Consider the following 57,548-nt stretch of genomic DNA (forward strand, 5'->3'; position numbering starts at 1 on the left):
TGTTACCCAAGGTGTGCACGCCACGGTGCACATTGGAGTTATACTCCCTGTAGTATTTATCCATCGCCTCAATAACCTGAATCGGTTTTTGAGAGGTTGCACCATTATCCAAATAAACGAGCGGATGTCCGTTTACTTCCTGGTGTAGGATGGGAAAATATTTCCGAAGCTCCTTGGCGTTCATTAGCCTAACTTCCTTTCAAGCGCTTGACGGAGTCTGTTTTTCACTTCTTCTACTGGAATCTCAGCGACAACTGGCTCCAGGAAGCCGAGAATGATCAGACGTTCTGCGCCTTGACGGGAAATACCACGAGACATCAAGTAGAAGATAGACTCTTCACTAAAACGTCCTACCGAAGCTGCGTGACCCGCTTTAACGTCATCCTCGTCGATCAACAGGATCGGGTTGGCATCACCGCGAGATTTATCGCTCAGCATCAGGATGTTTTCCGCCTGTACGCCGTTTGCCTTTTCAGCGCCTTTTTCGATTTTCGTGATACCGTTTAGGATACTCACTGCTTCATCCGTCATAACAGCCTTGCTCACCATGTCAGACTCCGTGTGCGTGCCGATATGCTGAACTTGGGAAGTGAGATTTTGGCGTTGGGAACCAGTACCTACAGAAATGGATTTGGTCTCTGCGATCGAAGCAGTTCCCTTCAGGATGGTGGTGTTGTTAGCAACAGTGTTGCCATCGTTCATCTCACCCAAAATCCATTCCATTTTTCCATCGCGCTCAACAGTTGCACGACGGAAGCTGTAGTCGTGAACGTCTACAGACAGAGAACGTACAGAAGCTACTTGCACAGATGCGCCCGCGCCTACATATACTTCAACTAGGCTGTTCGCAACCATGCTTTTGCCTTCGCCAGATACATATGTATCCACGTAGGTTACTTTGCTGTTCGCTTCTGCCACGATCAAAACATGTGGAGCCAACAGAGCGTTGTCGCCTGCGATTTCATACACAGCTTGCAGTGGAACATCTACTTCCACGTTTTTCGGAACGTAGAGGAATACGCCACCATTCACTACTGCAGTATGCAGAGCAGTCAGCTTGTGCTCATCAAGTGCGATAACGTTCAGCAAATACTTTTGCACGAGATCGCCATGTGTTTGCAGTGCATCAGCAAAGGTCGTGAAGATCACGCCTTGTGCCTTCAGCTCATCGGATACTGCTTGAAAAACGGTAGAAGCATTTTTTTGTACCAACAGGTTTTTCACGCTGTCGACATCGATTTGTGCTTTTACCAAATCGCTGAGTTCATTCGCCGCTGCCACCTTCGCAGTGGTTTGGAACGGATCGAAATCAACGGTATTCCATTTATCAATCTTCGTTTTCTCCAAGGCAGGGAGCGTCAGCTCTCCCGCCGCCTTCAGTCCAGCGAGGCGCTTTTCCAGGAACCAGGCAGGCTCCTGATTAGCTTTGGAGTACTGGGTGATCGCCTCGGAATCGAAGCGTAGCTGTACATCCACACTCATTTCACTGCTGCCTCCTTCATCCTACACGTTGGCGTTTACGGTTTCGTCCTCGATGCCGAGCTCTTCCTTGATCCAGTCGTAGCCTTCTGCCTCCAGGCGTTCAGCCAGCTCAGGACCACCGGACTTCACGATACGACCTTGCATCATGACGTGTACGAAGTCAGGCTTTACATAGTTCAGCAAACGCTGGTAGTGCGTAATAATCAAGAATCCGCGGTCTGCGGAGCGCATTTCGTTTACACCAGCTGCAACGATTTTCAATGCGTCGATGTCCAAACCGGAGTCGATTTCATCCAAAATACAGATGCTTGGCTCCAAGAGCATCATTTGCAGAATCTCGTTACGCTTTTTCTCACCGCCGGAGAAACCTTCGTTCAGGTAACGGTGGGAGAAAGACTCATCCATTTCCAGCGTGTTCATCTTTTTGTCCATCTCACGGATGAATTTCATCAAGGAGATTTCGTTTCCTTCGCCACGGCGTGCGTTGATCGCGGAACGCAGGAAGTCAGAGTTGGTTACACCGCTGATTTCGGACGGGTATTGCATCGCCAGGAACAGACCTGCACGTGCGCGCTCGTCTACAGCCATTTCCAACAAGTCTTCGTCATTGATCAGCACTTCGCCATCGGTTACCTCATATTTTGGGTGACCCATCAGCGTGGATGCCAATGTCGATTTACCGGTACCATTAGGTCCCATGATCGCGTGCACTTCGCCGCCCTTGATCTCCAAATTCAGGCCTTTGAGGATCTCTTTGTCCTCGATCTTGGCGCGAAGGTTTTTTATTTGCAAATGCGGTACTGCTGTCATCTGAATTCCCTCCATACACGTCAAAAGTGAGTTGGTAAATTCTCAATCCATTCTCAATAACTATCTTATAATAAGAATAATTATAAATCAAGGAATGAAACATATCTGTATTTTTTATATCATTATATTTAGAAAGTCCGTTTTTGCGCATGAATCCTTCCTAAATATTCTTGCCTCCGCTGCATTTTTCCCTTTGTAACTTTTTGACATACATTTCCCGTCTAAACTCCAGGTACTTTTTGTAAAAAAACACCACTGGATAACTGGAGAGGGATGGATCAGGTTGAAAAAGAGTAACAAGAAACTCGCAATTGGACTAGCTACTGTCTTACTACTCGTAGGTGCCACAACAGTCTTCGCAAAAACAGGTACAGAGAAAATATCTGCCCGCTTCTCCAACATTAAATTGATAGTCAATGACCAGGTCGTCAAAACGAAAGCAGAACCACTCATATATAATGGAAACGTCTATGCACCTGTAGCGACTGTTGCCAATGCACTCGGCATTAAGCAGGAATGGGATAACAAAACTGTCCGTTTCTCTGTAATAGCCGTAGCACCGGCGGGACTACTGATGGCAGCTCCATTCCAGAAGCAATTATCCAACAGGCCAAAGAAACATTACCGCTTCCTTGTGACCCTTCGAACGTAAAAGGTAGCTTGTACGATTGCTCTCCTGAGAAAGAAGTCGTGTCCAAAGGTTATGTCAATCTGACAGGAACGAGTGAGCAGGAGTCTCTCGTTATGTATCGCTATCACACTATTGAAGGGCTCCCTTCGGAAGCTTACCTGACTCTTTTCCGTCAGTCAAATGGAAAAGTTGTACCAGTCAATACTTCGAAACTTTTCGATGCCAGCGAGTAAATGTCCTATCCAAGGCCGTCAGTCACACGCTGACGGTTTTTTATATTTATCACGAAGAAAAAACGGATAGACCCATTGTCTACCCGTTTCTTTCGTATACGATTACTTTACTTTTGGACCCGCAGTTGCAATGTCTGCTGCATTCGGGAATTTCTTCTCGAAGTTCTCAATGAAGCGTGCAGCCAAATCAGACGCTTGCTTGTCATAATCTTCCTTGTTTGCCCATGTATTGCGTGGTTGCAGAACTTCAGCAGGAACGTTCGGGCAAGAAGTCGGTACTTGTACCCCGAAAATCTCGTCAGCTACATAGTCTACTTTTTCCAGCTCACCGTTCAATGCTGCTGTTACCATCGCACGTGTGTAGGACAGCTTCATACGTTGCCCAACGCCTACCGGGCCACCAGTCCAACCAGTGTTCACCAGGTATACTTGAACCTTGCGCTCGTCAATCTTCTTACCGAGCATTTCTGCATATACTACTGGATGCAGTGGCAAGAATGGAGATCCGAAGCAAGTAGAAAACTCTGTTTGCGGAGCAGTTACGCCACGCTCTGTACCGGCCATTTTGCTGGTGTAGCCAGACAGGAAGTGATACATGGCTTGCTCTTTATTCAGCTTGGAGATTGGAGGCAATACACCGAACGAATCGGCTGTCAAAAAGACGATGACATTTGGTTGCCCGCCCACGCCCGGAATCACAGCACCCGGAATTGCTTCCACTGGATACGCAGCGCGTGTATTCTCTGTATATTTGGTGCTATCGTAGTCTGCTACACGAGTCGCTTCGTTTACGTCTACATTTTCAAGTACAGTACCGAACTGGATTGCTTTCCAGATTTGCGGTTCGCCTTCTTCAGACAGCTTGACGCATTTTGCATAGCATCCGCCTTCGATATTGAACACGCCATTGTCAGACCAGCCGTGCTCATCGTCACCGATCAGGAAACGATCCGGGTCAGCAGACAGCGTTGTTTTTCCTGTACCGGACAATCCGAAGAACAGGGCAACGTCTCCGTCTTTCCCTACGTTCGCAGAGCAGTGCATCGAAAGTACGTTGCGCTCTGGAAGCAGCATGTTCATTACGCTGAAGATCGACTTTTTCATTTCGCCAGCATACTCAGTGCCACCGATCAAGACTGTCTTTTGCTCAAAGCTCAATACGATGAATGTCTCGGAGTTCGTGCCGTGTACCGCAGGATTGGCCTTGAAATTAGGGGCATAAATAACCGTGAATTCTGATTCGTGCGCAGCCAGTTCTTCTTCGGACGGACGGATGAACAACTGACGTGCGAACAGGTTGTGCCAAGCGAATTCGTTCACTACGCGGATTGGCAGACGATAGGTTGTATCTGCCCCTGCAAAGCCATCAAAGACAAACAGTTCATCTTTTGATTGTAAGTATTGGAGCACGTCTTGTTGAAGTGCTTGGAATTTTTCGGTACTGATAGGTTGGTTAACCGGACCCCAGTTGATTTTATCGTGTACGGAAGCTTCGTCCACCACAAATTTGTCCTTTGGCGAACGGCCGGTAAACTTCCCTGTTAGCGCATTGAGCGCCCCCTTATCGGTCAAAATCCCTTCGCCACGCTTCACTGCCATCTCAACAAGATTAGCTACAGGCAAGTTATGATACACTTTCGTAGCTCCAAGAATGTCAGTAAGCTTTTGAACCGTATTGGTTTCCATGTGTGAACGATCTCCTTCCCAAAATGTGTATCATTTATTGTGACTTTCTAATTGTCGCTCGATTTGTAATTAGTATATCACATTTAGCTAAATAAGCTACATAATTTTATAATCTCTTATGGATAATGTGTGAATAACCCTCCTCATGCGTATTATTCCCCAACAGCAGTATTTTGTCCACAAACCAATCAGTCTATCGGCTATCCGTGGGGTACGCAGGGACATTTTCCCCACAAAAAGAGCAACACCAAGAGTTTACTCTCTTAGTGTTGCTCTCACAAGGCATAAAGATTTACGTATTTTCAAACGTTTTTACGACTGTTTGACACAAAATCGCCACACCTTTTTCCAATGCAGAGCGGTCAAAATGCATCAGCGGATGATGCAGCCCTGGCACCAAATCACATCCAAGAGCCAGCATCGTCGCCTTGATATGAGGACGCTCCACCGTATAGTAGTGGAAATCCTCCGCTCCCGGACTGACAGGCGCCGCACGCAAATTCTCTTGACCGAGCACATCTACGATCGCACCCTCCATAAATGCCTTCGCTTGCTCATCGACCTCTGCCGCTACCATGCGTGACCCGGCCTCTACCTCTATACGTGCCTGAAAAGACTCTGCAACTCCGTCGATCATTTGACGAACTCGATTCACCAGGTCATCCATCGCCTGATTGGTCTGTGCTCGCAGATCGAGAGCAAAACGCGCCTTGTCCGGAATAATGTTGTAGCTCTCTCCCCCGGCTTGCAGCATGGTCATTTTGACGGTGGCAGGCACCATTGGATTGATATGTATATGTCCGAGTCCAGAAATAATCGCTCCCGCTACTTCTATCGCATTGATCCCGAGATGCGGTCTCGCTCCGTGCGCAGCAACTCCTGTGATTTCCCCGTAGAGAAACATGGCCGCTCCGTTGTAGATAGCAGGTCCAGCCGTTCCATGTGCCATCTCCTGAATCGGTCTTAGGTGAACACCGTACAAATAATCAATGTCATCGACGACACCCTTCTCCACCAGCTTCAATGCTCCCGTTCCTTTTTCTTCTGCTGGTTGGAACAATACTTTTAATGTTCCCGGGGGTTGATATCCAGCGGCAACCAATGCTTCTACCGTTTCCACGATCAGCGTCATATGGGCGTCATGACCGCAGGAATGATTCGCGCGCCATTCCCCGTTGACTTCTTGCCAGAGAGCATCGATATCTGTTCGCAAGCCAACAACTGGCTTCCCTTCGCCCCATTCAGCTACTAATCCTGTACAATCGTCAAAAGTCGTGACACGCAGTCCCAAGGCACGCATGCGTTCCGCCAAATAGCGAGTCGTTTCTACTTCCTTCCAGCTTATCTCCGGATTCTCATGCAGATGACGGAATGTTTCGGCAATAGCATCTTTACGTGCGGCAACCGTCTGTTGCAACGACATTACAGTAGACATCAAAGCGCCTCCTCCAAAACCGTTTCTTCCTATTATATCACACTGCCCAATAGACAGTTCACCGACAGGTCAGTCGCAAAATGGCATCGAGCTTCAATTGGTCGCGCAATGGCCCTACTATTTGCACCTTTTCTTTGGCGAGAGCATAGACGAGCTCATCGCCGCCGAATAGCATGTGCATTTGTTTTTCCTCTCCCCTGATGATCAGATCGGCAGGCTGCTCTTCTGTCCATACCTCCCAGGATGCAACGCCTTTTGCTATTGTCAATTGCCACTGTGACGGTGAATCATCCACTACAATTCTGATTCTGCGCTCCCATCCTGCTGTTATGAATCGCAAGTGTGCTTTTCCTTGCAGTCGCTCGCCCAGTTCAAAAAACAGTCTGCCCATTCCGATCATCTGCACGCCACCCCTCTCTTCCCAATTGGGTTCGTGGCCTGTCAGGTCGAATCCTTTGGCGAGGAATGAGAGGCGCTGTCGGCTGTTGTCAGGGGGAGCATCTTTTTCTCGACATTGTTAGAAAGGCCGTTTGAGTCAGCATAGTGGAGGAGAAGAAAAAGCACAGTTCTCTTCGACTCTGACACGCCAACAAGGGGGATTGACTGGTCGTCTCCACTTAAAAAAGGGGACCGTCGAGCCAAAGCCACCCTACGGGCGGACGTTTCTCAGGGAAGAAGTGTTCGACAACCGGGTCCCCTTTTTTACGTTCCGACTGGGAAGGCGTTGTCAAGGTCTACGAGCCCTGTGCTTTTTCTTCTCACCAGGTTTTGTGTGTTCGTCCCACCTCTTAAAACTTAGGAAGATCATCCACAACCTTTTTCAGCACCACAGCAGTAAGATGGCAAAAACAAAAAGCATCCGCTTTACGCAGATGCTTTTCGGAAACACTACTCATCGAACTCGTCTTTATCGAGTCGCACCTCAAGGTGGTGACCATCGGGTGTCTCAAAATACAAATTATAGCTAGTAGGCTGTGTAATTGGGCCACGATAGCAAATATTCTCTGCCTCCAGCTTATCGACCAGATAGTCCAGCTCGGCTCGGCTCTGCACAGAGAAGGCGAGATGATCGACCTGCCCTACGCCGCCTTTCCCAGCTTCCCCGCCATGAGGATGAAGACCGATCCGTGTGTATGTGCCAATTTGAAAGTAGACAGGTGCTCCTTCCGTCATATTCTCTTCCGGGATAGGGACTTCCAAAATGTCCTTAAAAAAACGAGCTACCTTCACCACATCACTACAGTTCAATGCGATGTGGTGAACGGCTTTCAAATGAAACATTCACACTGCCTCCCACGTCAACTCAGGTCATGCGTTCTTGTGCGACATTAGCTTTTCTTTTATTGTACTGCTTCAATCGCTCGCTTAACCGTCTTAAACGAATCATCAATGCTTCCCGCCAGTCGTCATCCTGTAACTCCTTGGCGACCCCGAGCAGATCAAGTGAAATATCGATCTGCTGCTTTAATACTTCGGCGAAGCTGGCCGCTTCATCCGTCATGGTACAATTCTCAAACAACTCGGATGTATTGTCAACACTCACAAAGTCAGCAAAATCCACTTCTGGAGCCTGATCTCCCTGAGCATATTCTACTAAAATTTCGTATTCTCCCTCAATACCGGGATGAACCTCAATTCTGTCACATACAGGACAAAACATGATCGGGACATTGTGTACAAGCGTTTTATAATGACGGACTGAGCCTACGGAACCTACCATTCCAGCACCACAACAAAAACTCATATAGTCTCCCTCCCTATTCGCCAAATGAAACGTCCATGTCCGTTTTTTGGTCGAAACTTTGTCTGTATCCGCATTGTAGCCTATTTGCCCACTAACACTCCACCCGCAAATGATACCAATGAAGGAAATCGCATAAAGATTTGGTTTATCCATTTTACTCGATTTACTTAGATCCCTGCAACATTTTCTGATTAGTATGAATATTTTCCCTCGTTTGCCTAAATCCATCATACAAGATAGTCTTAATCTATCCGATAATAAGGAATAATAATCATTTTAGCAAAACTTCAAAAGGAGAGCGGTTCCATGTTTCGTTTCAAAAGTCTTCGTGCTCGAACACTGACCATTACCCTGCCTGTCATTATTTTGACTCTTTTGCTCGTCGTGGGTATCGGTTTCTGGTTCTCTGTCGACCAACTCAATCGGGAAATTGAGGACAAAATGAATTATCAACTAGATATGGTCGGCAGTAATGTGGAAAAGCAACTGGAAGCCCATAGCAAGGTAACGCTGAGTATGGCTCGCTTTATTGAGATGGGTCCTGTTACACATTCGCTGGAGCAGTTAAATTCCCTGCTGTCCAAAACTGTTCTTATTAATGATACGACGGTTGGAATGGGAATTTTCATGGAACCTTACGCTTTTGACCCGAACAAGAAACTCGTTGCTACTTACGGGGCAAAGACCGACGGCAAGGTTACCATTACAGCTGAGTACAGCAGCGATTCCTATAACTATCCAAATCAAGACTGGTACAAGGTCGGTATTTCGACCAAGAAGGAAACCGATTATTCCGAGCCGTACTTTGACGAGGTTTCCAAGGTCTCCATGGTGACGGTAGTCGCTCCTTTTTACACGCCGGATAAAAAGCTTCTGGGTGTAGCCACAGACGATATTACACTCACTGACGTGGAAAAGCTCGTCTCCAGTACAAAAGTAGGTGAAACGGGCTGGGCCTTTTTGGTGGATCAAAAAGGGAGATACCTCGCTCATCCTCAAGCAGACAAGCTGATGAATCATTCCGTTCAATCTGACGATAATGCTTCCTTGGCAGCAATAGGTCCTTCTCTTCTAGAAGAGAAGTCAGGAATGAAGACGTTTAACGATGAAAACGGGATCAATCGTGTTTACTTTCAAGAGTTAGGTGATACAAACTGGACAATCGCTCTCGTGATGCCAGAAAAGGAAATTGCCGATCCACTCTACGACTTGTTCTTTGAGCTTTGTATGGTGAGTCTGATCGGTCTGTTGATCATGATTGCTGTCATTTATTACTTCAGCAAATACTTGACCAAACAAATCGATCGCGCCAACCAGCTGGCGCATGCCCTCTCCAATGGCGATTTTACCGCTTCCATGGATATTCAGACTGCCGACGAGATGGGGGTTATGGCAAATCGCTTCAACTCCATGACGGCAACCTTGTGCGAAACGCTGGGTCAAGTCAGCTTCAACGCTCAGCAGGTCGCTGCTACGTCTGAGCAATTGATGGCAAGTGCGGAACAGACGAGCAAAGCAACAGAGCAAATCGCACAATCCGTTCAAGAAATTGCCTACGGTACGGAGCAGCAAGTGGATGCGACTGTTCAAGGCTATGAAGTCATCAACGAGATTGCCGTACACATCGAAGAGATGGAAAAAGGCATTGAGGATGTAAATCTCTCTACACAAGAAGCGAACCGCCAAGCCACAGATGGCAATCAGATGGCAGCCAAAACAGTCGAGCACATGAATGTAATCCATAGTCAAATGGCCAAGACTTCTACCATTGTCAATACGCTAGGCCAACGCTCCCAAGAGATTGGAGAAATGATCTCACTCATCACGACGATCGCCAATCAAACCAACCTGCTTGCTCTGAACGCCGCTATTGAAGCGGCTCGCGCCGGAGAACAAGGACGAGGCTTTGCAGTTGTAGCCGACGAGGTGCGCAAACTGGCTGAGCAGTCGAGCTCAGCCGCCGAGCAGGTCAGTCACATCGTTACCGTGATTCAGCAGGATACAGGCTCAGCGATCGCGGCAATGAATCATGGCTCTTCTATTTTGGGAGAAGGCATGACTCTCGTTCGCTCAACAGGAAATGCTTTTGAGCAAATTACTGGCTCCACATCGGAGCTGCTCGTCCGCATGAATGAAGTGACAACGGAAATGAGCAAGATCAGTCAGCAAATGCAAACGATTGTATCCGCCATTACCCATATTACACAAATCGCAGAACAATCAGCCGGCAACTCTCAAACGGTTGCAGCAGCAGCGGAAGAACAAACCGCTTCCATGGAGGAAATCTCTTCGGCTGCAACAATGCTGGCGAAAATGGCAGAAGAGCTTAATGATGCAGTACGAACATTCAAGCTGGAGTAGTCCGTCCAGCAATAAAGAAAAGCCGGAGCACAAAAGCCCCGGCTTTTTTGTTTCCTATTCTTTTACCATCGCTTCGTATTTGTCTGCATCCATCAGCTTGTCCAACTCAGCCGTATCAGACAATTCGACGACGATCATCCATGCTTGCTCGTATGGCGAGGAGTTAACCAGTTCAGGTGCATCTTCCAGTTCGCCATTTACTTCTACTACTTTACCAGTTACAGGAGCGTACAGTTCAGAAACGGTTTTTACCGATTCCACGCTGCCAAACGGCTCATCCTGTTGGATTGTCGCGCCTACCTCAGGCAACTCGACAAACACGATGTCACCCAGCTCTGATTGAGCAAAAGAAGTGATTCCGATGTACGCCTTGTTTCCTTCTACTCGCACCCACTCATGCTCTTCACTGTAACGTAGATTTTTCGGGAATTCCATCGTTTACATATCCTCCTATCGGGTACAATCCATTACACATACATAATTAGACGAACATTCTAGGATTCCTCTTCGATCCCCAAAATTCTGAACAAGCGTTTTTTTACCAGTTGGAGCCCCTTCTCTCCTGCCTGAAAATGACGTAACTGAAGAGCCTCGTCAAACAAATAAAAAGCGGGGACGTATTCATTCTGGAATGCATCGACTGTCTCTCTATCATTATCGATTGCAATAGGGTGTGTCAAATGTTGTTCTGCAATCGCCTTCTTGATCATCTCGATGTCTGTATCTTTTTCCGATTGAGGGATATGAATTCCAATGACCTTCAAACCGTTAGCAGCGTATTGATCTCGCCATTCGTTCATGCTTGGCATTGATTCCTTGCACATGTAACAACTGACGGACCAAATATGCACCAAGACTGGACTTCCAACTAAATCAGCTTTGGTTACCTGCCCGTTGATCCACTCCGTAATCCCAGGAAAGTCAGGCATTTCTTCGCGCAAACGCATGAAAGCTCATCCCCTCTATTTTAACTTCAACCGCTACACGCTTGCTTCCATGTGAAGAATCCCGGATTGATCGATGGCAGCCACAGCCTCTAAAAGGATCTCGGGAGGTTGGACGAGAGCAATTCGAACATACCCTTCTCCTTCTTCACCGAAGGCACTTCCCGGAACGACCACGACTCCGGCTTTCTCCAGTAAAGCAAAGGCAAACTCTCGTGACGTCCAACCATTCGGTACTGCTGCCCAGACGAACATGGTCGCCTTTGGAGATGGAATGCTCCACCCTGCCTTTGCCAATGCCCCCAGCAACACATCACGCCGTTCCTGATAGACAGGCGCAACCGTGTTTTTCCCACCCGATTCCCGATCCTTTCGCAAAGCCTCAATGGCCATTTGCTGTACAGGCAAAAAGACACCGTAATCGATATTGGATTTCACAATCGCAAGCGGCTTGATGATGTCTGCATTTCCTACAACGTAAGCGATCCGGCAACCTGCCATGTTGAAGCTCTTGGAAAACGAGTTACATTCAATTCCCACTTCCTTCGCTCCTGGCACTTGCAAAAAGCTCGGCGCTTGGTAGCCGTCAAACACCATCTCCGAATAGGCCAAATCATGAACCACAATAATGTCAAACCGCTTGGCAAAAACCACGACCTCTTCAAAAAAGGCAAGGGTAGCGACCGCGGAAACCGGATTATTCGGATAGTTCAGAATCATAAACGTTGCACGAGCCGCTATCTCCTCTGGAATGTCTGTCAGCTTTGGCAAAAATTCATTTTCTGCCCGCAAAGGCATCCGGTAAGGTACCGCTCCCGCCAAATGAACGCTGCCTTCGTAGATCGGATACCCAGGATCAGGTACGAGGACGATATCTCCAGGATCGGTCCATGCCAAAGCAAAGTGAGCCAAACCATCCTGGGACCCCATCAAGGAATGTACCTCCCCATCTGGTGCCAACTCCACCCCAAAACGATATTGATACCAGCGGGCGACCTCTTCCCGGAAGGCCGCCGTTCCATCGCTCAATGGATAGCGAAAAGCAGTTGGTTGCTGGATGGAATGGATTAACGTTTGCAATAGCTTCTCGTCAGGCTGCTGATCAGGACTGCCGATGCTCAAGTCGTATACCGTTCTTGTTTTGGCAACCTCCCTTTTGCGAGCCTCCATCTCTGAAAAAATATCGGCGGAAAGATGGTTCAGTCTTTTAGAAGGTTGGCGCATCATGCCTTCCCTCCCCAAGCCTTCTCCAGTTCTTCTTCTTTGAAACCAAGGGTTACAGTACGATCGCTAGCGATAAGAGGCCGTTTGATCAGTTTGCCATTGGAAGCCAATAGCTCAAGCATTTCATCCTCGGTCATCGTAGGAAGCTTGTCCTTCAAGCCAAGCTCGCGGTAATGAACACCACTCACATTGAAAAACTTGCGCAAGTCGAGACCGCTTGTCTGCCAAATTTGGCGCAGCTCTTCTTTGGACGGCGGGGCATCTACAATCGGAATTTCTTCGAAGCCAATATTTTGATCCGTGAGCCATTTTTTCGCTTTCCGGCAAGTATCACATTTGTTGTATAGGTAGGCTTTCATCGTCATATGTATTTCCTCACTTTTGGTTTATGTCGTTGTTTCTTTCATTGTAAAAGAAGTACACCTAGCGTACAACGGTTACCGTATTGTAAAACGTCACGTCAGATTCTGTAGTTTCCGGCACTTCAATCAGCAAGTAGTTATTAAGTATGGAACGATCTGCCCCTTCTCCAAATTCATATGTTTGATAATGGACGAGCATTTCTTCCACCCAGATTCTAATTCCCTCAATCTCCACCGAATCTGTTTCGCTCTGGGATGATTTGATCAAGAGATAGGTTTTGCCGTTTAGAGCGGTGTGAAATGTATGGCCCTGACTGTTTTGAATAAGCGGCTTCGCCCACGCTCGGATTTGCAAATCGGCTTCGGCTAGCTCCATCACACGATAGGTTGGATACATATCTTCCGGCAGCAGATCTTGCTCTTGCTCCACATCCGTCCTATATCCAGCCGTCATGTTATACCCTTCTACCGTCCACATTTGCCGATGATTACTCCTTTTTTTCATCCTCACCTCGTACAGCATGCCGTCTGTCGTCGCTACAAGAATTCTCCTGGGATTTAATTGACTGCCTATCGTTTGAAAGCTCTCGATTTCCGTTTTCAACTCACTCTGCACAAAACGGCGGAGAACTTTTTTGTAGTTATGGTTGTCCGGATCGTTTTGCATTTGTAACAGCTCAGCTTCGTTATACTCGAGGCCTACACCCTTGTCGTCTGTCCACTCAAACGCTTCCACAACGGCGTCACGGTCCACCAACCTCTGACTCGCCTGTTTGGTAGTAACCGGCGTTTCAAGTGCCGCTTTTTTCGTATTCATATTTCCGATCTGCTTTGCCCCGACTTCGTACATCCCCCACATGCAACCGATTTGCACCATCGCTACCCAAAAAGAATGCAACCAGACTTGCATACCTCTGCCTCCTCACGTATTCACCGTGCTAAACAAAAACGACAGCCATCCTTGTCTTCTGGCTGTCGTTCATACGTAAGCTGCTATTGCGGCATGTTGCTTTCATTGCGCCTGCTTTTCGCAGTCTCTTCTTCATTCGTCCGAGCATCCGGATCTACCTGCCACATTTGCGAAAGTGGCGAATAGGGCACCCCTAGTTGCTTGGCATTCTGGTCTTCCACAGCCTCAGCCAGTGTCCCGGTTAACGGCATGGTGTACTCAATGTGCTCATCCATCTGCCCATCCTCCTTCACATGTCCTAGTGTGAGGAGTTTGCACGTCATTATGCAGATGGTTTCGCTTTGATCTCCACTTGGTAGCCAGCGTGCTTTCTCGCCTGGAATACACCATTATCAAAGATCAAATACTGTGCTTTCACACCGATCAATCGACCGCCGAGCTGTTCTTCTTTATCAAGTGACTTGGAATTGATTTTATCCAGTGACTCCAAGATCGGATAGGCAATATCTACCCATTCGTCCTCGCGATATTGGAATGCTTTAAACTGTTCAGGAAAATGACCGTACACTTCGTCACGCATGGCGAGCAAGTCGATTTCCTTCACATCTCCTTTAAGCATTTTGCGCCAGTTGGTCTTGTCCGGCAAAAACTGGCTCAAGTGGAATTCTAACTCCCCAGCCATTCGACGAGTCGGAACCTCCGCAATCGGAATCGCGCGAATTGCGCCTTGATCCACCCAGCGTCTCAATTCATTATGCTTGCGAGTCAATCCTACCTTTATATCACTTGACACTGCCAGATAGACAAAATGAGGAATCATGCAATATCTCTCGCCGAAGCTCTCGTCCCGGCAAGTCCCCAAGTCAAAATGACATTCATGCGGCTTGACGATGCATAAGTCATTTTCCGGCAGTTTGGTAAAACAGGGATAGCAATACCCGCTGTTAAACGTCTTGTTTGTTTTGCGGCCACAGGCAATGCAATTTTTTTCGCCTAAAAACGAAATCGTCAATTCACTGCCCAGCCATTCATTAAGCGGAAGGCGATCTTCACCGATATTCAAATAGTAGTCTACCGGCTTGTCCCCTCCATGGTACTCGTGTGTTAGTCCTTGCAAAATACCGCGGAGTTCCACCAAACTCTCTCCTCTCCTATGTACGGTTCTTCCATTTTAACATAATCGCCACCTACTCTGACCGCTGTTTTCTTTTGGTAGCATGTTTTCCCTGGCAGGAGGTGAACCTAATCACATCCCAGAAGAAGGAGGCGATTGTTCATGCGCAAATGCATACGGTACGCTTTGCTTTTCGCCTGCCTTCTTGGCTACGGCACCCTACCTGCTTTTGCCCAGCAAACACTGCCTTCGTATGAGCCGATCCACAGAATTGACACAGAGAAAAAGGTCGTCGCTCTCACTTTTGATGATGGGCCGGATGCTATCTATACGCCCAAAATTCTTGAAGTGCTGCATCAGTACAATGTTCGCGCTACGTTTTTTGTCCTTGGCTCCCAAGTGGACAAGCATCCAAAGGTCATGCAGTGGATTTACAAGGCTGGGCATGAAATCGGCAACCACGGCTACCACCATTTTGATCTGAACAAGCTGACCGAGCATGAAGTGTACGAAGAAATCAAGCATGCAGAACGCTCCATTTTGAAAACGACCGGCATTTTGGCGCAATACTACCGTCCTCCCTACGGCATCCTGACACATGACGTCATGAATGCGGTTCAGTCCAGTGGCTACGACATCATTCACTGGTCGATTGATCCTCGTGATTGGTCTTTGGCACGCACGGCTAACGTCATTGCCAAAAGCGTAAAGAGCAATGTCTCCTCCGGGGATATCATCCTGTTTCATGATGGGGGTCTAAACCAACGGCAAACAGTCGCTGCACTCCGGGAGCTCATCACAGATTTGCGTTCGCAGGGCTATCGATTTGTCACCGTCAGTCAACTGTTGGATGCAGCAAAATAACACGGCACCAGTGCCTCGTTTTCCTGAATCGAAACGAAGCAACTGGTGCCCTTCTTTTTTACGCCAATACCTTGCCCAAGAACGAACTCAAGCGATCGTTAACGTTATTGCCAAAAACCTCACTGGGATGTCCTTCTGCCATGATGATACCTTGATCCATAAAAATGATTCGGTCGCCCACTTCCTTGGCAAAATTCATTTCGTGTGTCACGATCACCATTGTCATGCCTTCTTTGGCTAAATTTTTGATGACGGCAAGCACCTCACCTACCAGCTCCGGATCTAGGGCGGATGTCGGCTCATCAAACAGCATAACCTTTGGATTCATGGCAAGCGCCCTTGCGATTGCGACTCGTTGCATCTGCCCGCCAGACAGCCGCTCGGGATACACATCTGCCTTATCCTGAAGCCCAACCTTCTGTAAGAGAGCCAAGCCTTGCTTGCGGGCTTCTTCCTGGGACATTTTCTTCACTTTTACAGGGGCCAGCATGACGTTTTCCAGCACTGTTTTATGCGGAAAGAGATTAAAGCGCTGAAAGACCATCCCGACCTCTTCTCTGACTTTATTGATATCGGTCTTGGGGTCTGACAAATCATGTCCGTTGATGACAATTTTTCCGCTGCTCATTTCCTCCAACTGATTCAAGCAACGTAAAAACGTGCTCTTGCCCGAGCCAGACGGACCAATGACACAGACTACTTCCTTTTCTGCTACCTGAGTCGTAATGCCCTTCAACACTTTCAGATCGCCGTAGTTCTTCGTCAAATCCGACACCTGTATAATCATTTGTCTGTCCCCCTATTACGATAAAACAAGCTTGTAGTCCTTGTGATTACATTTTACCGCAATAGTCTAAAGATTGCATGAATTTACTGTTCAGCCCTTGGTTTCCTTCCTCGTAGACGGTCGCGTCCATCCCATTTTTTCCAGTGCTCGTTCCATGCGTAACTCTGCCCTCGACGGCTCATGCTAAGTGCGAGGTGGTTTTCATGCATCGAAAAAAGTGGGTCGCTCTCGTAATTGTACTGGTCGTTTTTCTATTCGGGCTTTTGGTGGAGGGTATTTACGGGACTTATACAGATCTCGTCGACCATCCTGGGTTCGCTTGGGAAGAAAATGTGGTATCGGGGTATGGCAACAGCAAAGTTGTACAACTCTTTGTGAACGGCATTATTTCGGGGCAACAAAATAGCTCTGGACTGCCTTCGATGACGGAACTATTGACTGAACAGCTCCGCCGAATTGAAGAGGATCAGATGGTGAAAGCCGTGGTCCTTCGCATTGATAGTCCAGGTGGAGAGGTCGTCGCCACAGATGAACTACACAGACGCTTGCTACGGCTCAAGCAGGTTCGCAATCTTCCCATTGTCGTCAGCATGGGTTCCACAGCAGCCTCAGGCGGTTATTACTTAGCCACAACAGGCGATGCGATTTTTGCCAATCCCAACACACTGACCGGTAGTCTCGGGGTCATTTTCAACCTGTTTAACTATAGTGAAGCTGCGAACAAGCTGGGTGTACATCAATACGCGATCAAAAGCGGGCGCTTCAAGGATATTGGCAGTCCAGCCCGGCCACTGACGGACCCAGAACGGCACATTTTCCAAACACTTGTCAACGAAAGCTACAACAATTTCGTCGACGTCATCGTGAAGGGCCGCAACCTCTCCCGCCAACGCGTGCTGGAAATCGCTGACGGCCGTGTCTATTCCGGTGAGCAAGCAAAACGACTGGGGCTCATCGATGAATTCGGTGATTTGGAGGAAGCGACACGCTACGCTCTCTCTTTGTCTGGTGAAAAAGAAGCCATGGTCATTCGCTATGCAGACCAGCTCTCCATCAGCAAGCTGTTATTCAGTATGAAGCAGTACTGGTCGAATCCTGATCCGCTTGGTCTCAATCGAATATGGGACCGCCAAAGTTCACCTCGCCTCCTGTATCAGTTCATGCCCTAGCCTGTTATTACGGAAAGGAGTGGCTTATCATGAACCAGCTTCCCGACGATGAAAAAGCACATGATCCTGTATCCCATGAACCCTATCAAGAAGCCCATCCACAGCATTCGTATGCAGGCTTCTGGATTCGTGTCGTAGCCTCACTCCTTGATTCGATGTTCTTGATCGGGATTAGCTACCTCGTTTTCAATCCGTTACGGCGTGTTTTTGCCGTTCCTTACGCCTCTTTTCACTTCATCGATTTGGTAGAGGCGTTGTTTGATCTCCTCTATATGATCTTGCTGACCTGGTGGACCGGACAAACCTTGGGAAAGCTGATCACAGGCATCCGTGTCATCAGTGCAAGACAGACGCGAGGCAATCTGACAGGCGGGCAGGTATTATTGCGCGAAGTCATCGGCAAATTCCTTGCTTCACTCGTATTCGGACTGGGCTATCTATGGGTTGCATGGCACCCACGTAAGCAAGGCTGGCATGATCTGATTGCCAAAACGTATGTCATCCGGGATCGTCGACCGTAACCTCCGCTCTATAGCGGGGGTTTTTATTTTTGCATCCTTGGTCCCTATTTTTGTAGCGGCTTCCTTCCGATACCATTACCAACAAGGCAGATCCTATCCCAACCGAGGAGGAAGATACATGCGTAAACAGAAAGTAACCAGCATCCTCGCCCTGAGCCTTTCGCTAGCTCTGCTCGGCCACGTTGCCCCTGTCCTTCCTGTTTCAGCAGCATCTGCTGTCCCTCAAGCAGCAGCCGATAAAACGAATGACGTCTATAACCTTCAGCTAGGAATGAGCACAGCACAGGTCGAACAAACATTAGGCAAGCCTGCCCGCATTGATGCTAGTCATACGGGCGTGGAATGGTGGATTTACAATCAAGATTTGAACAACTACATTCAAGTCGGCATGCAAAACGGCAAGGTCGTGACGTTGTTTACCAATGGCGCCAAGCTGAATCTGAATGGCATCTCGATTGGTTCCGCTACCAAAGACCTACAAAATAGCTGGGGTGCACCGCAAAACACGTTGACGATCACACCAAGTCTGCGTATCCAAAAAAATACCCTTGCTCATCCGACCTATATCCAAAACAATCAGGCGATCACCTTCTCTATCGATCAGTTGGGTGGAAATAAGGTCACAGGAGTGCGTATCTCTACTCCAGAGCATTTTGCTACCATCGCGATTGGTTTGATGTATCCCATTTCCTATACGAAATTACCGGAACTGCCAAAACTGACAGACGCACAAATAAAGCAAGCAGCGCTTGCATACGAGAAACAAAATTTGGACTTGCTCAACGTGGCAAGGCAACGTGCCAAGCTCCCTGTTATCACTTGGGATGAACAAGTTGCAGCAGTAGCCAGAGCACACAGCCAAGACATGGCCCAGAACAACTTTTTCAACCATACCTCCCCATCTACGGGAAGTCCGTTTGATCGTTTGAAGCAAGCCGGCATTCGTTACAGCTCAGCTGGTGAAAATATTGCCTACGGCCAACTAGACGGAGTCGAAGCCCATATAAGCTGGATGAACTCCGCAGGTCATCGTCAAAACTTGCTCTCTCCAAAATTCAAGCAGCTTGGCGTTGGTATCGTTATGAAAGATGGCCGCCCGTATTTCACGCAAAATTTTGTTACTCGCTAATACTACAGCAAAAAGACACGCCATCGTCGGTGACGTGTCTTTTTGCTGTGTACACAAGAGCAAAGCTATGGCTGCGAAGTTGCATTTGTAGTGGCAGGTGCAGGTGCAGACGGTGTCGGAGCCTGGCCGTCATCTGAGAAAAACGGGATGATTACCAGACTGAGCACGAAAAATAAGATCCAGGCAATGCCTCTTCTGAAAATGCATGGTGTCAGCATCGGGTAACCCCTTCCAATCATGCTGTTCTACTTACTATTCATACGCTTCCCTCCTTGATGCCCGTTTATGCTTTTTTTGGGCAATAAAAATAAAAGCCCCGCCAAAATTCTTGGCGAAGCTTATCCATCCTTGTTTTTACCCCTGTTTTTGCAACGGCATCGAATACGTCTGTTCTTGGGTAGCTTTTTGTTTGAAAAACAGACATGCTGCCGCAAAAACAATGAGCAGTGATCCCATCAGCCAAAAGATCGTCCACGGCTCCCACACGTCCATCAACAGACCATTCACATTCGGAGCCAAAATACTGGCAACACCAAAATTGACGCCCGCGATAATTCCTGCGGTAGGAACCATCGATGCTGGTAAAATATCTGCCGAAAAAGCCAAGCCCAGCGAGTAAAAGGAACCGACTGCTGCTCCTGCTATGGCCAACAACAGCATCATCAGCCATACGTTTTCACCTGCAAACGGGAACAGGAAGAAGGCCAATCCCCCTACAAGGGCACACACGAGCATGACCTGCTTGCGTCCGATGCGGTCACTCAATGCCCCCAGCGGCATCTGCAAGATAATGCTTCCCACAACAAACGACGGAAGGATCAAGGAAACCCATTCAACGGACAAGCCGGTACGCAAGGCATAAACGGGAAAACTACCGTTGAGTGACGTCTCCATGAATCCGTACAAAAACGAAGGAATCAGCGCCAGCCAGGCAAGTCGCAAAACAAATGCATACTTGTTTTGCTTCTTTTCCGTTTGTTCAATCTGTGCAGGGAACTCATTTTTGATTCGGGATAATAATAAAAAGGCAATCAGATACAGAACGAGCAAGCCGCCAAAAGGTACCCAAATCCCCAAATGCAGCACGCTTAAGCCTAATGGACCAATACTAAAGCCCACGCCATATGCCAGCCCGTAAATGGAAAGATCGCGTCCACGATTCTCGGGAGCGGCAATCTTGGTCACCCACATCTGGCTGGCGTAATGTAAACCGCTATCGCCCACACCCATCAGTAAGCGTAGTACGAACCAGACCGCCAAATGGCTAAACATCGGGATGAGTGCTGTTGCGATTGTCACCAACAGCAACCCCCATAATATCGTGGATCGGTATCCAATCCGCCGCAGTGGGATTTCCAAAAATGGATTGACCATGACCATCCCAATATACAAGGCAGCGGCGTTGAGTCCGTTCATCACGGATGATACACCTTGTTTTTCCAATAATACCGTCAGCATCGGGATCGTCAAGCCTTGGCTTAACCCCGCAATACCAACAACCAAAATCAACACCCAAAAGGTGTAACGTGACTGTGACATGGTGTTGTTTCTCCTTCCTAGCTCCCTACTAAGCACTCTCTACGGAAGCACTCCCCTGTTGAAGCTGATACATTTTTTGATAAAGTCCATTTTGCGCCATGAGTTCATCATGTGTACCTCTCTCCATGATTTCTCCCCGGGACAAAACAAGAATCTGGTCGGCATGCTGAATCGTCGACAATCGATGTGCAATGATAAATGTCGTCCTACCTTTTGATAGTACATGCAACGCTTCCTGAATGGCTAGCTCTGTTTCGCTGTCAATGCTTGCCGTTGCTTCATCCAAGATCAGCATCGCAGGATCAGCAGCCAGTGCCCGAGCAAAAGAGATCAATTGGCGTTGGCCTGCGGATAACGTCATGCCTCGCTCGACGACTGGTTCGTCATAACCACCCGGGAGCTTGGAAATGAATTCGTCAGCACGTACGGCTTTTGCAGCCCGCTTCACTTCTTCATCCGTAATCGTATCCTTGTACATACGAATATTGAATCCAATGCTTCCCGTAAACAAGAACGGGTCCTGCAAAACGAGTCCGACATGACTGCGCAATGAGTGCGTATCAATCTGTCTCATATCTTGGCCGTCGATCAAAATGCTCCCTTTCGTCACCGGATAGAACCCGAGCAGCAAATTCATCAAAGAGCTTTTTCCCGATCCGGTGTGTCCTACCAAGGCAATCGTCTGACCAGGCTGCGCCGTAAAGGAGACGTTTTTCAAGACGTAATCGTCACCTTGATAAGCAAAAGATACGTTATCAAAAACAACCTCTCCACGCGGGCGCTCGATTTGTGCACCCGTTTCTTTCTTCTCCGTGGTCTCATCCATAATTTCGAAGACGCGCCCCGCCGAAATGGTCGCCTGCTGCATTTGTGACAACCGATTCATGATCATGTTGATTGGTTCGAAAAAACGTCCCATGTAATCGACAAAAGCAAAAAGCGCACCAAAGGAAATCGCGCTGTGGAAGGAGGTCGAGCCGTAATACCAGACGATCAGGGTCAAGGAAACTTTCCAGATCAAATCTACCGCTGGGCGCAAAAGCAAGGATTCCAGATTGATCTCTTTCATCCGCACCTTGAAGTAGTCTTCGTTTACATCAGCGAACTCCTTTTGTACACCCTTCTCCCGGCGAAAAGCCTGCACGATCGTCATGTTCTGGATCATTTCATTGATCGTTGTGTTCATATCACCGAGCTTCGCGCGAATCACCGCATAGTAGCGAGAACTGTACTTTTGATACACGTAGACTAGCAGTACGAGCACTGGCACAGTCAAAAAGCAGAAGAGAGCGAGCTCAGGCTGCAAGATGTAGAGCGCGATCAAGATTCCAATCAAATAAAGACCGTTTTGTACAAATGTGGCGAGTACACTTACATACAGCTCACGGATGGCTTCTGTATCATTGCTCACACGGGAGACGAGCGCCCCTACTGGCGTTTTGTCAAAAAAGGCAACCGGGAGCTTTTGCAAATGGATAAACAGCTTCATCCGCATTTGCTGAATGATGCGCTGAGCGATCTTTTGCAGCCACAAAATCTGGACGTAATTGAATCCAGCAGAGAGCAAGATCAGTGCTCCATAACCTACGGACAGCCAGACAATGGGCAGGACATCCCCCTGATACATCGCCTTGACTTCCTCTGCGGTCAGCCGAATGCCTGTAGAGGTCATCTTTTGACCTGATTGATCCTTCGTTGTTACCTCGAAGCGCTCCCTGCCGTTTTCTGGCGCAATCGGAGTGAATTGCTTCTGCGTGTTTGGATTCACTTTGCCAGAAACCAAGTAATAGGTCGTGCCTTCTGTCAGCACGCTTACTTCCTTTTGCTTGATACTGTCCAAAGCAAGACCCATCTTTGCTGCAACATCTTCACGAATATAGTTCGTACCGTTCAGTGAGGCGACTTGCTCCGCTGCTTGTGGTGGCACTTCGTCCAGTTGATACCAAGGCTTTTGGATCGCCAGGATGTGATTATCAATCATGACCTTGGCTAAAAAAGGACCTGCCAACTCTGCACTCGTTCCCAGCAAGAGCAGAAACAACGCGCCTAGTATTTGCTTTTGAAATGGCCTGGCGTACTCGGTCAAACGCCCCCATACATTTTCTTTGCTCATGAAACGCCTTCCCCCTCTCTCAACCAGCCACATCCTGTTCCATCTGCTGACGACGGTACTGCTCTGCATACCAGCCGTTGCGCTGCATCAGCTCGTCATGTGTCCCCCGTTCGACGATCTGCCCCTCATCCAGTACGAGAATCAGTTGGGCATGCTGGACGGCAGACAGACGATGAGCGGTAATAATCGTCGTTTTATCCGCGCGTTCCTGTCTCAGATGACGAAGGATGCTCTCCTCAGTCCGGGCGTCCACAGCCGATAATGAATCATCGAGAATCAGGATTCCCGCATCCATCAAAAGAGCGCGTGCAATGGAAATGCGCTGTTTTTGCCCCCCGGAGAGGGTGACCCCCTTCTCTCCAACCATGGTTTGCAATCCATCTCTGAATTGCTCCAGATCTCTCTTCATCTCCGCAAGCTCCAACGCATGCATCACTTCCTCGGTCGTCGCTTGTGGTTTCCCGAATGCAACATTTTCGACAATCGTCCGTGAGAACAGCAGATGCTCCTGAGGCACGTAGCCGATTTTTTCCCGCAGCGTATCGAATGCGAGTCCTTCGATCGGGATGCCCCCGATAAACAAAGCTTGTTCCTTCATCTGATATTGATGCAATAAGGCACGACATAGCGTCGACTTGCCGCTTCCTGTCCGTCCGACAATCCCAAGCGTCTCTCCTTCACCCAAACGAAACGAGATGTCGGTGAGTGCCGGCTTGTCAGTGCCCGGATACGTAAAAGAAAAATGGCGTGCTTCTACAGTATTGGCGATTTGGCTCGTGACCGGATTCGCTGCCTCCGTCACATCTGGCTGCTCCACCATTAGTTCTGTGAAACGCTTGTGGGAAGCACCACCGCGTTGCAACACATTGACAAGCCAACCAAAGGCGAACATCGGCCAAATTAAAAGACCCAAGTATAAATTGAACGCAACCAAATCCCCTAAGGAGATGGCGCTGGTGAACACCAAATACGTCCCATAGCCCAGCCCGATCAAAAAGCTGAAGCCAATAATAATCGCGATCGTCGGCTCGAACAGGGCGTCGATCCGCGAAACGCTCACATTTCGCTCCAACGTTTTTTCACTGACCCGGCGATACGCCTCGATATCGGCCTTTTCCTGTACAAACGCTCTCAATACCCGAACGCCTGACACAGATTGTTGGACATGATCATTCATCTCTCCGAATGCTTCCTGCGCCAAGTAAAAGCGCTCATGCAGCAACCTTCCATAGTACGCCGTTGACCAAGCCAAAAACGGCATCGGGATCAGTGCCGCCAGCGTCAGCTTCCAATCAATCGCGGTCACCATGACGCCCAGCGTTAACACGGTCATGAACAGCGCATCGACAAGCGTAAGCACCCCTGTACTGGCCGTTTGTTCAATGGCAGGAATGTCGTTGGTAGCGACGGCCATCAGATCGCCACTGCGTTTGCGATGAAAAAACGACGGAGTCATTCTCGTCAAATGGGCAAACAGTCGCTCACGCAACGTCCTCTCCAGTATCAAAGCTCCTCCATTTAACAAATACCGCCAGAGAAACCGCAATCCATACAAGCTAACACCCAAAATGAGCAAGATGACCACTGTTTGCGTCAAGTCAGCGTCCGTCAGGGAACTGTTGCGAATCGAATCCACCGTGTCGCCAATTAATTTCGGCGGCCAAAGCATGAGCACATCGATAATAAACAACACAGAGATCCCAATGACGTACCGTTTCCAATAGGCACGAAAAAACCAAGATAATTGCCGAAGTGTCTGCATATAAATCACCTCTATTTATTCAAACCTAACAGCACGACTAAAAAAGGGCTTGCGAATCACACGCAGCCCTCTTGATCTGTCTTCACCATCGTAATTTACAGAATTTTCATTGTCAATCGAAGCATACAGTTCGATCTAAGATTTTTTATCGGTTTTCCAGTCGAGCCATTCTTCTTTTAGCAGGCTGTAAGTGGCATGATCCACGTAATGATCGTAAAGGAATTCATTCCGGCGTAGTATCCCTTCCAGTTGAAACCCTAATCGTTCGGGGATCGATCTGCTCTTGAAGTTTTCCGTAGCAGCCTGAATCGTTACTTTTTCCAAATCCCACGACCCGAAGATCAATACGTCCAAGTAGGTCGCCACTGCTTCTGTCATCAGGCCCTTGCCCTGAAATTGCGCACCCAGCCAATAGCCAATGGACGTCTTTTTGTTAATCCAATCCACCGTATGTACACCGACTGTACCAGCCAGACGTCCTTGGTACCAAATACCGTAGTTGATGCCGCGATTATCGTTGTACTGGTTGATCGTCGCTTGGATGAATTGGCGCGAATCCTCTACCTTCTTCGTATAATTCAGCCACGGCAGCCATTCCATAAGATTCTCCCGGTTCGAATCCGTAAGCAAAAATAACTCCTCAGCATCAGCTAATTCTAATTGTTTCAAGTACGTATCTTCATTGATGGCTATCCGTTGAATCGGTTGCATACGAATCTCCCCTTTTCTTGGCTATTTTACTGGAAAACACCAAAATGAGCAAAAAGCGCCCGCCAGTAACAACAGGGCGAACGCTTAAAATAGTTCTGTTATTTTTTGCTATTGCCGATCTCTTCTGGCTTGAAAATGCCTGTCTCCGTAACGATTGCTGTAATGTACTTCGCAGGCGTTACATCGAACGCAGGATTGTACACCTTGATATCGTCTGGAGCTACCTGTTTGCCCAAGCCATGGGTAATTTCCTCGGCTGGACGCTCTTCAATCGGAATATCTGCGCCTGTCGGTGTCTCCAGATCAACAGAGGACAAGGGAGCGGCCACGTAAAAAGGAATGCCGTGAGCTTTTGCCAATACCGCTACCCCATACGTACCGATCTTGTTGGCGACATCGCCATTCGCTGCTACGCGGTCTGTACCCACAATGACAGCCTCTACTTTCCCTTGGGACATTACCATCGCGGCCATGTTGTCGCAGATCAGCGTCACATCAATCCCTGCCTGCTGCAATTCAAATGCAGTAAGTCGAGCGCCTTGCAGGACAGGACGGGTTTCGTCCGCGTACACCTTCAGGTTCCAGCCGCGTTCCTTTGCCAAATAAAAGGGAGCGGTAGCCGTACCGTACGCTGCTGTAGCCAATGCCCCTGGATTACAGTGCGTGAGAATTCCCATACCGTCATGCAACAGTGTGAGCAGATGTTCTCCGATGGTCCGGCATACTTCAGCGTCTTCCTTTTGAATCGCCAGTGCTTCATCAAGCACTGCCGCCTTTAACTTGGCAATCGACGCTCCGCTTTCTTTTTCAACACGAGCTTTGATGCGATCCAATGCCCAGAACAGATTCACGGCTGTCGGACGGGAAGAGCCCAGGTAGTCTGCCTGCTGGTTCAGTTCCTGCCAAAACTCGTCGTAGTTACTCGCTTCACTGCCACGAATCCCAAGGTAGAGTCCGTAAGCCGCCGCCATGCCAATCGCTGGTGCGCCACGCACCTCCAAACGACGGATAGAACCCCATACTTGCTCGGAGGTAGTCAAGTTCAAATAGATCGTTTCTACTGGCAGACGCGTCTGGTCAAGCAAGACCAATGCGTCATTCTCCCACTTAACAGGTGCCAATTGGGTGCTGGTTGTCATACTGTCGTTGCCTCCTGATAGTAACGTTCGGTCACAGTGCGTACGATGTCCGTGATATCTGTCGATTCGTCTATGCTGCCGCGACCGAGAATCAGCGCTTCTCCAATCGAGAGAGCCAGACGCTCTGCTTCTGCGCGAGTCTGGTCGTCTTCGATGGCATTCAGGTCCGCTACGCCTGCCAAGCCGATGACACGGCGCAAGATTTTGCATCCGGCATAGCCTGCTGTATCCTGAATCAGGCGCTTCACGTAGCTTTGCCAAAGTCCCTCGACATGGGCACTGCGCTCTTTGGCGTGCTTGTGCCAGAGCTGAACGAATTGCGAAACGAATTCATTCCAGACATCCTCGACCGTTTCCAGTAAGTATTCGCGGTACGCTTCCCGTTCTCCTTGATCTTTTTGCAAACCGTGCTGTCCTGCGTAGTTGAGCAACAGATTGGCAATGACCGCCCCGATATCAAAACCGATTGGACCGTAGTAAGCGAATTCTGGATCTATTGCCTTCAGGCTGTTTTCCGTGATGAAAATACTTCCGGTATGCAAGTCACCATGCAGCAGCGCTTCTGCGCGCGTAAGGAAATCGTATTTCAGCTTGGCGATTTCCAGCTTCAGCGGCCTGTTGTTCCAGATCACCTCGACTTCCCGGCGAATCAACGGATTGAAGTCGTTGGTAGGCGCATTTTCATACGGATCAGTAAAAACGAGGTCTTCTGTGATTTTGCATAATTCTGGATTTATGAATGTTCCGACTAGCGCTTTTTTATCGTACGGATGCGCGCCCAGATCGGATGTAAAGAACAAGGTTTGCGCGAGAAAACGACCAATTTGCTTCGCAAATAGCGGGTACCGCTTTCCTTCGATCAGACCTTTGCGCATGATGATGTGGTCCCCGACGTTTTCCATGACAGTCAACGCAAGCTCCCCGTCGAAATGATACACCTGCGGCACCAAGTCTGGAACGTATTTGTGCTGAATGCGGAGTGCCTCGCTCTCGATACGAGCCCGATCAATCGTAAGCGGCCAAGATTCTCCCACGACGCGGGCAAAAGGCAGTGCTTGCTTAACAATGACGCTCTTACCAGTTGATGGCTCTTGAATGTCAAAAACCAGATTGAGGTTGCCATCCCCGATTTCTCGGCTGGTCAGCTCTGCTCCTTCGCTAAAAAGACCCGGTATTCCTTTTACGTACTCCACTGCTTCCTGTTCAGTCAATGCGCGATATGCCATGATTCCAAAACTCCCCTCTACGTATTTTCCCTCTATCTCTACTTGTTTTGTTTGTGTCCCTGGAGCAATAAAAAGACCTCTTTTCCCGAAGAAAAGAGGTCGCTGTCGTCACGTGTAAGAACCGTGTTGATGTCCCCCTTATCTTCCAGACCACTTTTGTTTCTGCAGGAATTAGCACCGTGCATGTCGCCTGTCAATCAGTCGCTTCCTCGCGTCTGAATGGCGTCATGTCGGTTGCCGGGTATCATCGGGCCAGTCCCTCCACCTTCTCTGGATAAGGTATCCAAAACGTATTCGGTTTTTGATTTAGTTTGAATCATACAACCAACGCTTCCACGATGTCAACACCCTTTTGTGCAAAAATTCGCACCTTGTTACTAGTAAGTGTAATGTGCTCCCGATGCCGCAGGCTGCTCCCAATTCCACCAGTCTACCTTGCCTAGAAGCGCTGCTGTTATCGACTTTTCGGCCTTGAGCTTTAACAGTTCTTTCGTAGGTCCGGTTAGGACAGCGCCGTAGATACGAACTCCGTTTTGCTGCATGTAGTTGTATCGTTCTGTAATTTGCGGATCGCTACGAAATAACAAGGATCTGCCGATATCGCGAGTCAAACCTTCTTGCTCGGACAAGTACTTCATTTCGTTCAGATAAGTCGCCATCCGCCTATCCCCTTCCCCGTTTACAAGAATAGGTCCACCATAATCCAGCTCCCGTTCTGCAAAACCCCATACTTTTCCGGGACCTACCATCAACTGTCCCTCTTCACTCTCTTTGGTCTCGACCCCTGTGTCTACTGCAAACCAAACCGTATCTTGTCCCGAAGAGGCAACATGGCGGGAAACCAGTTCATAGTACTCCTCGTACGTCAGGAAGTGATCGAAGGAAATCGCAAGCTGTGAAACCGTTCCCTCGGGCAGCTTCTCCATCGTTGTCCAGGCAGGTGAAGTGCGAAAGTCCGTATTCTCCATTGCCCCCTCTGTCGGATAACGGAAATACAGCTTCTGTTCCCTGACCCCATTCGGCCATTTCGGCCCAGCGTTTACGTTCCACAGCACATTTGTGCTTTCAAAGCGGCCAGCGTTCTTTTCTTCCGCTCCAACCCTTTCACGCAACTCCATGCTGATATTGCCGTAAAACAATCCCACCTGCGAGCCACTACCGCCTACACTAACACCTGGTTGAGTAAAATTGACCATCGACTTCGCAACGCGAAACAGATCTTCATGCATCAGAGACCCAACCCAGCCATTCAGAATCAGCAACACAACTCCGGCCAAAAAGGGAAGCCCTATGGTGAATCCAGCGTTGGACAACCGATTTTTCCATTTCCCCCGGCGAACAATGGCACGCTGTTTTTCAGCGGACAGTGTTTCAGGCTGTTTTGTTTTCACGTTGTCCTCTCTCGTTTCTTCCCCCAACAAAAGCCTCTCCAATCGCTGTGCGTATTCCTCGTCAGCGGCTATTTCGTCCTCGAATTGTTTTGAATCTTCTTCCGCCATTTCCCCACGCAAATAAGCAAGCAGCCTCTGCTCGCGTTTATTCTCATCTGTGTTCATCACCGGCTTTCCTCCCTCCACAACTGCCGCATCTTTTGTCGTCCCCGAAACAAGGAACGCTTGACGTCTGCCAGCTCGATTCCGAGTACCTCTGCCATTTCCGCGTAGGAAAACTGCATGGCAGACAACAAAATGACCTGTCTCTGCTTTTCCGGAAGTTGCTCCAAATAGTCATGGGCCACTTCCCACAGCTCCTTGTTCACGACATGCTCTGCCGGATCAACCACCGAATGATCACGTCGCTCTGGCAAGGCTTCCACAAACGCAAATCGTTGTTTCGTCTTCTTGCGATAACCGTCCACGAAAGCGTGATAGGCCACCTTGAACAGCCAGGGCCGTACTTTTTCCCCACGGTAGTCATCCAAGGAAGAGAAGGCGCGACAAAAGGTTTCCTGTGTCAGATCCTCTGCCAGTCTCTCATCTCGTGTCAGCCGGAAAAGATAGCGGTAAATATCGTTTACATGTAGCTGGTACACATCCTCCAGACCTACTTTCCCAAGCCGTTCACACCCCTTCCTCCCTTACCACGAAAGAATTGCCAAAAAGTTTCACCTTCGTCTTATTTTTCTAATAATCCACTGCACATTCTCTGCAAAAACAAAGATTGACTCCTGACAATGAACGTCATATCATGGGGGAAACGAATAACTCTTATCGCGAGCTGGCTGAGGGACTGGCCCTATGATGCCCGGCAACCGGCGCTATACCATGAATCGTACGCTGATGATGCGTACCTTGGATAGCGAAACGGTGCTAATTCCAACGGATAAGAGTCGAGATCGAGCTTTTTTTGGCTCATCTCGGCTACTGACCCGAGAGATGAGAGGAGACGAGACGCTTTCCTAGTCGACAACCGCCTCCCCGCTCAATGGGGGGGCTTTTTTAATTTATCAAGGAGGATTAGACGTACCATGAGTGAACAACGTATCCTCGTCACCTATCTCACACAAGCAAAAGACTTGAACAAAAAGGCACAAGCCATAGCTGTCGGCATGACAGTCGGTTCCTGGACGGACCTACCGCTTGCCAAGCAAGCTGAGCTAGCGCCGTATCTTGGTGAAGCCGTGAGCGCGACACCACTTGAGACACTGGAAAACGGAGAAACACGCGGTTTGATTACCGTCAGCTATCCGACTCGTAATTTTACAGCAGACATTCCATCCTTGTTGACCGGAATATTCGGCAAACTATCGATGGATGGCAAAATCAAGCTCGTCGACATCGTTTTTCCTGACTCGTTCCTTCAGGCTTTTCCTGGACCGAAGTTCGGCATTGACGGTCTGCGCGAACGTTTAGCAGCACATAACCGACCGCTCTTGATGAGCATTTTCAAATCGTGCCTGGGCCTTCCTTTCGACGACCTGAAAACGCAATTCCGGGCACAAGCCTTGGGCGGAGTCGATCTGGTGAAAGATGACGAAATCTTCTTTGCAGATGACCGCGCTCCTTTTATCGAAAGGATCAAAGCGTTCAAGCAGATCGCTCAGGAGACCGAAGCCGAAACAGGCAAGCCCGTCCTCTATGCAGCCAACCTGACTGGACCTGTACATGAACTGAACGAAAAAGCGAAACGTGCAGTAGATGCGGGTGCTGACTGCCTCTTGTTCAATGTGCTGGCCTTTGGCTTTGATGCCCTGCACCGTTTGGCAGCCGATCCTGATGTACATGTACCGATCATGGCGCATCCAGCATTGGCAGGCGCTTACTATCCATCACCCGACTACGGTATCGCCACCCCGCTTCTGCTCGGAACGTTGATGCGCGTAGCTGGTGCAGATTTGGTGCTCTTCCCATCTCCATATGGTAACGTCGCCCTGGACAAGACAGAAGCGTTGCAGCTCGCCAAGCATTTGACTGACCCGCTGAATGGTGTACGCCGTTCCTTCCCGGTTCCCTCTGCTGGCATTCATCCGGGACTGGTTCCACAGCTTTATAAAGACTTCGGTCTGGATCAAATCGTCAATGCAGGAGGCGGAATCCACGGTCATCCTGGTGGAGCAACCGCAGGAGCAAAAGCATTCGTTGCCGCGATTGAGGCTGTCACAGCAGGCCGAACACTGGAAGAGGCTGCCGCTGATTCACAAGAACTGGCGATCGCCTTGGAAAAGTGGGGTGGCGCACGATGAGCAAGAAGCTCGTCCTGTTCTGCGATTTCGACGGAACGATTACCGAAAAAGACAACATTGTAGCGATTGTCCGCAAGTTTGCTCCCCCTGAGTGGGAAGCCCTGACGGAGCAAATCCTTTCCCAAAAAATAAGCGTTCAGGAAGGGGTAGGCAAGCTGTTTCAACTCTTGCCCTCCTCCTTGCGCCAGGACATTATCGATTTTATTGTCCATGAAGCGACGATTCGCCCGGGATTTGCTGAATTCGTGAGCTATTGTCGCGAAGAAGGCATCGAGCTGTTGATCACGAGTGGCGGCATCGACTTTTTCCTGGAGCCTATCCTGGCCCCTTTTGATCTCTCCGATGTTCCGATCTACTGCAACGGCAGTGATTTTAGCGGAGAGCGGATCACCATTACATGGCCCAACGCTTGCGATAAACATTGCACGAACGGCTGCGGTATGTGCAAGACGACAATCATCCGCCGTTACGATCCAGCGACCCATTTCCGCATCGTCATCGGCGACTCTATCACGGATTTGGCTGGAGCCAAAATCGCTGACTATGTGATTGCCCGTCACTTCCTCGCTGACAAAGCGGAAGAGCTGCAATTGCCGCATAGCAAGTTTGCCACATTCCACGACGTGATTCGCACTTTACAGCAAGTCCAACAGGAGGTTGTCTAATTCATGACCGCAACACTTGAACAACGTCTGGATGCCTTTCGCCGTCTGGATGACGCCAAGCTAACATTTGCCCGCCGGGACTGGTTTCCCGGCACTAGTGGCAATCTCTCGATTAAAATACAAAACGATCCCTTGCAATTTGCTGTAACGGCAAGCGGCAAAGACAAAACCAAGCTGTCTCCCGAAGATTATCTGGTCGTGGATCAAGACTCGCGTCCGGTGGATGAAACTACGCTCAAGCCTTCCGCGGAAACCCTCATCCACGCCGTCGTCTACAAATCGTTCCCGAAGGCCGGTGCTTGCTTCCACGTCCATACCGTATGGAACAACCTCATTTCCGAGCTGTACTTTGGACAACGCGCTTTCTCCATTCAAGGACAAGAGCTAATCAAGGGACTCGGAATCTGGGAAGAAAACGCACGCATTACTGTTCCGATTGTTGAGAACTTTGCCGATATTCCGACCTTGGCCGCCGAAATTGAAAAAGTGATCACACCAGAGGTTCCCGGCGTACTCATCCGTAACCACGGGATCTACACGTGGGGCGGCAATGACTTCGAGGCCAAGCGCCACCTGGAGGCTTTTGAATTCCTATTCGAGTATCACGCCCGCTGGCTGCAATTGCGCCAAGCAGTCGTGTCCACTACAACCACCAATTAAGGAGGAATAAACGATGGCACAAATTCGTTTTCACGACAACAATGAGTACATCTCAGCACCCGAGGAAGTTGTCTCCTTCCTGGACACTCAAGAGATCATTTACGAAAAATGGGGCGTGGATCGCCTTGATCCGAAGCACCGTGATAACTACAGCCCGACTGACGAGGAAAAACAAGAGATTCTCGACACCTTCAAGTCCGAAATCGATGCGATCAGCCAACGTCGCGGTTATTTGACAGCAGACATTATCGTCCTCTCTGACAAAACGCCTAACCTCGATGAGCTGCTGGTGAAATTCAAGGGCGAGCATCACCACACCGACGATGAGTGCCGCTTCTGCGTCGATGGTCACGGCATTTTCGCCATCAAAGGCAAAGATGGTCGCTACTTCGACGTCGAGCTGGAGCCAGGCGATCTGATCTCCGTACCACCGAACTACCGCCACTACTTCACTCTGATGGACGACCGCAAAATCAAGGCGATTCGCCTGTTCGTCACTCCTGCAGGCTGGGAAGCGATCTATTAATAACGAACCCCTTGGCATTTACTGATTGCCAGGGGGTTTTGTCTTTCTGTCTTCACTTTACGACACCATTTCCCTTGATCGATACGTCTGACTTGATTTCAACTTTGGCATTGGAAAAAGCCTTCGTCCAATCATTCTCTACCTTTTTGTACTCTTTATATTCATAGGCACGCGCATAGAGACCAAACCCAAATGGGTCTGCACCTATTTCCTGGCATTTCTTGATTAACTTCATGTAATCCTTCTGTAACTCGTCACTGATCATTCTCTCCATCTTTTTGTGGTCCTTTTCCATGTCGAACGGAAACATTCGCTCTGATATGGACACTCGCAAGTTGAAATGAACGTCAAAATGAAACCGACCGTTCTGATAGGTTGTTTTTACTTTTTTTTTGACTCCCTTGATAAAAAAACTGATCCTGTCTTTCGATATTTGTTTTTGATCGTTCGGCTCTTTAATCGGGATGGTGACGGACAGTTCCCCTTGCTTTTCATGGAGCAGCGTTTGCAAAAGAATCGTATCCCGCGGTTCTATCAGGCTTGCGTACGTCCCATTTTGTTTTAACAAAGCCGTCCCTGTTACCTTGACCGCCCGCTTTTCTTTTTTCAACTCAGTCATGGTAGGCGTCATCCCTTTTTCATACATTTGCCGATGGAGCTCCTGCGCCCTCGTCTTTACCGTCAGATTTCGGTTATTGGCTGTATCTATCAGCGTTGTTACATGAATGGCTAGACGAGGCTTGTCCTTTGGTTTAAAATCAAACAACTCATGCAATGGACCGTCAAGCACAGCCATGCGGGCGTTGACACTGAATTTTGCATCCCGAAAAACGACATCCAGCAGCCGAAACCAGTCCGGGTGAGCCAGCAGCTTTTTCCCCATCACAAGCACCTGAATTTTGCCTGCTTGGGTCAAGCCTGTCACTCGCTCATCAAAACCCATTCTCGACTCTCTAATGGTAGATGACCGGATACCGTATTCCTCAGATTTTTCCTTCGCCTCCCGATTGAACACCGGGCTTGAGATATAAAAGAGAAGCTCATTTTTTTCGTTCAAATCAATTCCGACCATCAGTGATAAAGTGGTATCCTCCAAATTGATCTGATCCCTGCAACCTGTCAACATCGTTACCAGCAAGCTCAATAACAGAATCTGAGCAAATGCCCTCACGCTTTTTCCCCCCTTTCTGCTCGTTTCGATAGCCTGATCGGCCCCCAAGCCAGTAGAGGAAGCGCATAAGCAAAGCCCAAGCCTGCAAAGCTCCAAATTTGTATCGATTTCTTCAGATCAATAAAGGATGGCGTATAAAACAATAGCGCCACTGGAACCAGAAGAAGGAACAGGCGCAAATGCTTGCGGTGATCCTTCATGCCGAATAACTGACTGGATGAAAAGACACAGAAATAGATGTACGGCAATGCAGTCGTTGACAATATAAACATATAAGTAGAGAGAAAAAGAATATCGACACGTTCTAAAAAGCGGAACTCAATGGCTTTCCATAAATTGAGCGTAGGCCATGTATACTGCGTAATTTCATCGGGGCTAAAGTATGCAAAGCAAACGACAACGACAGACAGATACACAAACAACGTCAATGTATTCGCAATGACAATGCCAAGAGGCGCATATTGCTTTTTTTGAAGAAAAGGGTAGGCAAAATAACCAAACTCAAATCCAAGAAAGGAGAGTACGGTGGATTTGCTCGCTTCCCATATCGGGTGCCAGCCGTCCTTGATCAATGGCAGCAAGTTTAACCAATGAACCTCTCGATAAGCCGTCGTGAGAACAAAAGGTATCCAAAGCGTAAGATAGAATACGAGCTCGGCGTACCTTCCTATGGCGCGAACCCCTCCCTGGAGAACAAAATAAGTCGGCAGCGTAAAAAGGAACACGACAACATAGGCGGGTGTCTGAGACAGGAGCCAAACATTAATGATTCCCGTGGCATTTATCAGCAAAACGAACGCTGCAACCCCGCAATAAATGAACATGAAAACAATAGCGATACGACCGAGCCACTTGCCCAGGATCAATGGGAATATATCGATGATCGTCTTCTCCGGATACTGCTTCATCATGTTCGTGATGACGAGACTGACTAGCGTTGCCGCAAGCCATCCGATCAAAAGCGATATCCATCCGTCGGTGCTCGCCTTCTCCGCCAATTCTCTGGGAATCGTCAATACGCCGATCCCTACTTGTGCCCCATGAATGAGGAGAATGTACTGAAGGACGCTCAATTGGTTGTACGTATATTTTTTCATCACCCGTCCTCCCTTGGCCGATTATCGCCTTGTCTTTCCTCTTCAATCGTATAGGCTGACAGGGGACGCTCTTTCATTTTCCATAGTGGCAGGCGGATAAACAAATCTTTCCAATCGCCGAAGCGCACAGGAGCAAGAGGGCCTCCATAAGGAACACCTAATGATTCCAGCGTAATCAAATGGCCAATCAGTGCCATTAATCCCACAATAATTCCAACGAACCCAAACATCGCAGCGAGGATCATCATCAAAAAACGAATAAGCCTGACTGCCGAGGCCATATCGTAGTTCGGAATAATAAAGGATGAGATCGCTGTAAATGCAACGACGATCACCATAATATTGCTCACAATCCCTGCTTGCACAACCGCTTGACCAATCACGATACCTCCCACAATACCCACAGTTTGTCCAATAGGAGCCGGCAAGCGAATACCCGATTCCCGGAGCATTTCCAGTGTGAGCTCCATAATAAATGCCTCTAACAAGGGTGGGAATGGAACCCTTTCGCGGGACTCTCCGACTGACAAAATCAAATCGAGTGGGATCACCTCATAATTGAAAGAAATCAACGCAATATAAATCGCGGGTAAAAAAGTAGCAATCAAAAAAGCTAAATATCGAAGCAAGCGAATAAACGTGGCGACAGGCCAACGTGTACCGTAATCGTCAACGCTTTGAAAAAAGGAAGCGAAAGTAGCCGGTCCGATTAATACGCTTGGAGAGCGATCGACAACGACAGCAATCTTCCCTTGCAAGATGTGAGAGGCAACTGTGTCGGGCCGCTCTGAGGTCAAAAACTGCGGAAACAGCGAATAAGGATTATCCTCGATATACTCCTCCAGTTCAGACGCATTGAGAATCGTGTCAACCTTGATCATCTTGAGCCGATCTTCCATCTCCTGTAATATTTCCGGATTCGCCACATCAGCCAAGTACATGATCGATAGCTTTGTAAGGCCTCGTTCTCCCAGCCACATTTCTTTTATTTTTAATTCACGGTTGGGAATATAGCGGCGAATGAGGGCAATGTTCTGGGCGTCCGTTTCGACAAACCCTTGGTGTCCTCCCTTAAGCGCAGCCTCCAACTGCGGGTCTTCTATTGCCCGCTGCGGCCATCCATTCGTTTCGATCACAAGCACTTCTTTTCGACCCTCGATAAATAAAAGACTGCTCCCAAGCAAAATCTCGGTTTCTACTTTCCGAAAGTCGTAGGCAACGGATACCTTCCCGACAGATAACAGGTCAAAAAGACTCGATTTCTCACCCTCTGGGTGTGACAAAAGTGGACGAAGCACATTATTATTAATCGAATTTTTGTCAACCAAGCTATTCAGGTAGACGAGTGTAACCATGCCATCTATATGCTGGCACGCAAACGTCCGAATGACCAAATCGGGTGTAAGCGTAAATATCGCATTCAGCTCCGCAAGGTTATCACTTAATCGCTCACTGATTTCCCGGACACGGATAGGCTCACTCGAGTGGCTCATCCTGTCTTTGACAGATGTCTTTTTTCTTCTCAGCCACCCTCTCATCGCCATCTCCTACAGCTCCCGCCCTTTTACGAAGTATGTTTCCATTAGCGTTCGTGAGAGCTTCCCAAAATATGCATGCGACTTGGCACATTCTGCCGCTGAATCGAATAAATCCCAACACCCTGCAAATACTGTTGGGAGTACGAGATTACTTTGGCGGGGAAATCATGAAAAACGGATTATCTTTTACACAAATCGTCGTCATGCTGCTTTTAACCAACGGATTGATGAACCATGTCATCGTCATTCCGATGATGCTAGATTCGGCAAAAAGAGACTCCTGGATCTCGGTTTTGTTAGCTGGGCTGCTTTACTTGTTGTGGACTGGTTTGCTCTATTCGGTCTATAAACAAACTGAGAATAAGCATCTGTTCCAGTGGATGAAACAGACTTACGGCTTCCCTCTGTATTTTGTTTTGGCGCTGCTGACATGTATCTACTGCTTCGCAATCGCCACCATGACGATGACTGATACGATTACCTGGATCAATTTATCGTTTGCTCCAGAAACACCTCTGGGGGTAAATACGATTTTGTTTGCAGTCCTGTGTCTCGTAAATGCCCTGTTTGGAATCCGCTCTATCGCCATTACCTCATCTGTCCTTTTGCCATTCGTCGTGCTCTTAGGATTTTTCGTCATGTCTACCAACTTTCCAAACAAGGATTACAGTCTTCTCCTCCCCATCATGGAAAATGGGATGCCCCCTGTGTTAAAAGGAATGATGTATGCGGGCACTGGCTTTGTCGAGCTGCTCCTCTTTTTATTTTTGAAACACCATCTACAATCCAAAGTGCCGTACTATCAACTATTCATCCTGGCGTTTGTCATGATTGGCCTTACATTCGGGCCAACCCTAGGGGCGATCGTAGAATTCGGTCCTGATAAAGCCGGAAAATTGCGCTATCCTGCCTATGAAGAATGGCGACTTGCCAATATCGGCCTGTATATCGAGCATCTCGATTTCCTGAGCATATACCAATGGTTTAGCGGTGCCTTTACGCGAATTTCTCTATCGCTTTTGCTCATTGTAGAGATCCTGATGATTCCTTATGGCAAGAAGCGGACTTGGTGGTTGATCGGGCTCTTTTTCTTCTCTTCTGCCCTCTCCCTCTACCCGATGAGTGCGATTCAATATTACAGCCTTTTATCGAAACAGATTATGCCTAGTCTGTTGGTATTGGCCCTGTCTCTTTCCGTCGTTTTCGCTCTCTTGACAGCCTTCGCCCCTAGGAGGAAACAACATGAAGAATCGTAGGTTTGCCAAGGTCAAAGGGTATACGCCAGCATCAGCTGTTAAAGAATTACCCTCGATTTCTGTACAAGCGTTTCAAGATTTGTTTGAAGACTGTAATGACGTATGCATAGATACACACACGCTGATCCCAGGACGCTCTCCCACTCGTGTGCATTTTATCTACGCCGACTGTATTTGCGATTTAGATCACATCAGTGAGTACTTGATGCCGCAGCTCATTCAACTTTTTGTCAACGAAGACATTCTCCATGCAGAAGAGTTATTTGAGAAACGGCTCTTTTTCATGAATGAGCTGGCGCAGCCGACGAATGTCGATTGGATATGCAGGCACGTTTTTTCCGGAAATTTATTGCTGGTGTTTGAAGACTTTCAAGCAGTCTATTATGTGGAGACTGGCAATCCTCCCAGGCGCGAACCCGAGGAAACGAATACAGACGCCTCGATTAGCGGCCCCCGAGATGGCTTTACAGAAGAAATGAATACGAATCTGGGACTCATCCGCAAAAGGCTGCGGACGCATCAATTAAAATTCGTCCCGTATATCATCGGCAGCCACACGCATACGCGTGTTGGTTTGTTGTATTTGCAGGACCAAATCGATCCGCCGTTGTTGAAAGAAATTCAAGACAGAATGAACGCTCTTGATAGCAAAGGCATCATTAGCGGTATGCAAGTAGAAGAAAGATTATCTCGATCACCCTTTACTCTTTTGCCAGAGTTTCAATACACGGGAAGACCCGATTATGTGGTAAATGCCCTGTTAAAGGGACGATTTGCCGTTTTGGTCGATGGCTCTCCCATTTCGCTTATTGGTCCTGTAAACTTTTTCATGCTGCTAAACGCTGCTGAAGATAGCAGCTCCTCTGTTTTTTCCGTCGTATTTGTTCGGATTCTACGACTCGCCTGTGTCATCATCGCCCTTTTTTTACCCGGCTTTTGGGTAGGACTCATTACATATCATCAGGAACAGCTTCCCTATACACTCATTGCTACCATCGTCAAATCGAGACAAGGTGTTCCATTGCCGGCTGCCTTGGAGGTTTTGCTCATGGTGCTCTTGTTTGATCTATTCAAGGAGGCTGGTTTGCGCCTTCCTCTGTCCATCGGTCAAACACTATCTGTTGTAGGAGGCCTGATCGTCGGACAGGCAGCGATATCGGCTGGTTTAACCTCCACAGGGAGTCTTGTCATTGTCGCGCTTTCCGTAATGGCTACCTTTACGTTATCCAATCAGCATATCGTCTCGTCAGTCACACTGTTTCGGTTCGGGATATTGCTCTTATGCTCGCTTCTCGGGATGTTTGGCTTCATGATGTCGCTTCTCGCAATGGTTCTGTTCTTTTCCAACATGCGCTCTTTTGGCGTGTACTATTTGTCTCCACTTGCCCCGACCTCATGGCCTGATTTGTATAAAACGCTGCTCCGCACACCATGGCGCAAAGTGGAGAAAAGTCCTGAGTTCCTGCATAATCCTGAAAAAAGGAAGGGCTCCTGACATGGCTCACATCCGAGCAATAGCTGTCCTCCTCCTCCTTCCACTCCTGCTAAGTGGCTGCTGGAACGCGCGTGAAATTGAGAATCTGCTTTATGTCAATGCGCTTGGGGTCGATTATGTGGACAATAAGTTCGAGGTATACGCCCAAATATTGAGCTTCTCTACCATCGCCAAACAAGAAGCGGGAGGAGAACGGTCTGCGAGTGGGGTCGCCATTGCAAAAGGGGTCGGCGATTCTTTTGTGAGCGCCCTCTTTAGTCTCTATCCCACGAATCAGGAGCAAATGACTTGGAGTCATATTCGCTCTCTGGTTCTCAGTGAACAAGTACTGAAACACCAGCATCTCGATCAGGTCATCGATGAGCTTGATCGGTTTTACGAATTTCGCTACACAATCTGGACGTATGCGACCAAAGATCCACTGATGGATATTCTTACGCCCAAGCAAGTATTCAACCAGCCTGTCATTTACTCGCAATTGTCCAATCCACAGGATCTTCACAAGCAAAACTCCGTGATATACCCGATGAAGCTATTTCAATTTGTCAGTAAAAGAGATGAGCCCAACAAGGTCGTCTATTTGCCAATGCTCTCTATTAACAGGAAGACCTGGACAGAGGACAACAAACCTTTACCCCAGCTTAAAACAACGGGTGCCTGCATGCTGCAAAACAAGGAGGTCAAGGGATGCTGGCCGCGCTCTGAACTGCTCGGATTGCGCTGGTTAGACGAACATACCAACCGATCGTTACTGACCGTAAAAAAAGGCAAGCAACCTCTCGCAAACCTTGTCCTGCAAAAACCAAAAGTAAAGATACAGCCGCTGTTGCGAGACAATCAAGTCGCGTTTCAGATTGATGTGGAGCTGCTAGGTTTCATACCACAATATCAGCACATAAGCCCCGTTCGGGAAATCGAAAAAGAAGCCGCGAAAAAAATTGAAGAGGAGATTCGGGGGCTGTACGAAAAAGGTCGGAAGCAGCAGATGGACACGCTTCAGCTCGGTCACACCCTTTATCGGAAATATCCGCAAGAATGGAAACGAATGCAGCAAAATGGAGCACTACCGCTTCAGCCTTCTTCTCTGGGAGCGGTGAACGTCAAAGTGACAATTCACGATGGCGGGATTTCGAAGGTGAAGCAAGTGCGTTAAATACGAAAGGAGCAAAGCGTTGAGCTTTGCTCCTTTTTCCTTTTACTATTTCGAACTACACCACATACGCTCCCGCTTCGATCACGCGGTCTGCAATTGAACGTTTCAGTGCTACCGTGTTGATCGGCGTGCGGCGGGTCAGCTTTTTCAGGATCGAGAGGCGCAGACGAAGCTCGTCGCCCTCTTCCATTGCCGCCAATGCTTCTTTTGCCCAGCCTTCGATACGGTCGAATGCCTCATGTACATAGACAGCGGTCATTTCCAGCTTTTGCTGCTCGGCTTCGAGGCCATTTGCCGCCATTGCTTTCTCTGTCCGCTTCACGATGCTGTCCATTGCATACAGCTCGATTAGCATGTCAGCCGCGAATGCCAAGAGTTCCTGTTCTTTGGACATCGCTTGTTGGTATTTCATCATCGCAGAACCAGCCACCATCAAAATGATTTTGCGCGTGATGTTGATCAGATGCTTTTCCATAGCCAAAGGTGCATCTTCAATTTCTTCTGGATAATAGCTCATCAGATCTGCTTGCAGGCTGCTTGCTGCTTGCAGGAGCGGCAGTTCGCCTTTCATCGCCTTTTTCACGAGCGTATCCGGGATGAGCATGCGGTTGATTTCGTTCGTTCCTTCGAAAATGCGGTTAATCCGCGAGTCACGGTACATGTTCTCGATCTCATACTCGGACATAAAGCCGTATCCACCGTGGATTTGCACACCTTCGTCCACGCAGTAATCCAGAACCTCAGTGGCAAATACTTTATTGATCGAGCATTCGATTGCATAATCAGCAATCGCTTTCGCAACTTCCGCGCCATCATCCGCTTTTTCACCCAAACGAGTCAGCGCTGTATCGAACAGACCCACTGTCCGATAGACGGAGCTTTCAGCCGCATACGTTTTCACTGCCATGTTCGCCAGTTTGTTTTTGATTAAGGTAAAGTTGGCAATTGGCGTTTTGAACTGCTTGCGCTCTTTTGCGTAGTTCGTCGCGAGTTCCACCGCTTTTTTCGCGGAGCCGACTGCGCCTACCGCGAGCTTGTAACGACCCACGTTCAAAATGTTGAACGCGATCACGTGACCTCTTCCAGGCTCACCGAGCAAATTGTCTACCGGCACAGGTACATCTTGCAAAATGACCGTGCGTGTCGAGGAGCATTTGATCCCCATCTTCTTCTCTTCCGGTCCAAACGAAACACCTGGGAATGTACGCTCGACGATAAAGGCAGTAAATTTCTCGCCATCAATTTTCGCGTATACGATAAATACATCAGCAAAGCCAGCGTTTGTGATCCATTGCTTCTCTCCATTGAGAATATAGTGCGTGCCATCTGCGGAGAGAGTCGCTGTCGTTTTCGCACCCAGCGCATCTGAGCCAGAGCCTGGCTCTGTCAGGCAGTAGGCAGCGATTCGTTTTCCAGACGCCAGATCAGGCAGGTAGCGCTGTTTTTGCTCCTCGTTTCCAAAGTACACGATCGGCAGTGAACCGATCCCGACATGGGCGCCGTAGCTGAGCGCAAAGCCGCGAGCCAGCGAGAACTTCTCTGTTACGAGTGCCGTGCTGACTTTATCCAGCCCTAGTCCCTCGTATTTCTCCGGAACGTCTCCAGCCAATAGACCGAGCTCCCCTGCTTCCTTCAGCAGACGAACCGAAATATCAAATTGGTGGTTTTCAAGCTCTTCCAAATGAGGACGAACTTCATTGTTGACGAAATCCTCCGTCGTTTTGGCAATCATCTTTTGCTCTTCGGTGTATTCTTCTGGCACGAATACATCATCAGCTGAACCTGCATCGATCAAAAAGCTTCCACCGCGGATCAAATCTTTTGTTTCTGCCATTACTATCCCTCTCCTTATATGAAAATTAGATCATTTCAAAAACGCCAGCGGCTCCCATTCCACCACCGATACACATCGTAACGACTCCGTATTTGCCGCCTCTGCGCTTCATTTCATTCAAAAGCTGGACGGTCAGCTTGGCACCACTGCAACCGAGTGGATGCCCTAATGCGATTGCCCCACCATTTACATTGACCTTTTCAGGATCGAGTCCCAGCTCGCGAATGACGGCAATCGATTGAGAAGCGAACGCTTCGTTTAACTCAAACAGATCGACATCCTCCAAGCTGATTCCCGCCAGCTTCAATGCTTTTGGAATCGCGACAACCGGACCAATCCCCATGACATCAGGGTCTACGCCACCAACCGTAAAGGAACGGAACTTGGCAATCGGCTCGACACCCAGCTCGGCTGCTTTTTCGGCAGACATCACGAGAACTGCCGCCGCGCCATCGCTCGTTTGCGAGGAGTTTCCTGCTGTTACGCTACCTTGCACATGAAAGACCGGCCTGAGCTTCGCGAGTGCCTCCATCGTGGTGTCCGAGCGCGCTCCTTCATCCTTGTCGAAAACACGTTCCTGAACGTGAACCTTGCCAGCTTCATCGACAAAATGCTGCTTGACTGTCAAAGGTACGATTTCATCCTGGAATTTCCCTGAAGCAATCGCAGCCGTCGCACGCTGATGGCTTTGCAGAGCAAAAGCATCCTGATCCTCACGAGAAATGTTGTACCTCTTCGCTACTTCTTCAGCCGTATGGCCCATACTCATGTACGCTTCCGGCTTCGTTTCTACCAGAGTCGGATTGAGTGCGATTTTGTGACCGAGCATTGGTACCAGACTCATGCTCTCCACCCCGCCAGCGACAACCACATCGGAGCTGCCAACCATGATCTGCTGAGCAGCGTAAGCAATCGTCTGCAAACCGGAGGAGCAAAAGCGATTGATCGTGATTCCCGATACATTTGTCGGCAATCCGGCACGCAGTCCGATCAGGCGAGCCATATTCATGCCTTGCTCAGCTTCCGGTACAGCCGTCCCCATGATGATATCCTCGATATCAGCCGGATCGAGCTGTGGCACGCGGCGCAACAGGTCGCTGACAACTGCGGCTCCCATATCGACTGGGTGAAAATCCTTGAGACTTCCTTTTTTCGATTTACCGATAGCGGTGCGGGCACCCGCGACAATAACTGCTTCTCTCATCGTTATCCCTCCCTCTCCCTAGTTACGCAAAGGCTTGTTTTTGGTCAGCATGTGCTGCATCCGTTGCTGGCTTTTCGGCGTCTTGATCAGTTCGAGGAACGCTTGCTTTTCCAGCTCCAGAATGTAGCTCTCTGTCACTTCTGTACCCGCTGGCACGTTACCACCGGACATGACATAGGCAACTTTGCTTGCGATCAGCTCATCATGCTCGGAAATATATCCACTCTTCTTCATGGCGTAAATATTTTGGCGCAGGTTCGCATAACCCGTTTCTCCGATGACGCGAATTTTGCGTGGCGCTGGCGGCGTGTAGCCCTCTTTATCCATCTTGAGCACTAGCTGCTTCGCATCGTACAACAAATGATCAGCATTCACGCTGATGCGGTCGGTCGGTCGCAGGTACCCCAGATTGATGGCTTCCTGACCGCTCGTAGATACCTTTGCCATGGCAATGGCTTCAAACGCCTTCGCAACGAATGGGAACGGATCAACTGGCATGCTGCCTCCCTCTGGAACGTTTTCCATTGCTCGGAACAGCATCTCCTTCGTTCCTCCGCCACCTGGCAGAAGCCCTACTCCCACCTCAACCAGTCCAAGGTACGTCTCTGCCGAAACCTGTACACGATCCGCGAGATAGACCACCTCAACACCGCCGCCCAGCGTCATGCCAAACGGTGCTGCGACGACTGGACGATGCATGTAGCGCAGTGCCCGTGCTGTTTTGTGGAAGTTCGTGACGAGCATGTCGAGCTCCAGCCAATTCTCATCCTGTGCTTCCATCAATGCCATTGCGAGATTCATCCCGACGCAGAAGTTTTTGCCTTGATTACCGATAACCAGACCGGCGAAATTCTTCTGCACTTCCTCTGCGGCCTGACTTGCCATCTGCAAGACATCCATCCCAAGTGCATTGTGCGGGGAGGTAAATTCCAGACATGCAACTCCATCGCCCAAATCGACCAAGGCGGCACCCGCATTTTTCTTGATCAGCTTGCCTTGTTCCTTAAGTGCAGCCAAGTTGATGTTTTCTTTACTCTCTTCAACGTCCTTGTAGGTGCCTCCGATGGAAAACACGCTGCGCTTCCCTTGCTCTTTTTGATAAAAGGAGGTTTTCCCACTCGCGAGCAGCTCTTCGACAAGTGCCGGAATCTTCTCGTTTTCCTCACGCATTTTTGCCACTGACTTTTCGAGACCAATGGCATCCCATGTTTCGAACGGCCCCATCTCCCAGCCGAAGCCCCACTTCATGGCCTGATCAACAGAGACGATATCGTCTGCGATCTCATGAGCTTTTTCAGCAGAGTACAGCAGTACCTTTTTGAAAACATTCCAGACAAACTCACTGCCCTTGTCCTTGCCGTATGCGAGCGCTCTCAACTTCTCAGGCAATGTCTTGGCTGTTTTGGCTGTTTCGAGGGAAGCGAACTTCGGCCTCACACTTGGACGATATTCCAGCGTGTCAACCGACAGTGCCATAATCTCTTTGCCTTTCTCTGTCTTCACCTGCTTGAAAAAGCCTTGACCAGCCTTTTGCCCGATCCATCTTTTCTCCACCATTTGCAGAACGAACTCCGGTACTTCGAAAACCGAGCGCTCCTGCTCATCCGTGCTTTTGTTCCTGACATTACCCGCCACATGCACGTACGTATCCAGTCCGACGACATCGAGTGTGCGGAACGTAGCGCTTTTCGGACGGCCGATGACCGGACCTGTCAACGCATCTACCTCATCTACCCCAAGCCCCAGTCGCACCATTTCGTGGATCGAAACCTGCAATCCATATGTACCGATGCGATTGGCAATGAAGTTAGGTGTATCCTTGCAAACAACCATTCCTTTTCCGAGCACATGCTCACCAAAATGCTTCATGAAAGAGATGACTTGCGGATCTGTATCTAGACCTGGGATCAGCTCCAACAGCTTCAAGTAGCGTGGTGGGTTAAAAAAGTGTGTGCCGAGGAAATGCTTGCGGAAGTCATCAGAGCGTCCCTCTGCCATTTCGTTTATGGAAACCCCAGACGTATTGGAAGACACGATTGTCCCTGGCTTGCGATGCGCTTCTACCATAGCGAAGACGCTTTTCTTCACCTCGATGTTCTCGACAACGACCTCAATAATCCAATCGACCTCGCTCAAGCAAGAGAGATGGTCTTCGAAGTTACCAACTGTAATCAGGTCGATGTTCTTTTTATCGTAGAGCGGCGCCGGCTTCTCCTTCAAAAGTCGGTCACGGCCCGCTTGTGCGATCCGGTTTTTCACCACGCTATCAGACAAAGAAAGCCCTTTTGTACTCTCATCTGCTGTCAATTCACGCGGCACGATGTCCAGTAAATAAGTGGGAATACCGACGTTGGCTAAATGTGCTGCGATCCCGGCGCCCATAACGCCTGAACCGAGAACTGCCGCCTTGCGAATTTTGCGTTCCATCTCCAAATCCTCCTTTTAAAAAACCTAGTCATGGCTTATTCATGGTCAAAAGAATGGCCTCGCAACAGTGAATACCTAATTTTCAGACTAGAAGATCATTTTTAAAACTTCTACTTTCTCTATAGATATTCCTGTGTACGTCAGCACATGTCTTAAGTTGAATGAATGCTCATTCAGTGTGTGGGTTAAAAAATGACATCCCACGTTTTGGCTGTCTTACATGCCCGGAGATGTTACGCTCCCACCAACTGAATCACCGTTCAGTTTTTATTGTAATCGAAAATTCTGTCAGTTGCAATCGTCACTTCGCGAAAGAAAAGAAAAGGGGCGTCAATTGTCCAGTGCCCCTTTTTCTGTGCTATTTTTGCGAGTAAATCAGCGTGGTGATCTTGCGTCCATAAGCGTTGGATGCGTCTTCTTCCAATCGGTATTCAATCTGGAAGTCTCCGTTTTTCGGGTCTACATAATGAGCAATCACCCAGAGGGTTTTCGAATTGTTTTCGTCAGCCTTGACCGATACTTTTACCGGTCCGTTGTACGTGGGCACTTGCTCCAGCTTTGCCATACTTTTGAGCGCATCGTCTGTAAAGAGCGCAGACAACTGCTTCTGATTTTTGGTTTCGTACGCCAAATTCACTGCTCGTAAATACACCTGCGCGATGTGCTGCTGATTCGCAGATGAACCACGGAACTGCGAAGCTACATCCATCCGGTAATAATCAATCAGTCGATCCATCACAACGATGTATTCTGCACGCGTCAGAATCTTGTTCGGAGAAAAGGTCTTGTCCGTGAGAAACAGATTGAATTCCCGGATCGCCAGCGGGTACGGTGAATATGTATCCCGATAGAAGCGGTCGCGCTTCCATTCGTAATGGCTGTTAAAGAAAGAGACTGTATCTTGTGGTTTAATATTAGCTGTACGGTATTTTTGTGGTGCCAGCATATGAAATAGCATCAAGCTGGCTTCTTCTCTCGTCAATGGCCACTGCATCCCGGCACTGGACATCCACCAGTCCGGATTTTCCTTCTCTTGCTTTTTCATCAGGTGCCCGGTTTCAGCCAAATATAGATAGTACAGCATCCGGTCTCCTGGATCAAACTTACCCAAATCGTCCGTTTCGATTTTCATCATGGTCTTTAGATTGCTCAGCAGTTGATCTACTTCCCCCCGGAGTAGATAGCGGTGATCCAGGTTTGGCTTGCGTTCTGGCTTTTCAATCGGTCCATATATCGTCTCAAAAACGCGATTGAGCATAGCCAAAGCTTCGCCTCGAGTAACTGGCTTGTTTGGGTAAAAAGGCTGATATCCCTTCCTCTTTACGATGCCCAGATCCGCCATTTCGTTGATTTGCTCACGCGCCCAATGTCCCTGTATGTCTGTATACATGCCAGGTGCAGCCGCATTCGCACTCCCTGAAAAAACGCTTTGCACCACTAGCAGTGCCAAGAGAAAAACGATAGCAAAACGCTTTACCATGACTTACGATAACTCCTTTCTTTCCATGATCGTTGCCTTACTCCCTTTTTTTGGAATTCGTCCCCAGTAGCATCCATTCCTGCCATATTGGTCTATTTTCCTGGGTCTGATCTCTCTCTTTCTTGTATCGGGATGAAAACGGAACTTTGTTATACTTTTTCAAAACAAATGAAAAAGAACCGCACTTTGTATGAGCGGCCCAATTATATCCTTTTTCTCTATACGCTGACTATCCTTCAATCTGCTCTAACCAGCCTGGTCCCTTGGTCACAAGCAGCCGATATAAGAAAATGTTGATGAGAGTGAACAGGACGAAAATCCCAAGAGCGGTCCCTCACACGGATATACTAGCGAAAAACTGGCGAGGACGACTAAGCCTCCTGCCATAAGGCCTATGTCCAACGGGAAATGAAAAAGAGCCGTCGGTTATCCCAACGGCCCTCGTTATTAATCTTAGTCTTGTGGTACAAAGCTACCATCACGCAGCATAGTCAATTCGCCCATGAGGAACGCTAAATCTTCGTTTTCGCCGAACTTGCCACTCTCTTCCAAAGCTTCCAAACGACGCAGAAGAATGTTGGAAAAATCTTGAATCTGTATCGGATGTGCCTCCATATCCGCCTCATCCAAAATTTCAAAACCAGTCAAGGCTTCCAAGTGGGTCACGATACGGAAACCGCCAATTTCCCCTAGGAACTCTTGCTTGTTCATTTTTGATTTCTCCAATTTTTGCAGCATGGACAAAATATCATTCGCTACCACACTCGGAAAAGCAACCTGATAAAAGTTGCGGTTTTTCGCTTCATCGGTTTTGATAATCAAAACATCAATACCGTCCGGCTTTTTTGCTTTTTTGCCAAACCCAAACATATATTCCACCTCAATCGTTCGATCTGTCCAACTCTCTCCATGATAGTCATAATCCGAGAGTCAGACAACCCCTATCCATATATTAACTGGGCTATTTGTCTTTTTTCACACACACGCTAACATAAAACGACTGCTCCCAAGTGAGGTGCACCATGAAAGTCAATTGGAAAAACTGGATGTTTATTCTCGTTCTCTCTTTGCTCGTCACAGGATGCCTGACGCAAGTAAAGCAGGAGCAGGCAAAAACCAAGGCCAAAACACAGAGTAAGCCTGTCAAGCAGTCTGCCATCCAAAAGCTTGGCGATAACAAAATGGATGTCGTCCTCTTTTTGAAGCAAGCCGAGCATCAGCTAGAAAATGTGTATTATGCTGCTGCGGACAACGCGAAGGGCAAATCTGTGATTGAGGATGGTCTCGTCTTTCGTGAATTGCCTAAACGCTTCGATAGTAAAGACAAGATAACGGGGTACTTCGGGCGTTTTTGGAGCCGTCCACTGGCAGAAGCCATGTACGACAACATGACAACCAAGCTGGTGAAGGAAAAAGTATACGTAGCAATCCCACGCGTCGACTATCCGACTTTGATCTCGGTACGAAACACGACTGTCCAAAAAAACAATGGAGAACTCAATGTGACTGTAGAAGATGTAACCGATTCTTCTTTTGCTTCTGACCGCACGCTGCGCTACCGACTCGTGCGCGATCAAAAGACCAAGCGCTTCGAAATCAAATCACGAATGGGCGCTTATGGGAATGAACAATTTCAATAAGCCTCTTGACATTTCTTGTGGATCAAGCGAATAATAGTGAATTAATAAGCACATAGTGAGCGGCAATGACGGGGAATAGTAAAACCGCCCTTCAGGTCCAGAGAGCGAAATCCACCGGCTGAGAGGTTTCGTCCTTGAATCGGTTTGAACCCACCCCAGAGCATCCAGGGAAAACCTGGACAGGTTTCTTTCACCTGTTATCAAAGAAAGAGAGCCGGGCGTTTCTTGGCTGAAGTATGCCTTCAGTCCAAAACGTCAAATAAGGTGGTACCGCGTGAGGTTATCAAGCCCTTTCGTCCTTATCAAAGAGACGAGAGGGCTTTTTTGTATGCAAGAAGGGGGTTTTACGCATGAAAAAGGGTAAGTTGCGTTTGGTAGTAAAGGTGGGGAGCAGTTCAATTGCAGCAGCTACAGGCGGTGTTGATCCGGCGAAAATGTCGCTGCTCGTCTCGGCTATCAGCCAATTGCGCGAAGCGGGGCACCAGGTTGTCTTAGTCTCCTCGGGAGCTGTCGCCAGCGGCTATCAAAGTCTCGGCTATCAGCAGCGACCGCGATCCTTGGCAGCCAAGCAAGCAGCCGCGGCCATTGGGCAAAGCTTGTTGATGCAAACCTATACGCAGATGTTCGGCGCCCATAACTTCAGCGTGGCGCAAATCTTGCTGACACGCGGTGACTTTTCTCACAAGGAACGGTATCAGCACGCATTTTCCACGTTGTCACTGCTTTTGGATAAAAACATTTTGCCAATCATCAATGAAAACGACACGGTATCCGTAGCGGAATTGACCTTCGGAGACAATGATATGCTTGGTGCTCTCGTCGCTGGTCTCATCCATGCCGATTTGTACATGATCCTGACTGATACGAATGGTTTGTACGACAAAGACCCACGTTATCATGCTGATGCCAAACACATGGGCTGGCTCGAATGTGTAACGGACGAAATCGAGGCACTTGCAGGCGGAGCTTCCCAACTAGGAACTGGAGGTATGCGCTCCAAGCTGATCGCAGCAAAAACCGCCCAATCATTAGGAATTCCCGGCTTTATCGGAAAATTGACGAATCCCACTGATTTACTGGATGTCCTTACTGGCAACGGGAATGGCACCTACGTCAACTATCATCCAGAAGCGCCTGCAACGAACGGCGTTCCTACACGCAAACAATGGATTGCGCTTCACTCCCCTACCCGCGGAAAAATCACGGTTGATAACGGTGCAGCGGAAGCGATTTTGGAAAACAGCAAAAGCTTGCTCTTGGCAGGTGTCCGCGATGTATCCGGCATGTTCGAGCAAGGTGAAGTTATCGAGGTTTACTGTGAGGGTACGCTGATCGGTCGCGGTATCAGCAGATTTACTTCAACACAGTTAAGTGATTTTCTTTCCCCTGATAACGTAACGCGACACAGCGGTACCGTTATACATCGGGATGAATGGACGCCTGTCATCTAAACGAATCCATGTAAATAGAAAGAAGGAGTTGGAGAAACCATGGAAAGCTTGAAAGAAAAAGTGCATACACAAGTAAGCCTGGCCAAACAGGCTTCACGAAAAATGGCCATACTCTCTCGCAAACAAAAAGACCAGGTGCTCGTCGCAATCGGCAACCAGCTACTGGCAGATGAGGCTGTCATTCTCTCAGCAAACGCCAAGGACATCGCCCTCGCGGAAGCAGACGGTCAGCCTCCTTCCTATCTGGATCGTCTCCTGCTGACGCCAGAGCGAATTACCCAGCTCGTGGATAGCCTGGCGCAGCTGGTATCCCTCGATGATCCGGTCGGGGAACGAATCGACTCGTGGACACGACCAAACGGACTTTTCATCGAACAAATCCGCGTCCCACTCGGTGTTATTGGAATGGTGTACGAAGCCAGACCGAACGTCACCGTTGACGCTGCAGCTATCGCCATCAAAACGGGCAATGCGATCGTCTTGCGCGGCAGCCACAGCGCTGTTCACAGCAACCTCGCGTTGGTGACTAGCATTCGTCAAGCGCTCACTGCAACCGGACTTGACGCAGAAGCGGTACAGTACTTGCCTTTTGCCGAACATACCTCTGTCGATTACTTGTGCACCGCCAATGGACTCGTCGATGTCATCATCCCTCGGGGTGGGGCAGGACTGATCCAGCGGGTTCTGCAAATCGCAAGCGTTCCTGTACTCGAAACAGGCGTCGGCAATTGCCACATTTATGTGGATGAAGCCGCTCAGTACGACATGGCTGAAAGTATCGTGATCAATGCCAAAACAAGTCGACCTGCCGTTTGCAATGCTGCCGAAACACTGCTCATGCATCGCAATTGGCCACTGGAAAATCAACGAGCCTTGCTCCAAAAGCTACTGGCGAAGGGTGTCGAGCTCCGTGCTTGTGAGCGTACGATAGAGCTGCATTCCGACCTCGCCGCTCAACTGCACCATGCAACGGCAGAAGACTGGGATACGGAATACTCTGCGCTAATTCTCGCGGTTCGCACAGTCGATAGCCTGAGCGAGGCCATTGACCATATTACAGCGCATACTTCCGGTCATTCCGAGGCAATCGTAACGGAAGATGAAGTCGCTGCCCGTCAGTTTTTGACTGCGATCGATGCTACAGCGGTTTATCATAACGCCTCTACCCGCTTTACAGATGGTGGAGAATTCGGCTTCGGTGCCGAGATCGGCATCAGCACGCAAAAGCTCCACGCTCGTGGGCCAATGGGCTTGCCAGCGCTCACTTCTTACAAGTATGTCGTACGCGGAAACGGCCAAATCCGATAGTCCAAAGGGAGGGAATCACCATGAGTAACCAAGCAACAGCGATTACAGAAGGGCGGATCGGTTTTCTCGGTGCAGGCTCGATCGTGGAGGCCATGCTTTCCGGTATCGTAAAGAAAGGCTTACTCCCTTCTGAGCGTATTTCCGTCACGAACCGCAACAATATGGAGCGTTTGGAAGAGTTGGCAAATGACTACGGGGTAACTGCTACTCAGGACAAATTTGAGGTTGTCCGTTCTTCCGATATTTTGATTTTGGCCATCAAGCCGAAGGATGCCGCAGAGGCTTTGCAGGATTTGCGCGGGGTCGTTCGTTCCGACCAGTTAATCATTTCGGTGATTGCTGGCGTCTCTACCAGCTTGATCGGAGAGTGGCTCGGTGCAGAATGCCCGATCATCCGCACGATGCCCAATACTTCGTCTGCCGTTGGTTTGTCTGCTACAGGACTGTGCGCGAATCCATTTGTCCAGGAAGAGCACCGCGAGCTGGCTACCAAACTTTTCGAAGCAATTGGCACCGTATATGAAGTCGCCGAAGAAGAGCTGGACATCATTACTGGATTGTCTGGAAGTGGTCCTGCTTATATTTACTATTTGGTAGAAGCCATGATGGGGGCAGGTGCCACCGCGGGGCTGGATCGGGAAATGGCACGCCAATTAACACTGCAAACCGTAATCGGCGCAGCACATATGCTGCTCGACACACGCGAAGAGCCTTCGATTCTCCGCAAAAAAGTAACGAGTCCGGGTGGAACGACCCAGGCAGGACTGGAAGTATTGGAAGCCTATCAATTCCAGGAGGCCGTCACTGCAGCCATTCTGCGTGCTGCGGAAAGATCGCGGGAGATGGGGGCACAATACCAGTAAAGTCGTTTTGTCCCCCCTCCTTGTCATGTATAATAAAAAAGATCAAGCATAGTCGAGAAAAATGACGAGGAGGTCCCATGGAAATTTACGCCTTGTACGGCACCAGTGGAACAGGAAAAAGCACCAGTGCATTAGAACTTGCTCACCGAATGAACATCGACGCCATCATTGATGATGGCATCCTGATTTACCAGGGACGCAAGGTGGCCGGAACCTCTGCCAAATATGAGAAGACAAAAATTCAGGCGGTAAAACGAGCTATTTTTCATTATAAGGAGCACGCGGAAGAAGTACGGCGCAGTCTTGGCGAGATTCAACCAAACCGACTACTCGTGTTAGGAACTTCGCAGCGGATGATTGGTCGTATCGTCGAAGCGCTGCATTTGCCTTTTCAGGTGGACTTCATCCCGATTGAATCCATCAAGCCGCCGCAGGAAATCGAGGCTGCCCGCTACGTGCGGGAAACAATGGGCAAGCACACGATACCGATTCCGCGTGTGGAGGTAGAAAAAGATTTCCTCCAGCGCCTCATCTCCTCTGCCCAACAAATTTTCAGCTCAAAAAAAGAAGTCATCGGGGAAACAACCGTGGTTCATCCTCCGTTTTCCGGTGGACGCATCATGATTCATCCTCAGGTGTTGCGAAAAATCGTGGAAGCGACTTGCGACCAGTTTGACGAGGTCCATCATGTGGTCAAAATCGTCTCCAGCTTTGAGGATTTGCCTCGTTTCCAGATTTCAATTGCTCTTCAACTGCCTTACATGACAAATATTCCAGCACTTATCCATGCACTTCAAACTACGTTGTACAAAGAAGCTCAATATTGTCTCAATATCGCTCCCGCCAGCATCGACATCGTCGTTTCTTCGCTGGAGCTAACCTGATCCGGTCCTTTGCGACCGGATTTTTTTTGGTTGTAATCCTCAGGGGTTACATCCTGGCTTGTTGCTCATCCTATACATGATTCCATCTGAAAGGAGCAACCCGATGCCATCCATCCTGTCTTCCAAGCCCTTTACACAAGCTCCGATTCCCGAACCGCCCAAGGTCATTACGACAAAGGATTTGAGCTATCTCAAGGATGCTTTGTCATGGGAACTGATCGCTTTCAAAAAGCTGCATGCTTTCGCACAGCAAGCAACTGATCCCCAGGTCAAGCAATGTCTGGAACAGCAAGGACAAATGCACCAGCGTCACTACCAAAAACTGCTGAGTCACCTGCAAAACAACAACACCGCAGTGATGGCGACCATTCCGCAGACACAGTCCCAGCAACAACAATCCCAACCACAACATCAAATGCAATAAGGGAGGAATCGGGATGCCAAACCAAAACCAGATCGCCAATCCGCAATCCGGTCAGTTGCCACAAGTAAAAGGTCCGCAAATGAACGATCGTGACTACCTCAACGACTGTCTGGCTACGTGCAAGTATTTAACGGATAACTTTAACATCGCCGTTCGTGAAGCCAGCCACCAGCAGCTTTATGATGACATGGTACAAATTTTGAATGAAACCCATCAGTCAGCACGCGATGCTTTCAATCTCATGTTCCAAAAGGGATGGTACAAGCTGGAAGCTGCCGAACAGCAACAACTACAGCAAGCTTATCAGCAGTTTAGCGGGTACTCCACGCAGTTCCCTTATCATTGATATAGCAGAAGACACCTGAGCCAAGCAGGTGTCTTCTTTCCATTACCCCCTGCCACGCAGGAGCTGCGATAAGACAAATAACGCCTTTTCCATGTCGACTTCCTCTGCGTACACGTAGGACAAGCGAAGATGATGACTATCCGTCTGATCATATACAAAGCCGGGATTTAACAGTACACCTTTTGCCAATGCTTCCGTAAAAAGCTTGCGCATGGAAACAGCCTGATGCAGACGAAGCCAAATATAAAAACCGCCATGTGGCGTACGCCAATCTGCCAGATCGTCAAACCAGCGACTTAGCCATTCACACATCCTGTCCCTTCGCTGTCGCAGTGCCGCTCTTAGCTGATCCAAATGCCGGGAATATCTCTCGCTTGTGAGCCATTCTGTCGCCACCCATTGGGAAATGGCACTCGCTCCGTAGTCCGTCTGCATTTTCACATCTGCGAGGCGTTCAATGACAGGCTCAGGCCCTACAATCCAGCCAATCCGCAGTCCCGGACTAAGTGTTTTGGACAAGCTGCCCAAATACAAGACCAGCCCGCTCTGATCCCTCGCCTTTAACGGTAATGGCCCCGGTTCGTCTAACCACAATTCTCCATAAACATCGTCTTCCAACACAGGCAGTCTCTCCCGCTCGCATGCAGCCAGCACTTGCTCCCTTCGATTCTCTGATAGGCTAATCCCCGTCGGATTGTGGTAAGCCGAAATCGTATAGAGTAGGGCAGCGTTATGCGCCTGTTTTTGTCTCGTAAGCACTTGGGGAGAAATTCCTTCTGCATCCATCGGTACACCAACCAGACGCATTCCCGATGATTGAAACAAAGGCAGCGAGAATAAATACGAAGGTTGTTCGAGCAAGATGGCAGATCCACGGTGAAGGATGCCAATCGATATCAACTGCAAGGCTTGAAGGGCCCCCGAAACGACCAAAATAGATGATGGAGAAGCTTCAATCCCCCTGCCCCGCAAATGGTTGCTGATCGCCTGGCGCAAAGGCAACAGCCCTTTTGGCTCCGAATATCCGAGATGTGTCATTTTGCCTTGCAAGCTAGCCATGACCTCTTCCATCTCCGCAACAGGAATCAAGCCGGGTGACAGCTCACCTGTCCCCAAACGAATGTACATCGGGTCTGGCTCATAACGATTGATATCCTGAATCGTCGGCGAGTTGGGTAGATGCGCCCCTGCCTGAACGTATCCCAGCCAATTCGGGGGAGGGGCGGTTGTCAGCAAGGACCATGTGTTGTTGCTAACGACGGAGCCACTGCCTACCGTTGCTTCAATGAAGCCATCCGCTTTTAGCTCTTCCAACGCCGTCACTACCGTGCTGCGGTTTACATCTAAGGCTTGCGCTAACGCTCTTTGTGTAGGCAATTTACTATTGATCGGCCACTCTCCGCCTGCGATTTTCCCCTTGATATAAGCCACGATCTGCGCGTAGATCGGTATGTCAGATGATTTGTCAGGCTTCCAGTCTATCGTCAGCACAGGCACATTCCTCCTCGTCTTATCATTGTACAAATTGGTTGGTTTGGATGTAAACCAATTGGCTGGAGACAACAGGTACTCAACCGTGAATAATGACAGTAATGCAAATAGCCTTTGCATCCAGAGAGAAACGGGGAGGAAATGATCATGCTGGAAGCGATTTTGCACGGTTTTGTGCTTGCTTTTGGACTTATTTTACCGCTCGGCGCACAAAATGTTTTCGTTTTTAATCAAGGGGCTCTACAACCTACATTACTTCGCGCCATGCCCGTCGTACTGACTGCGGCACTCTGCGATACCCTGCTCATTTTATTGGCGGTATTCGGAGTCTCTTTGGTCGTATTGACAGTCACATGGCTGAAAACCGTTCTGTATGTCGTCGGCTTCTTCTTTTTAGTGTATATGGGATATTTAACGTGGCGTAGCCGTCCCAATACGGAGGATGGAGAGAAAGAACGCTTTTCGGCCAAAAAACAAATCATGTTTGCTGCCTCTGTCTCTTTGTTGAACCCGCATGCGATTCTCGATACGATCGGCGTGATCGGCACCAGCTCACTCAGCTATACCGGAACAGAGAAATGGGGTTTTACGATAGCCAGCATCCTCGTATCCTGCCTCTGGTTTTTCGGCCTTTCCGTAGCTGGTCGTACGGCAGGACGATTAGATCGGTCTGGAAAATTGCAGCGTGGCCTGAATATGGTTTCAGCGGTAATTATGTGGGGAGTGGCCGTCTATATGGCAGCCCAATTACTCACGACATAAAGAGTTAGTGAAAAAGTGCATAATCCCTACCTCCTCCACTCAAAATACTCCTATTCGGGTTTTGGAAGTGGAGGTTTGTTTATGCTTTTTACCAAATCGGACGCACTCTTGGATGACTTGTATGAGATTGCGAAAAATGTGCATCAAACAGCGATCTATTTTAATGAATACAAGATTACTTCATTGGAGACTGTCAAAACCTTTTCTACAGAAATGAAAGAGTACGAAACAAAAGGCGACAAGCTCATCCATGAAATCATCGTGCAAATCAACAAGACATTTATTACCGCCATCG

At 48.8% G+C, this 57,548-nt stretch carries 57 protein-coding genes, 2 riboswitches and 1 other annotated feature (2 of these 60 running past the window's edge); of the genes, 24 read left to right on the forward strand and 33 right to left on the reverse strand.

What is annotated here, in order from left to right; all coding sequences use genetic code 11:
• The 3 genes in view from AB432_RS25000 to sufC are tightly spaced (at most 21 nt apart) and all read right to left on the reverse strand, a layout consistent with a single transcriptional unit that may run on beyond the window.
• On the reverse strand, positions 1-184 hold the 5' end (the start) of the coding sequence (locus AB432_RS25000) for a cysteine desulfurase (RefSeq protein WP_048034590.1). The gene continues 1,043 nt to the left of window position 1, outside the view; only the first 184 of its 1,227 coding nucleotides appear in the window; it begins with the start codon at positions 182-184; the stop codon falls past the left edge of the window.
• Positions 184-1,482, reverse strand: coding sequence for a Fe-S cluster assembly protein SufD (gene sufD / locus AB432_RS25005; protein ID WP_048034591.1), 1,299 nt, complete (start codon positions 1,480-1,482; stop codon positions 184-186). Before sufD ends, AB432_RS25000 begins: the two co-directional genes overlap by 1 nt.
• A 21-nt stretch (positions 1,483-1,503) precedes the next feature.
• Entirely contained in the window at positions 1,504-2,292 is a 789-nt protein-coding gene (gene sufC, locus AB432_RS25010; protein WP_047073088.1) for a Fe-S cluster assembly ATPase SufC, read from the reverse strand.
• A gap of 283 nt (positions 2,293-2,575) precedes the next feature.
• Between sufC and AB432_RS25015 the strand changes: the two genes are divergently transcribed.
• Together AB432_RS25015 and AB432_RS30590 are read left to right on the forward strand one after the other, a co-directional pair.
• Positions 2,576-2,944, forward strand: coding sequence for a stalk domain-containing protein (locus AB432_RS25015; RefSeq protein ID WP_048034592.1), 369 nt, complete (start codon positions 2,576-2,578; stop codon positions 2,942-2,944).
• A gap of 38 nt (positions 2,945-2,982) precedes the next feature.
• Entirely contained in the window at positions 2,983-3,156 is a 174-nt protein-coding gene (locus AB432_RS30590; protein WP_162630267.1) for a hypothetical protein, read from the forward strand.
• 102 nt (positions 3,157-3,258) lie between these two features.
• Here the strand turns inward: AB432_RS30590 and pckA are convergent, their stop codons facing one another.
• From pckA to AB432_RS25045, 5 genes are all read right to left on the reverse strand, one after another.
• The gene (gene pckA / locus AB432_RS25020) at positions 3,259-4,842 is read right to left on the reverse strand and encodes a phosphoenolpyruvate carboxykinase (ATP) (RefSeq protein ID WP_048034593.1); all 1,584 of its coding nucleotides are present in this window, start codon (positions 4,840-4,842) and stop codon (positions 3,259-3,261) included.
• 292 nt (positions 4,843-5,134) lie between these two features.
• Entirely contained in the window at positions 5,135-6,277 is a 1,143-nt protein-coding gene (locus AB432_RS25025; RefSeq protein ID WP_048034594.1) for a M20 peptidase aminoacylase family protein, read from the reverse strand.
• Between the two features lie 58 nt (positions 6,278-6,335).
• Positions 6,336-6,677, reverse strand: a complete 342-nt coding sequence (locus tag AB432_RS25030; RefSeq protein ID WP_048034595.1) for an SCP2 sterol-binding domain-containing protein — start codon at positions 6,675-6,677, stop codon at positions 6,336-6,338.
• Between the two features lie 488 nt (positions 6,678-7,165).
• Positions 7,166-7,558: a VOC family protein gene (locus AB432_RS25040; protein WP_007726371.1), complete on the reverse strand. Its 393-nt coding sequence runs from the start codon at positions 7,556-7,558 to the stop codon at positions 7,166-7,168.
• Between the two features lie 22 nt (positions 7,559-7,580).
• Positions 7,581-8,021: a hypothetical protein gene (locus AB432_RS25045; protein ID WP_017251440.1), complete on the reverse strand. Its 441-nt coding sequence runs from the start codon at positions 8,019-8,021 to the stop codon at positions 7,581-7,583.
• A gap of 306 nt (positions 8,022-8,327) precedes the next feature.
• Between AB432_RS25045 and AB432_RS25050 the strand changes: the two genes are divergently transcribed.
• The gene (locus AB432_RS25050) at positions 8,328-10,382 is read left to right on the forward strand and encodes a methyl-accepting chemotaxis protein (protein ID WP_048034596.1); all 2,055 of its coding nucleotides are present in this window, start codon (positions 8,328-8,330) and stop codon (positions 10,380-10,382) included.
• A 54-nt stretch (positions 10,383-10,436) separates the two neighbouring features.
• Here the strand turns inward: AB432_RS25050 and gcvH are convergent, their stop codons facing one another.
• The 7 genes from gcvH to AB432_RS25085 form a co-directional block, all read right to left on the reverse strand.
• Complete coding sequence (gcvH, locus tag AB432_RS25055) at positions 10,437-10,817, reverse strand: glycine cleavage system protein GcvH (protein WP_047073101.1); 381 nt, start codon at positions 10,815-10,817, stop codon at positions 10,437-10,439.
• Positions 10,818-10,876: 59 nt separating this feature from the next.
• Positions 10,877-11,329 carry a redoxin domain-containing protein gene (locus tag AB432_RS25060; RefSeq protein WP_048034597.1) on the reverse strand — a complete coding sequence of 151 codons (453 nt, stop codon included), beginning with the start codon at positions 11,327-11,329 and terminating at the stop codon, positions 10,877-10,879.
• Positions 11,330-11,362: 33 nt separating this feature from the next.
• Positions 11,363-12,553 carry an aminotransferase class I/II-fold pyridoxal phosphate-dependent enzyme gene (locus AB432_RS25065; RefSeq protein ID WP_048034598.1) on the reverse strand — a complete coding sequence of 397 codons (1,191 nt, stop codon included), beginning with the start codon at positions 12,551-12,553 and terminating at the stop codon, positions 11,363-11,365.
• On the reverse strand, positions 12,550-12,915 hold the full coding sequence (locus AB432_RS25070) for an arsenate reductase family protein (protein WP_048034599.1): 366 nt from the start codon (positions 12,913-12,915) through the stop codon (positions 12,550-12,552). Before AB432_RS25070 ends, AB432_RS25065 begins: the two co-directional genes overlap by 4 nt.
• 58 nt (positions 12,916-12,973) lie before the next feature.
• On the reverse strand, positions 12,974-13,822 hold the full coding sequence (locus tag AB432_RS25075) for a hypothetical protein (RefSeq protein ID WP_048034600.1): 849 nt from the start codon (positions 13,820-13,822) through the stop codon (positions 12,974-12,976).
• 83 nt (positions 13,823-13,905) lie between these two features.
• Complete coding sequence (locus AB432_RS25080; RefSeq protein ID WP_048034601.1) at positions 13,906-14,097, reverse strand: hypothetical protein; 192 nt, start codon at positions 14,095-14,097, stop codon at positions 13,906-13,908.
• Positions 14,098-14,144: 47 nt separating this feature from the next.
• Positions 14,145-14,957: a DUF2797 domain-containing protein gene (locus tag AB432_RS25085; RefSeq protein ID WP_048034602.1), complete on the reverse strand. Its 813-nt coding sequence runs from the start codon at positions 14,955-14,957 to the stop codon at positions 14,145-14,147.
• 141 nt (positions 14,958-15,098) lie between these two features.
• Between AB432_RS25085 and AB432_RS25090 the strand changes: the two genes are divergently transcribed.
• Positions 15,099-15,800: a polysaccharide deacetylase family protein gene (locus AB432_RS25090; RefSeq protein WP_007726352.1), complete on the forward strand. Its 702-nt coding sequence runs from the start codon at positions 15,099-15,101 to the stop codon at positions 15,798-15,800.
• A gap of 58 nt (positions 15,801-15,858) precedes the next feature.
• Here the strand turns inward: AB432_RS25090 and AB432_RS25095 are convergent, their stop codons facing one another.
• Positions 15,859-16,587, reverse strand: a complete 729-nt coding sequence (locus tag AB432_RS25095) for an amino acid ABC transporter ATP-binding protein (RefSeq protein ID WP_082195996.1) — start codon at positions 16,585-16,587, stop codon at positions 15,859-15,861.
• Between the two features lie 203 nt (positions 16,588-16,790).
• Between AB432_RS25095 and sppA the strand changes: the two genes are divergently transcribed.
• From sppA to AB432_RS30595, 4 genes are all read left to right on the forward strand, one after another.
• The gene (gene sppA, locus AB432_RS25100; RefSeq protein WP_048034603.1) at positions 16,791-17,756 is read left to right on the forward strand and encodes a signal peptide peptidase SppA; all 966 of its coding nucleotides are present in this window, start codon (positions 16,791-16,793) and stop codon (positions 17,754-17,756) included.
• A 29-nt stretch (positions 17,757-17,785) separates the two neighbouring features.
• Entirely contained in the window at positions 17,786-18,277 is a 492-nt protein-coding gene (locus AB432_RS25105) for an RDD family protein (RefSeq protein ID WP_048034604.1), read from the forward strand.
• Positions 18,278-18,395: 118 nt separating this feature from the next.
• Positions 18,396-19,406 carry a CAP domain-containing protein gene (locus tag AB432_RS25110; RefSeq protein WP_048034605.1) on the forward strand — a complete coding sequence of 337 codons (1,011 nt, stop codon included), beginning with the start codon at positions 18,396-18,398 and terminating at the stop codon, positions 19,404-19,406.
• Positions 19,407-19,448: 42 nt separating this feature from the next.
• Positions 19,449-19,631: a hypothetical protein gene (locus AB432_RS30595; RefSeq protein ID WP_048034606.1), complete on the forward strand. Its 183-nt coding sequence runs from the start codon at positions 19,449-19,451 to the stop codon at positions 19,629-19,631.
• 129 nt (positions 19,632-19,760) lie between these two features.
• Here the strand turns inward: AB432_RS30595 and AB432_RS25115 are convergent, their stop codons facing one another.
• The 8 genes from AB432_RS25115 to AB432_RS25150 all read right to left on the reverse strand — a co-directional run bounded on the left by AB432_RS25115 (position 19,761) and on the right by AB432_RS25150 (position 29,928).
• Positions 19,761-20,945: an MFS transporter gene (locus tag AB432_RS25115; protein ID WP_048034607.1), complete on the reverse strand. Its 1,185-nt coding sequence runs from the start codon at positions 20,943-20,945 to the stop codon at positions 19,761-19,763.
• Positions 20,946-20,973: 28 nt separating this feature from the next.
• Positions 20,974-23,058, reverse strand: a complete 2,085-nt coding sequence (locus AB432_RS25120) for an ABC transporter ATP-binding protein (protein ID WP_048034608.1) — start codon at positions 23,056-23,058, stop codon at positions 20,974-20,976.
• 19 nt (positions 23,059-23,077) lie between these two features.
• A complete protein-coding gene (locus tag AB432_RS25125) occupies positions 23,078-24,820 on the reverse strand; it encodes an ABC transporter ATP-binding protein (protein ID WP_048034609.1) in 1,743 nt (580 codons plus the stop codon).
• Positions 24,821-24,955: 135 nt separating this feature from the next.
• Positions 24,956-25,531 carry a GNAT family N-acetyltransferase gene (locus AB432_RS25130; RefSeq protein WP_048034610.1) on the reverse strand — a complete coding sequence of 192 codons (576 nt, stop codon included), beginning with the start codon at positions 25,529-25,531 and terminating at the stop codon, positions 24,956-24,958.
• 98 nt (positions 25,532-25,629) lie between these two features.
• Positions 25,630-26,670, reverse strand: coding sequence for an S-methyl-5-thioribose-1-phosphate isomerase (mtnA, locus tag AB432_RS25135; RefSeq protein ID WP_048034611.1), 1,041 nt, complete (start codon positions 26,668-26,670; stop codon positions 25,630-25,632).
• Positions 26,667-27,896: an S-methyl-5-thioribose kinase gene (gene mtnK, locus AB432_RS25140; RefSeq protein ID WP_048034612.1), complete on the reverse strand. Its 1,230-nt coding sequence runs from the start codon at positions 27,894-27,896 to the stop codon at positions 26,667-26,669. The genes mtnA and mtnK overlap by 4 nt, the downstream gene beginning before the upstream one ends.
• Positions 27,897-28,031: 135 nt before the next feature.
• Positions 28,032-28,177, reverse strand: a riboswitch (SAM riboswitch).
• A gap of 96 nt (positions 28,178-28,273) precedes the next feature.
• On the reverse strand, positions 28,274-29,452 hold the full coding sequence (locus tag AB432_RS25145; RefSeq protein ID WP_201265946.1) for an anti-sigma factor: 1,179 nt from the start codon (positions 29,450-29,452) through the stop codon (positions 28,274-28,276).
• A complete protein-coding gene (locus AB432_RS25150) occupies positions 29,452-29,928 on the reverse strand; it encodes a sigma-70 family RNA polymerase sigma factor (RefSeq protein WP_053079628.1) in 477 nt (158 codons plus the stop codon). The genes AB432_RS25145 and AB432_RS25150 overlap by 1 nt, the downstream gene beginning before the upstream one ends.
• Positions 29,929-30,100: 172 nt before the next feature.
• Positions 30,101-30,278: riboswitch (SAM riboswitch) on the forward strand.
• Positions 30,279-30,363: 85 nt separating this feature from the next.
• Here AB432_RS25150 and AB432_RS25155 point away from each other — a divergent pair.
• From AB432_RS25155 to AB432_RS25170, 4 genes are read left to right on the forward strand one after another with little or no spacing between them, the layout of a single operon-like run.
• Positions 30,364-31,578 carry a 2,3-diketo-5-methylthiopentyl-1-phosphate enolase gene (locus AB432_RS25155; protein WP_048034615.1) on the forward strand — a complete coding sequence of 405 codons (1,215 nt, stop codon included), beginning with the start codon at positions 30,364-30,366 and terminating at the stop codon, positions 31,576-31,578.
• A complete protein-coding gene (locus AB432_RS25160) occupies positions 31,575-32,243 on the forward strand; it encodes a 2-hydroxy-3-keto-5-methylthiopentenyl-1-phosphate phosphatase (RefSeq protein WP_048034616.1) in 669 nt (222 codons plus the stop codon). Before AB432_RS25155 ends, AB432_RS25160 begins: the two co-directional genes overlap by 4 nt.
• Before the next feature lie 3 nt (positions 32,244-32,246).
• Positions 32,247-32,903 carry a methylthioribulose 1-phosphate dehydratase gene (locus AB432_RS25165; RefSeq protein ID WP_048034617.1) on the forward strand — a complete coding sequence of 219 codons (657 nt, stop codon included), beginning with the start codon at positions 32,247-32,249 and terminating at the stop codon, positions 32,901-32,903.
• Positions 32,904-32,916: 13 nt separating this feature from the next.
• Positions 32,917-33,429 (forward strand): 1,2-dihydroxy-3-keto-5-methylthiopentene dioxygenase, encoded by a 513-nt coding sequence (locus AB432_RS25170; protein WP_048034618.1) that lies wholly within the window; start codon positions 32,917-32,919, stop codon positions 33,427-33,429.
• Between the two features lie 52 nt (positions 33,430-33,481).
• On the opposite strand, the gene AB432_RS25175 is transcribed toward AB432_RS25170, so the two are convergent.
• The 3 genes from AB432_RS25175 to AB432_RS25185 are packed head-to-tail and all read right to left on the reverse strand — an operon-like array spanning position 33,482 to position 37,241.
• Entirely contained in the window at positions 33,482-34,600 is a 1,119-nt protein-coding gene (locus AB432_RS25175; protein ID WP_048034619.1) for a Ger(x)C family spore germination protein, read from the reverse strand.
• Entirely contained in the window at positions 34,597-35,697 is a 1,101-nt protein-coding gene (locus tag AB432_RS25180) for a GerAB/ArcD/ProY family transporter (protein ID WP_048034620.1), read from the reverse strand. The genes AB432_RS25175 and AB432_RS25180 overlap by 4 nt, the downstream gene beginning before the upstream one ends.
• The gene (locus tag AB432_RS25185; protein ID WP_048034621.1) at positions 35,697-37,241 is read right to left on the reverse strand and encodes a spore germination protein; all 1,545 of its coding nucleotides are present in this window, start codon (positions 37,239-37,241) and stop codon (positions 35,697-35,699) included. Before AB432_RS25185 ends, AB432_RS25180 begins: the two co-directional genes overlap by 1 nt.
• Positions 37,242-37,270: 29 nt before the next feature.
• Between AB432_RS25185 and AB432_RS25190 the strand changes: the two genes are divergently transcribed.
• The 3 genes from AB432_RS25190 to AB432_RS25200 are packed head-to-tail and all read left to right on the forward strand — an operon-like array spanning position 37,271 to position 41,139.
• On the forward strand, positions 37,271-38,491 hold the full coding sequence (locus AB432_RS25190; RefSeq protein WP_235617548.1) for an endospore germination permease: 1,221 nt from the start codon (positions 37,271-37,273) through the stop codon (positions 38,489-38,491).
• The gene (locus AB432_RS25195) at positions 38,478-39,986 is read left to right on the forward strand and encodes a spore germination protein (RefSeq protein ID WP_048034622.1); all 1,509 of its coding nucleotides are present in this window, start codon (positions 38,478-38,480) and stop codon (positions 39,984-39,986) included. The genes AB432_RS25190 and AB432_RS25195 overlap by 14 nt, the downstream gene beginning before the upstream one ends.
• 1 nt (position 39,987) lies before the next feature.
• Entirely contained in the window at positions 39,988-41,139 is a 1,152-nt protein-coding gene (locus AB432_RS25200) for a Ger(x)C family spore germination protein (RefSeq protein WP_048034623.1), read from the forward strand.
• Positions 41,140-41,194: 55 nt separating this feature from the next.
• On the opposite strand, the gene AB432_RS25205 is transcribed toward AB432_RS25200, so the two are convergent.
• The 5 genes from AB432_RS25205 to AB432_RS25225 form a co-directional block, all read right to left on the reverse strand.
• The gene (locus tag AB432_RS25205) at positions 41,195-42,973 is read right to left on the reverse strand and encodes an acyl-CoA dehydrogenase family protein (RefSeq protein ID WP_048034624.1); all 1,779 of its coding nucleotides are present in this window, start codon (positions 42,971-42,973) and stop codon (positions 41,195-41,197) included.
• A 25-nt stretch (positions 42,974-42,998) separates the two neighbouring features.
• On the reverse strand, positions 42,999-44,177 hold the full coding sequence (locus tag AB432_RS25210) for an acetyl-CoA C-acetyltransferase (protein WP_048034625.1): 1,179 nt from the start codon (positions 44,175-44,177) through the stop codon (positions 42,999-43,001).
• A gap of 18 nt (positions 44,178-44,195) precedes the next feature.
• Positions 44,196-46,604, reverse strand: a complete 2,409-nt coding sequence (locus tag AB432_RS25215) for a 3-hydroxyacyl-CoA dehydrogenase/enoyl-CoA hydratase family protein (RefSeq protein ID WP_048034626.1) — start codon at positions 46,602-46,604, stop codon at positions 44,196-44,198.
• A gap of 358 nt (positions 46,605-46,962) precedes the next feature.
• Complete coding sequence (locus tag AB432_RS25220; RefSeq protein ID WP_048034627.1) at positions 46,963-48,084, reverse strand: S-layer homology domain-containing protein; 1,122 nt, start codon at positions 48,082-48,084, stop codon at positions 46,963-46,965.
• A 453-nt stretch (positions 48,085-48,537) separates the two neighbouring features.
• The gene (locus AB432_RS25225) at positions 48,538-48,954 is read right to left on the reverse strand and encodes a hypothetical protein (RefSeq protein WP_048034628.1); all 417 of its coding nucleotides are present in this window, start codon (positions 48,952-48,954) and stop codon (positions 48,538-48,540) included.
• Between the two features lie 152 nt (positions 48,955-49,106).
• Here AB432_RS25225 and AB432_RS25230 point away from each other — a divergent pair, with 152 nt between their 5' ends.
• The 7 genes from AB432_RS25230 (at position 49,107) to AB432_RS25260 (ending at position 55,000) form a co-directional block, all read left to right on the forward strand.
• Positions 49,107-49,724: a hypothetical protein gene (locus AB432_RS25230; RefSeq protein WP_048034629.1), complete on the forward strand. Its 618-nt coding sequence runs from the start codon at positions 49,107-49,109 to the stop codon at positions 49,722-49,724.
• Between the two features lie 56 nt (positions 49,725-49,780).
• Positions 49,781-50,028 (forward strand) — a binding site (T-box leader).
• A 46-nt stretch (positions 50,029-50,074) separates the two neighbouring features.
• Positions 50,075-51,175: a glutamate 5-kinase gene (proB, locus tag AB432_RS25235; RefSeq protein WP_048034630.1), complete on the forward strand. Its 1,101-nt coding sequence runs from the start codon at positions 50,075-50,077 to the stop codon at positions 51,173-51,175.
• 39 nt (positions 51,176-51,214) lie between these two features.
• Entirely contained in the window at positions 51,215-52,483 is a 1,269-nt protein-coding gene (locus tag AB432_RS25240) for a glutamate-5-semialdehyde dehydrogenase (RefSeq protein ID WP_048034631.1), read from the forward strand.
• Between the two features lie 20 nt (positions 52,484-52,503).
• Positions 52,504-53,346: a pyrroline-5-carboxylate reductase gene (gene proC / locus AB432_RS25245; protein WP_048034632.1), complete on the forward strand. Its 843-nt coding sequence runs from the start codon at positions 52,504-52,506 to the stop codon at positions 53,344-53,346.
• A 77-nt stretch (positions 53,347-53,423) separates the two neighbouring features.
• Positions 53,424-54,230, forward strand: a complete 807-nt coding sequence (locus AB432_RS25250) for a hypothetical protein (protein ID WP_048034633.1) — start codon at positions 53,424-53,426, stop codon at positions 54,228-54,230.
• A gap of 103 nt (positions 54,231-54,333) precedes the next feature.
• Positions 54,334-54,654, forward strand: a complete 321-nt coding sequence (locus tag AB432_RS25255; protein WP_007718471.1) for a ferritin-like domain-containing protein — start codon at positions 54,334-54,336, stop codon at positions 54,652-54,654.
• Positions 54,655-54,667: 13 nt separating this feature from the next.
• Positions 54,668-55,000: a spore coat protein gene (locus AB432_RS25260; RefSeq protein ID WP_007718473.1), complete on the forward strand. Its 333-nt coding sequence runs from the start codon at positions 54,668-54,670 to the stop codon at positions 54,998-55,000.
• Positions 55,001-55,042: 42 nt separating this feature from the next.
• Here AB432_RS25260 and AB432_RS25265 read toward each other — a convergent pair whose 3' ends face one another.
• On the reverse strand, positions 55,043-56,491 hold the full coding sequence (locus tag AB432_RS25265) for an aminotransferase-like domain-containing protein (RefSeq protein ID WP_048034634.1): 1,449 nt from the start codon (positions 56,489-56,491) through the stop codon (positions 55,043-55,045).
• Positions 56,492-56,638: 147 nt separating this feature from the next.
• On the opposite strand from AB432_RS25265, the gene AB432_RS25270 reads away from it, so the two are divergent.
• The gene (locus AB432_RS25270; RefSeq protein WP_048034635.1) at positions 56,639-57,253 is read left to right on the forward strand and encodes a LysE/ArgO family amino acid transporter; all 615 of its coding nucleotides are present in this window, start codon (positions 56,639-56,641) and stop codon (positions 57,251-57,253) included.
• An 81-nt stretch (positions 57,254-57,334) separates the two neighbouring features.
• Positions 57,335-57,548: the start of a DUF47 domain-containing protein gene (locus AB432_RS25275; RefSeq protein ID WP_048034636.1), read on the forward strand. It continues 404 nt past the right edge of the window; 214 of the gene's 618 nt are visible here — the first part of the coding sequence; its start codon is at positions 57,335-57,337; the stop codon falls past the right edge of the window.

It is taken from the genome of Brevibacillus brevis, from assembly GCF_001039275.2.
Lineage (GTDB): Bacteria > Bacillota > Bacilli > Brevibacillales > Brevibacillaceae > Brevibacillus > Brevibacillus brevis_C.

Bases quoted from the DNA above. Each gene is read 5' to 3' on its own strand.
- sufD (WP_048034591.1), bottom strand. From the start codon at position 1,482: ATGAGTGTGGATGTACAGCTACGCTTCGATTCCGAGGCGATCACCCAG.
- sufC (WP_047073088.1), bottom strand. From the start codon at position 2,292: ATGACAGCAGTACCGCATTTGCAAATAAAAAACCTTCGCGCCAAGATC.
- pckA (WP_048034593.1), bottom strand. From the start codon at position 4,842: ATGGAAACCAATACGGTTCAAAAGCTTACTGACATTCTTGGAGCTACG.
- AB432_RS25025 (WP_048034594.1), bottom strand. From the start codon at position 6,277: ATGTCTACTGTAATGTCGTTGCAACAGACGGTTGCCGCACGTAAAGAT.
- AB432_RS25030 (WP_048034595.1), bottom strand. From the start codon at position 6,677: ATGATCGGAATGGGCAGACTGTTTTTTGAACTGGGCGAGCGACTGCAA.
- AB432_RS25040 (WP_007726371.1), bottom strand. From the start codon at position 7,558: ATGTTTCATTTGAAAGCCGTTCACCACATCGCATTGAACTGTAGTGAT.
- AB432_RS25045 (WP_017251440.1), bottom strand. From the start codon at position 8,021: ATGAGTTTTTGTTGTGGTGCTGGAATGGTAGGTTCCGTAGGCTCAGTC.
- AB432_RS25050 (WP_048034596.1), top strand. From the start codon at position 8,328: ATGTTTCGTTTCAAAAGTCTTCGTGCTCGAACACTGACCATTACCCTG.
- gcvH (WP_047073101.1), bottom strand. From the start codon at position 10,817: ATGGAATTCCCGAAAAATCTACGTTACAGTGAAGAGCATGAGTGGGTG.
- AB432_RS25060 (WP_048034597.1), bottom strand. From the start codon at position 11,329: ATGCGTTTGCGCGAAGAAATGCCTGACTTTCCTGGGATTACGGAGTGG.
- AB432_RS25065 (WP_048034598.1), bottom strand. From the start codon at position 12,553: ATGATGCGCCAACCTTCTAAAAGACTGAACCATCTTTCCGCCGATATT.
- AB432_RS25070 (WP_048034599.1), bottom strand. From the start codon at position 12,915: ATGACGATGAAAGCCTACCTATACAACAAATGTGATACTTGCCGGAAA.
- AB432_RS25075 (WP_048034600.1), bottom strand. From the start codon at position 13,822: ATGCAAGTCTGGTTGCATTCTTTTTGGGTAGCGATGGTGCAAATCGGT.
- AB432_RS25080 (WP_048034601.1), bottom strand. From the start codon at position 14,097: ATGGATGAGCACATTGAGTACACCATGCCGTTAACCGGGACACTGGCT.
- AB432_RS25090 (WP_007726352.1), top strand. From the start codon at position 15,099: ATGCGCAAATGCATACGGTACGCTTTGCTTTTCGCCTGCCTTCTTGGC.
- AB432_RS25095 (WP_082195996.1), bottom strand. From the start codon at position 16,587: ATGATTATACAGGTGTCGGATTTGACGAAGAACTACGGCGATCTGAAA.
- sppA (WP_048034603.1), top strand. From the start codon at position 16,791: ATGCATCGAAAAAAGTGGGTCGCTCTCGTAATTGTACTGGTCGTTTTT.
- AB432_RS25105 (WP_048034604.1), top strand. From the start codon at position 17,786: ATGAACCAGCTTCCCGACGATGAAAAAGCACATGATCCTGTATCCCAT.
- AB432_RS25110 (WP_048034605.1), top strand. From the start codon at position 18,396: ATGCGTAAACAGAAAGTAACCAGCATCCTCGCCCTGAGCCTTTCGCTA.
- AB432_RS25115 (WP_048034607.1), bottom strand. From the start codon at position 20,945: ATGTCACAGTCACGTTACACCTTTTGGGTGTTGATTTTGGTTGTTGGT.
- AB432_RS25120 (WP_048034608.1), bottom strand. From the start codon at position 23,058: ATGAGCAAAGAAAATGTATGGGGGCGTTTGACCGAGTACGCCAGGCCA.
- AB432_RS25125 (WP_048034609.1), bottom strand. From the start codon at position 24,820: ATGCAGACACTTCGGCAATTATCTTGGTTTTTTCGTGCCTATTGGAAA.
- AB432_RS25130 (WP_048034610.1), bottom strand. From the start codon at position 25,531: ATGCAACCGATTCAACGGATAGCCATCAATGAAGATACGTACTTGAAA.
- mtnA (WP_048034611.1), bottom strand. From the start codon at position 26,670: ATGACAACCAGCACCCAATTGGCACCTGTTAAGTGGGAGAATGACGCA.
- mtnK (WP_048034612.1), bottom strand. From the start codon at position 27,896: ATGGCATATCGCGCATTGACTGAACAGGAAGCAGTGGAGTACGTAAAA.
- AB432_RS25145 (WP_201265946.1), bottom strand. From the start codon at position 29,452: ATGAACACAGATGAGAATAAACGCGAGCAGAGGCTGCTTGCTTATTTG.
- AB432_RS25155 (WP_048034615.1), top strand. From the start codon at position 30,364: ATGAGTGAACAACGTATCCTCGTCACCTATCTCACACAAGCAAAAGAC.
- AB432_RS25160 (WP_048034616.1), top strand. From the start codon at position 31,575: ATGAGCAAGAAGCTCGTCCTGTTCTGCGATTTCGACGGAACGATTACC.
- AB432_RS25165 (WP_048034617.1), top strand. From the start codon at position 32,247: ATGACCGCAACACTTGAACAACGTCTGGATGCCTTTCGCCGTCTGGAT.
- AB432_RS25170 (WP_048034618.1), top strand. From the start codon at position 32,917: ATGGCACAAATTCGTTTTCACGACAACAATGAGTACATCTCAGCACCC.
- AB432_RS25180 (WP_048034620.1), bottom strand. From the start codon at position 35,697: ATGAAAAAATATACGTACAACCAATTGAGCGTCCTTCAGTACATTCTC.
- AB432_RS25185 (WP_048034621.1), bottom strand. From the start codon at position 37,241: ATGGCGATGAGAGGGTGGCTGAGAAGAAAAAAGACATCTGTCAAAGAC.
- AB432_RS25190 (WP_235617548.1), top strand. From the start codon at position 37,271: ATGTTTCCATTAGCGTTCGTGAGAGCTTCCCAAAATATGCATGCGACT.
- AB432_RS25195 (WP_048034622.1), top strand. From the start codon at position 38,478: ATGAAGAATCGTAGGTTTGCCAAGGTCAAAGGGTATACGCCAGCATCA.
- AB432_RS25200 (WP_048034623.1), top strand. From the start codon at position 39,988: ATGGCTCACATCCGAGCAATAGCTGTCCTCCTCCTCCTTCCACTCCTG.
- AB432_RS25205 (WP_048034624.1), bottom strand. From the start codon at position 42,973: ATGGCAGAAACAAAAGATTTGATCCGCGGTGGAAGCTTTTTGATCGAT.
- AB432_RS25210 (WP_048034625.1), bottom strand. From the start codon at position 44,177: ATGAGAGAAGCAGTTATTGTCGCGGGTGCCCGCACCGCTATCGGTAAA.
- AB432_RS25215 (WP_048034626.1), bottom strand. From the start codon at position 46,604: ATGGAACGCAAAATTCGCAAGGCGGCAGTTCTCGGTTCAGGCGTTATG.
- AB432_RS25220 (WP_048034627.1), bottom strand. From the start codon at position 48,084: ATGGTAAAGCGTTTTGCTATCGTTTTTCTCTTGGCACTGCTAGTGGTG.
- AB432_RS25225 (WP_048034628.1), bottom strand. From the start codon at position 48,954: ATGTTTGGGTTTGGCAAAAAAGCAAAAAAGCCGGACGGTATTGATGTT.
- AB432_RS25230 (WP_048034629.1), top strand. From the start codon at position 49,107: ATGAAAGTCAATTGGAAAAACTGGATGTTTATTCTCGTTCTCTCTTTG.
- proB (WP_048034630.1), top strand. From the start codon at position 50,075: ATGAAAAAGGGTAAGTTGCGTTTGGTAGTAAAGGTGGGGAGCAGTTCA.
- AB432_RS25240 (WP_048034631.1), top strand. From the start codon at position 51,215: ATGGAAAGCTTGAAAGAAAAAGTGCATACACAAGTAAGCCTGGCCAAA.
- proC (WP_048034632.1), top strand. From the start codon at position 52,504: ATGAGTAACCAAGCAACAGCGATTACAGAAGGGCGGATCGGTTTTCTC.
- AB432_RS25250 (WP_048034633.1), top strand. From the start codon at position 53,424: ATGGAAATTTACGCCTTGTACGGCACCAGTGGAACAGGAAAAAGCACC.
- AB432_RS25255 (WP_007718471.1), top strand. From the start codon at position 54,334: ATGCCATCCATCCTGTCTTCCAAGCCCTTTACACAAGCTCCGATTCCC.
- AB432_RS25260 (WP_007718473.1), top strand. From the start codon at position 54,668: ATGCCAAACCAAAACCAGATCGCCAATCCGCAATCCGGTCAGTTGCCA.
- AB432_RS25270 (WP_048034635.1), top strand. From the start codon at position 56,639: ATGCTGGAAGCGATTTTGCACGGTTTTGTGCTTGCTTTTGGACTTATT.